The sequence below is a fragment of the Kerstersia similis genome (assembly GCF_965139615.1).
Taxonomy (GTDB): Bacteria; Pseudomonadota; Gammaproteobacteria; order Burkholderiales; family Burkholderiaceae_B; genus Kerstersia; species Kerstersia similis.
In genome coordinates this window covers 1-52,369 of the sequence record NZ_CBCSIQ010000029.1, presented here as the reverse complement: position 1 = coordinate 52,369, position 52,369 = coordinate 1, and the positions used below count along the sequence as shown (strand labels likewise).

The 52,369-nt window shown below is 62.6% G+C and carries 47 protein-coding genes and 1 tRNA gene; 26 read left to right on the top strand and 22 right to left on the bottom strand.

Translation table 11 applies throughout. The features are described from left to right. Positions 1-117: 117 nt before the first annotated feature. Positions 118-729, bottom strand: a complete 612-nt coding sequence (locus ACNA1V_RS15210) for a hypothetical protein (RefSeq protein WP_415834446.1) — start codon at positions 727-729, stop codon at positions 118-120. A 99-nt stretch (positions 730-828) separates the two neighbouring features. Here ACNA1V_RS15210 and ACNA1V_RS15205 point away from each other — a divergent pair, with 99 nt between their 5' ends. The 3 genes from ACNA1V_RS15205 to ACNA1V_RS15195 all read left to right on the top strand — a co-directional run bounded on the left by ACNA1V_RS15205 (position 829) and on the right by ACNA1V_RS15195 (position 2,701). Continuing rightward, positions 829-1,068, top strand: coding sequence for a DNA-binding protein (locus ACNA1V_RS15205; RefSeq protein ID WP_415834445.1), 240 nt, complete (start codon positions 829-831; stop codon positions 1,066-1,068). Then, positions 1,068-1,922 carry a helix-turn-helix domain-containing protein gene (locus tag ACNA1V_RS15200; protein WP_415834444.1) on the top strand — a complete coding sequence of 285 codons (855 nt, stop codon included), beginning with the start codon at positions 1,068-1,070 and terminating at the stop codon, positions 1,920-1,922. Before ACNA1V_RS15205 ends, ACNA1V_RS15200 begins: the two co-directional genes overlap by 1 nt. A 398-nt stretch (positions 1,923-2,320) precedes the next feature. Then, positions 2,321-2,701, top strand: a complete 381-nt coding sequence (locus ACNA1V_RS15195; RefSeq protein WP_415834443.1) for a plasmid mobilization protein — start codon at positions 2,321-2,323, stop codon at positions 2,699-2,701. Between the two features lie 60 nt (positions 2,702-2,761). Here ACNA1V_RS15195 and ACNA1V_RS15190 read toward each other — a convergent pair whose 3' ends face one another. Continuing rightward, complete coding sequence (locus ACNA1V_RS15190; RefSeq protein WP_415834442.1) at positions 2,762-2,944, bottom strand: hypothetical protein; 183 nt, start codon at positions 2,942-2,944, stop codon at positions 2,762-2,764. A gap of 100 nt (positions 2,945-3,044) precedes the next feature. Between ACNA1V_RS15190 and ACNA1V_RS15185 the strand changes: the two genes are divergently transcribed. Beyond that, positions 3,045-3,263 carry a helix-turn-helix domain-containing protein gene (locus ACNA1V_RS15185; RefSeq protein ID WP_130486569.1) on the top strand — a complete coding sequence of 73 codons (219 nt, stop codon included), beginning with the start codon at positions 3,045-3,047 and terminating at the stop codon, positions 3,261-3,263. A gap of 11 nt (positions 3,264-3,274) precedes the next feature. Here the strand turns inward: ACNA1V_RS15185 and ACNA1V_RS15180 are convergent, their stop codons facing one another. The 5 genes from ACNA1V_RS15180 to mnmC all read right to left on the bottom strand — a co-directional run bounded on the left by ACNA1V_RS15180 (position 3,275) and on the right by mnmC (position 9,555). Continuing rightward, entirely contained in the window at positions 3,275-3,574 is a 300-nt protein-coding gene (locus ACNA1V_RS15180; RefSeq protein ID WP_415834451.1) for a HigA family addiction module antitoxin, read from the bottom strand. Between the two features lie 5 nt (positions 3,575-3,579). Beyond that, positions 3,580-4,665 (bottom strand): integrase, encoded by a 1,086-nt coding sequence (locus ACNA1V_RS15175; protein WP_415834441.1) that lies wholly within the window; start codon positions 4,663-4,665, stop codon positions 3,580-3,582. A 128-nt stretch (positions 4,666-4,793) separates the two neighbouring features. Further along, positions 4,794-4,869: transfer RNA gene (locus ACNA1V_RS15170), tRNA-Lys, on the bottom strand. Positions 4,870-5,076: 207 nt separating this feature from the next. Continuing rightward, on the bottom strand, positions 5,077-7,296 hold the full coding sequence (locus ACNA1V_RS15165; RefSeq protein WP_415834440.1) for a glycoside hydrolase family 31 protein: 2,220 nt from the start codon (positions 7,294-7,296) through the stop codon (positions 5,077-5,079). A 378-nt stretch (positions 7,297-7,674) separates the two neighbouring features. Further along, on the bottom strand, positions 7,675-9,555 hold the full coding sequence (gene mnmC, locus ACNA1V_RS15160; protein WP_415834439.1) for a bifunctional tRNA (5-methylaminomethyl-2-thiouridine)(34)-methyltransferase MnmC2/FAD-dependent 5-carboxymethylaminomethyl-2-thiouridine(34) oxidoreductase MnmC1: 1,881 nt from the start codon (positions 9,553-9,555) through the stop codon (positions 7,675-7,677). Between the two features lie 82 nt (positions 9,556-9,637). On the opposite strand from mnmC, the gene ACNA1V_RS15155 reads away from it, so the two are divergent. The 4 genes from ACNA1V_RS15155 (at position 9,638) to mgtE (ending at position 13,999) form a co-directional block, all read left to right on the top strand. Further along, complete coding sequence (locus ACNA1V_RS15155) at positions 9,638-10,540, top strand: inositol monophosphatase family protein (protein ID WP_415834438.1); 903 nt, start codon at positions 9,638-9,640, stop codon at positions 10,538-10,540. Beyond that, a complete protein-coding gene (locus ACNA1V_RS15150; RefSeq protein ID WP_415834437.1) occupies positions 10,537-11,745 on the top strand; it encodes a M20 aminoacylase family protein in 1,209 nt (402 codons plus the stop codon). Before ACNA1V_RS15155 ends, ACNA1V_RS15150 begins: the two co-directional genes overlap by 4 nt. Before the next feature lie 328 nt (positions 11,746-12,073). Further along, on the top strand, positions 12,074-12,511 hold the full coding sequence (locus ACNA1V_RS15145; protein WP_415834436.1) for an acyl-CoA thioesterase: 438 nt from the start codon (positions 12,074-12,076) through the stop codon (positions 12,509-12,511). A 24-nt stretch (positions 12,512-12,535) separates the two neighbouring features. Beyond that, the gene (gene mgtE / locus ACNA1V_RS15140) at positions 12,536-13,999 is read left to right on the top strand and encodes a magnesium transporter (protein ID WP_415834435.1); all 1,464 of its coding nucleotides are present in this window, start codon (positions 12,536-12,538) and stop codon (positions 13,997-13,999) included. Positions 14,000-14,349: 350 nt separating this feature from the next. On the opposite strand, the gene secA is transcribed toward mgtE, so the two are convergent. Both secA and ACNA1V_RS15130 read right to left on the bottom strand, forming a co-directional pair. Then, positions 14,350-17,064, bottom strand: a complete 2,715-nt coding sequence (gene secA / locus ACNA1V_RS15135; protein ID WP_415834434.1) for a preprotein translocase subunit SecA — start codon at positions 17,062-17,064, stop codon at positions 14,350-14,352. A 50-nt stretch (positions 17,065-17,114) separates the two neighbouring features. After that, on the bottom strand, positions 17,115-18,107 hold the full coding sequence (locus ACNA1V_RS15130; RefSeq protein WP_415834433.1) for a M23 family metallopeptidase: 993 nt from the start codon (positions 18,105-18,107) through the stop codon (positions 17,115-17,117). Between the two features lie 50 nt (positions 18,108-18,157). On the opposite strand from ACNA1V_RS15130, the gene ACNA1V_RS15125 reads away from it, so the two are divergent. Continuing rightward, positions 18,158-18,637 (top strand): DciA family protein, encoded by a 480-nt coding sequence (locus ACNA1V_RS15125; protein WP_415834450.1) that lies wholly within the window; start codon positions 18,158-18,160, stop codon positions 18,635-18,637. A gap of 124 nt (positions 18,638-18,761) precedes the next feature. Here the strand turns inward: ACNA1V_RS15125 and lpxC are convergent, their stop codons facing one another. The 3 genes from lpxC to ACNA1V_RS15110 all read right to left on the bottom strand — a co-directional run bounded on the left by lpxC (position 18,762) and on the right by ACNA1V_RS15110 (position 23,067). After that, on the bottom strand, positions 18,762-19,688 hold the full coding sequence (gene lpxC / locus ACNA1V_RS15120; RefSeq protein ID WP_415834449.1) for a UDP-3-O-acyl-N-acetylglucosamine deacetylase: 927 nt from the start codon (positions 19,686-19,688) through the stop codon (positions 18,762-18,764). 167 nt (positions 19,689-19,855) lie between these two features. Beyond that, positions 19,856-20,335, bottom strand: a complete 480-nt coding sequence (locus tag ACNA1V_RS15115; protein WP_415834432.1) for a barstar family protein — start codon at positions 20,333-20,335, stop codon at positions 19,856-19,858. 440 nt (positions 20,336-20,775) lie between these two features. Next, entirely contained in the window at positions 20,776-23,067 is a 2,292-nt protein-coding gene (locus ACNA1V_RS15110; protein ID WP_415834431.1) for an NADP-dependent malic enzyme, read from the bottom strand. Positions 23,068-23,271: 204 nt separating this feature from the next. Between ACNA1V_RS15110 and ACNA1V_RS15105 the strand changes: the two genes are divergently transcribed. Beyond that, on the top strand, positions 23,272-24,438 hold the full coding sequence (locus ACNA1V_RS15105) for a pyridoxal phosphate-dependent aminotransferase (protein WP_415834430.1): 1,167 nt from the start codon (positions 23,272-23,274) through the stop codon (positions 24,436-24,438). A 115-nt stretch (positions 24,439-24,553) separates the two neighbouring features. Here ACNA1V_RS15105 and ACNA1V_RS15100 read toward each other — a convergent pair whose 3' ends face one another. Beyond that, positions 24,554-25,342 carry a lytic transglycosylase domain-containing protein gene (locus tag ACNA1V_RS15100; RefSeq protein ID WP_415834429.1) on the bottom strand — a complete coding sequence of 263 codons (789 nt, stop codon included), beginning with the start codon at positions 25,340-25,342 and terminating at the stop codon, positions 24,554-24,556. 134 nt (positions 25,343-25,476) lie between these two features. Here ACNA1V_RS15100 and ACNA1V_RS15095 point away from each other — a divergent pair, with 134 nt between their 5' ends. After that, positions 25,477-27,021: a UbiD family decarboxylase gene (locus ACNA1V_RS15095; protein ID WP_415834428.1), complete on the top strand. Its 1,545-nt coding sequence runs from the start codon at positions 25,477-25,479 to the stop codon at positions 27,019-27,021. 71 nt (positions 27,022-27,092) lie between these two features. Here ACNA1V_RS15095 and ACNA1V_RS15090 read toward each other — a convergent pair whose 3' ends face one another. The 6 genes from ACNA1V_RS15090 to ACNA1V_RS15065 all read right to left on the bottom strand — a co-directional run bounded on the left by ACNA1V_RS15090 (position 27,093) and on the right by ACNA1V_RS15065 (position 31,051). Next, positions 27,093-27,887: a heme ABC transporter ATP-binding protein gene (locus ACNA1V_RS15090; RefSeq protein WP_415834427.1), complete on the bottom strand. Its 795-nt coding sequence runs from the start codon at positions 27,885-27,887 to the stop codon at positions 27,093-27,095. Further along, positions 27,884-28,882 (bottom strand): FecCD family ABC transporter permease, encoded by a 999-nt coding sequence (locus ACNA1V_RS15085; RefSeq protein WP_415834448.1) that lies wholly within the window; start codon positions 28,880-28,882, stop codon positions 27,884-27,886. The genes ACNA1V_RS15090 and ACNA1V_RS15085 overlap by 4 nt, the downstream gene beginning before the upstream one ends. Before the next feature lie 7 nt (positions 28,883-28,889). Next, positions 28,890-29,735, bottom strand: a complete 846-nt coding sequence (locus ACNA1V_RS15080) for a heme/hemin ABC transporter substrate-binding protein (protein WP_415834426.1) — start codon at positions 29,733-29,735, stop codon at positions 28,890-28,892. A gap of 218 nt (positions 29,736-29,953) precedes the next feature. After that, positions 29,954-30,274, bottom strand: coding sequence for a hypothetical protein (locus ACNA1V_RS15075; protein WP_415834425.1), 321 nt, complete (start codon positions 30,272-30,274; stop codon positions 29,954-29,956). Then, complete coding sequence (locus ACNA1V_RS15070; protein ID WP_415834424.1) at positions 30,271-30,699, bottom strand: phage holin family protein; 429 nt, start codon at positions 30,697-30,699, stop codon at positions 30,271-30,273. Before ACNA1V_RS15070 ends, ACNA1V_RS15075 begins: the two co-directional genes overlap by 4 nt. A gap of 37 nt (positions 30,700-30,736) precedes the next feature. Next, on the bottom strand, positions 30,737-31,051 hold the full coding sequence (locus ACNA1V_RS15065) for an ElaB/YgaM/YqjD family protein (protein WP_415834423.1): 315 nt from the start codon (positions 31,049-31,051) through the stop codon (positions 30,737-30,739). 522 nt (positions 31,052-31,573) lie between these two features. Here ACNA1V_RS15065 and cysG point away from each other — a divergent pair. After that, positions 31,574-33,013 (top strand): siroheme synthase CysG, encoded by a 1,440-nt coding sequence (gene cysG / locus ACNA1V_RS15060; RefSeq protein ID WP_415834422.1) that lies wholly within the window; start codon positions 31,574-31,576, stop codon positions 33,011-33,013. A 128-nt stretch (positions 33,014-33,141) separates the two neighbouring features. On the opposite strand, the gene upp is transcribed toward cysG, so the two are convergent. Then, a complete protein-coding gene (upp, locus tag ACNA1V_RS15055) occupies positions 33,142-33,780 on the bottom strand; it encodes a uracil phosphoribosyltransferase (protein ID WP_415834421.1) in 639 nt (212 codons plus the stop codon). 101 nt (positions 33,781-33,881) lie between these two features. Further along, positions 33,882-35,294 carry a D-alanyl-D-alanine carboxypeptidase/D-alanyl-D-alanine endopeptidase gene (gene dacB / locus ACNA1V_RS15050; protein ID WP_415834420.1) on the bottom strand — a complete coding sequence of 471 codons (1,413 nt, stop codon included), beginning with the start codon at positions 35,292-35,294 and terminating at the stop codon, positions 33,882-33,884. Between the two features lie 224 nt (positions 35,295-35,518). Between dacB and queA the strand changes: the two genes are divergently transcribed. From queA to ACNA1V_RS15020, 6 genes are all read left to right on the top strand, one after another. Beyond that, complete coding sequence (gene queA / locus ACNA1V_RS15045; protein WP_415834419.1) at positions 35,519-36,571, top strand: tRNA preQ1(34) S-adenosylmethionine ribosyltransferase-isomerase QueA; 1,053 nt, start codon at positions 35,519-35,521, stop codon at positions 36,569-36,571. Between the two features lie 4 nt (positions 36,572-36,575). Beyond that, on the top strand, positions 36,576-37,712 hold the full coding sequence (tgt, locus tag ACNA1V_RS15040; RefSeq protein ID WP_415834418.1) for a tRNA guanosine(34) transglycosylase Tgt: 1,137 nt from the start codon (positions 36,576-36,578) through the stop codon (positions 37,710-37,712). A 173-nt stretch (positions 37,713-37,885) separates the two neighbouring features. After that, positions 37,886-38,236: a preprotein translocase subunit YajC gene (gene yajC, locus ACNA1V_RS15035; protein ID WP_415834417.1), complete on the top strand. Its 351-nt coding sequence runs from the start codon at positions 37,886-37,888 to the stop codon at positions 38,234-38,236. 63 nt (positions 38,237-38,299) lie between these two features. Beyond that, complete coding sequence (secD, locus tag ACNA1V_RS15030) at positions 38,300-40,171, top strand: protein translocase subunit SecD (RefSeq protein WP_415834416.1); 1,872 nt, start codon at positions 38,300-38,302, stop codon at positions 40,169-40,171. Positions 40,172-40,179: 8 nt separating this feature from the next. Further along, entirely contained in the window at positions 40,180-41,118 is a 939-nt protein-coding gene (gene secF, locus ACNA1V_RS15025) for a protein translocase subunit SecF (protein WP_415834415.1), read from the top strand. A gap of 237 nt (positions 41,119-41,355) precedes the next feature. Next, the gene (locus tag ACNA1V_RS15020) at positions 41,356-42,669 is read left to right on the top strand and encodes an MFS transporter (protein ID WP_415834414.1); all 1,314 of its coding nucleotides are present in this window, start codon (positions 41,356-41,358) and stop codon (positions 42,667-42,669) included. A 142-nt stretch (positions 42,670-42,811) separates the two neighbouring features. On the opposite strand, the gene hpxZ is transcribed toward ACNA1V_RS15020, so the two are convergent. Beyond that, positions 42,812-43,192 (bottom strand): oxalurate catabolism protein HpxZ, encoded by a 381-nt coding sequence (hpxZ, locus tag ACNA1V_RS15015; RefSeq protein ID WP_415834413.1) that lies wholly within the window; start codon positions 43,190-43,192, stop codon positions 42,812-42,814. 160 nt (positions 43,193-43,352) lie between these two features. Here hpxZ and ACNA1V_RS15010 point away from each other — a divergent pair, with 160 nt between their 5' ends. From ACNA1V_RS15010 to ACNA1V_RS14975, 8 genes are all read left to right on the top strand, one after another. Continuing rightward, the gene (locus tag ACNA1V_RS15010) at positions 43,353-44,027 is read left to right on the top strand and encodes a TetR family transcriptional regulator C-terminal domain-containing protein (RefSeq protein WP_415834412.1); all 675 of its coding nucleotides are present in this window, start codon (positions 43,353-43,355) and stop codon (positions 44,025-44,027) included. A gap of 59 nt (positions 44,028-44,086) precedes the next feature. Next, positions 44,087-45,118, top strand: coding sequence for a PDR/VanB family oxidoreductase (locus ACNA1V_RS15005; protein ID WP_415834411.1), 1,032 nt, complete (start codon positions 44,087-44,089; stop codon positions 45,116-45,118). Positions 45,119-45,120: 2 nt separating this feature from the next. Then, positions 45,121-46,437 carry an amidohydrolase family protein gene (locus ACNA1V_RS15000; protein ID WP_415834410.1) on the top strand — a complete coding sequence of 439 codons (1,317 nt, stop codon included), beginning with the start codon at positions 45,121-45,123 and terminating at the stop codon, positions 46,435-46,437. A 47-nt stretch (positions 46,438-46,484) separates the two neighbouring features. Next, positions 46,485-47,465, top strand: coding sequence for an ABC transporter substrate-binding protein (locus tag ACNA1V_RS14995; protein ID WP_415834447.1), 981 nt, complete (start codon positions 46,485-46,487; stop codon positions 47,463-47,465). 23 nt (positions 47,466-47,488) lie between these two features. Beyond that, the gene (locus tag ACNA1V_RS14990) at positions 47,489-48,364 is read left to right on the top strand and encodes an ABC transporter ATP-binding protein (RefSeq protein WP_415834409.1); all 876 of its coding nucleotides are present in this window, start codon (positions 47,489-47,491) and stop codon (positions 48,362-48,364) included. Further along, positions 48,361-49,167, top strand: coding sequence for an ABC transporter permease (locus ACNA1V_RS14985; protein WP_415834408.1), 807 nt, complete (start codon positions 48,361-48,363; stop codon positions 49,165-49,167). The genes ACNA1V_RS14990 and ACNA1V_RS14985 overlap by 4 nt, the downstream gene beginning before the upstream one ends. Before the next feature lie 98 nt (positions 49,168-49,265). Then, a complete protein-coding gene (locus ACNA1V_RS14980; RefSeq protein ID WP_415834407.1) occupies positions 49,266-50,648 on the top strand; it encodes an FAD-binding oxidoreductase in 1,383 nt (460 codons plus the stop codon). Positions 50,649-50,660: 12 nt separating this feature from the next. Beyond that, the gene (locus tag ACNA1V_RS14975) at positions 50,661-52,334 is read left to right on the top strand and encodes a CocE/NonD family hydrolase (protein ID WP_415834406.1); all 1,674 of its coding nucleotides are present in this window, start codon (positions 50,661-50,663) and stop codon (positions 52,332-52,334) included. Positions 52,335-52,369: the final 35 nt, after the last annotated feature.

Genomic DNA, 52,369 nt, shown 5'->3' with positions numbered 1-52,369 from the left:
TCCATCGGGTATATTCCTCCTGCGCAGGCGGAGGAGGCCTACTATCGGACTCAATCTGAATCTGTGCCGATCAACGCGTTACTTTAACCAAACAGCCTCCTCGATTCCCGGGACGATTCAAACAGAAGGGTTGTGCTCTACACAGAACCGACCACTGAACTTCCACGCATTGGCCTTACGCCCCTCATCCTCTGACGCCTCAGCTACTGCACGCATCGTCTCCCGCCAGCACAGCTCACAAAACGGATAATCCGGCGATACCTTGCGGCCATGATTGACGACTTCAGCGGCTTTTTCAGCTTTGACGCCCACTGACTTACGCGCCCGGCGCAGCGACACAAATACCCCGATTTCGTAAAGCGTCTCTAACAGGGCCGCCAAACGCGGATCAGGTGGATGCTGCCTTGCTAATGCGCTGTGTACCTTAGCTCTGTGCGCCATACTCAGCCGCCACAGTCGCTTGCGCTCCCCGCGCTCCAATCCCATCTCTAACCAATGCGAAAACGGCCCGGCCAGCAGCTCTGCCTGCCCCAAGGCATCCAAAGCCTGCGCCACCGGCACATCCAGATACTCACGCACTTTGCTCCAGATCGAATACCGCCGCGAAGCCATGGTGTAAGACGGCGTGCAGGCCTGCTCGAACGCCACCACCGCCGCCCTCACCAGCTCCGGGCAGCCGTCCCACACCACGATCTGATTTTTCCCTTTTGGTGCCATGTTTTTGTTCAACCCAGCCCTGTCAATCTAGCTGTCATATTTCAATCCTTTCAAAGCCTGAAGTTTCGAATAACTTTAGTACCTACTGAATTCTTTTGGAAGGAGTCGAATGTGAATACCCCACACAGCACCCAGGCACTGGAAACCAACCTGCACCAGATGTACGGCCCACTACTGAGCCTGCCGCAGTTGGCAGAACTGCTGCACCGCAGCCCGGACGGTTTGCGGGTGGCGCTGCGCACTTCGCAGCCCTATGCGCTGCAAATCCGGCAGGCCCACGTGAAGATCGGGCGCAGGGTGTATTTCCGCACCGCCGACATCGCCAGTTATCTCAGCCAGGCAGGTGCCTGATGTTCACCAGGTTTGACTGGGCTTTGTCATTGCGCATCAAGCCCGTCGAAAAACTGATCCTGCTGGTGCTGGTAAAGATGACTGATACCAAGGGAGGTTGCTTTCCCAGCATTCGCTTACTGGCCGAGCAATGCTGCGTGTCGGAACGCACGGTGCAGCGCACTTTGAAGCGGTTTGAGGCCAATGGATGGCTGAAGATCGAGGCACGCTGGCGCGATAAAAACGCGGGACAAACTTCCAACGGTTATCAGTTACTGATTGAGCCGTCTGAAAACAAACCCTCTGAAAACACCCCTCAACCCCCTGTCAATTTGTCACCAGCCCCCCGTCAAATTGTCAGGGACGGGGTGACACAGCTATGTCACCCCCCCGGTGACATAGCTGTGTCACCCCATGAACTACCAACTGAACTATCTATTGAAGATGTAGTACCGAAACAAGCTGTGGATAACAGGCGGTTGAGGATGCCGGATCGGTTCAACGCAAACGAGTCCGCCGAGGCGGCTGTTTTGCTGCGTGGCATTGCGCCAGACGCTGCGCCAGACGCTGCGCAGTTACTGCTGGATGAAGTGGCGGGCGCGATGCGCAAACCAGGAGCCATCAAGACCACGCCGATGCGGTTCCTGCGTGCGCTGATAAAGAAGCACCAAAAGGGCGATTTCAGGCCTTATCTCGGCATACCGTCACCTGCCCATGCCGAACGCGGGGAAGACGCAGCAAAGGCCGGGAAATCGACTGATAGCAGCATTGCTACAGCTCACCTTGCGCAGATCACGGGGATGCTGCGCGGCAACGCTTCGGCACCCACCGACCGAGAGACAACCGGCCCGCCCTCTGGCCGTCGCTCTGCATGACCACGAATCGAAGCACAAGCTTCGGCCTCTGGGCCGAAGTTCCTCACCGCCAAGGCGTCAGAACCGCTGGGCGACGGGTGCCGCAACAAGCACGCCCTGAAAACCCTCAGCCATATGCGATCAAACGCGACGACGCGTGAAAGAACGCGAGGCAATGCGATTCAACGCGACGGAATGCGACTTTATGCGAGGGAACGCGAACATGCGCGATTTCAACCAGCCTAGCCAAAGAATCGCGCATGTTCGCGTGAAAAGTGACGGCAAGATGTGTGTTGCACCGGTACAAGCGAGGCCTGCACCGATCCAACACCCCCCTGATTCGCGGGCCGCTCAACAGGTCTTGCTCTGCGAGGCGAACGAGAGCTACCGCTCTTTCAACCTAACAACAGGAGAATGTGATGGATGAACAGAAGACAGCTGCACCAAAAAAGAAACGCGGTGGACGCCCACGAGGCAATTGCGTGGACGTGTACCTCACGCCAGAGGAAAAGACCGCCATCAGCAGCTTGGCCAGCCGTTCGGAGATGTCTCATTCCAAGTGCCTGCGGGCATTAGCTTTGAACACACCCATTCCGTCAGTGTTGGACAAGGATGTGGTGGACGAGATGGTCAGGCTGGGCGCTGATGTGCGTCAGGCGGGCAGCCTGTTGAAACGTTGGCTTTCAGAGGATGACAAAGACGGCGCATCGGAGATCAATCCCGAAGCGATACTGCGTGAGATGCAAGCACTGGCGGAACAGATGCGGGTTTTGATGGCCAAAGCGGTACGCGAACCCTGATGCGTCAGTCAACTCGACGGGATGCCTGGAACCTGTGCCTGACAAACTCCAGACAATCACTCAGTATCCCTTATCCCGAGCGCTGTTATGCGGAGTCGTATGTGTAAAGCCTTTCGTCGCTGGCAGCGAACTTTCTTCTGCGGACGGTTTGCTGTCGGCTTTGCCGCTGCCGCCCACATTGATCACCACGACCGACACCGCCACGATGGCGGCCACAAGAATGACGATGAGTTTGGTGTTCATTTCCCTGCCTCGACCCGGCTCAGGCGGCACACAATCGCACTGCCCGAACCCATAAATAGTCTAAATTCGAATATTCAAAAGCGGACTATAGCATCGAAAGATGCTCTATGGTCCCGCCTACGAGGCAATCCGCAACCTGCTCCGTGAGACTCGCAAACACGCGAATCTGACGCAGGTGGAGCTTGCCCAGAAATTGGGCCGTGGGCAAAGCTACGTTTCCAAGGTGGAACGCGGCGAACAATACATTGATCTGGTCGAGTTTCTGGATTGGTGCCGGGCCTGCAACGCCAAGCCTGCGGAAGTCATAGACAAACTCTGAGCACCCGCGCTCTACGCACGCTGCTGCTTGCGCCGCAGATCATGATTGGCCTGCATCGCCAACCAAGTTCTGGCGGTACTGAACCCCGCAGTTTCCAACCGCTGCGCCAAGTCGGCATCCACTGCCGCGCGGCCATCCAGTACGGCCTGCAATGCGGAAACCTCGATACCAAAACGGCAGGCAGCATCGGTCACGGACAAGCCCAACGCCGCTATCACGTCTTCACGCAAGATTTCCCCTGGATGGCACGGTATCTGCACAGCCTTGCTCCTTTCATTCAACCAGGGCGGCGCGACGACATGCCGCCCCATCGTCATCACGCCCGCACCTTGCGCGGCTTGATCGCATCCAGTTTGTCCACCAGATCCTCGGCCCGCAAGTGGGTGCAGCGCTTGAGCATCTGCATGGATTTGTGGCCGCTGATCGCCGCCACTTCCTGGTCGCTCAAACCTGCTTCCACCAAGCGGCTGACCGCTTCGTGCCGCAGGTCGTGAAAGCGCAGCCCTTCGATGCCCAAACGCGCCTTGATGCCCAGCCACACCTTGTTGAAGTTGTACGGCCTGCGTTTGCCGTCCTTTCCCGGTTCTCCGTAGAAAATCAGGTCGGTGTCCAGCGGGCGCACGGGATGCGTCAACGCTTCACGGAATACCTGCGCCGCCTGGGCGGTCAGTGGCACAGTGCGCGGCTGGGTGTTCTTAGTTTCCAGAAGCCGCACCTCCCGGCGTGACAGATCGACCTGTGCACGTTTCAAAGAGGTGATTTCCGACGAGCGCATGCCGGTTTCAATGGCAATGCGCACGATCCAGCGCAGCATGGGGTTCGAATGCGCATCCACGGCTTCTAGCAGCGCGGTTTCTTCGGCTGGCGACAGCCGCCGGTTGCGCCCGGCTCCTGGCGATGGGCGGCGCACGTTGGCTACCGGGTTGTAGGCCAGCCCCAAGCCCCATTCCTTGATGGCGACGTTATACAGATGCCCCATCAGTGCCAGTTCCAGACGCACAGTGTTGGAAGCGCGAGGCTGCGGCACGCCATCCACACAACGATCTTCGCCCGACAAGCGCCGGTCGCGGAAGGTGGCCACCATGTCGGGCGTGATCGCTGCCAGCGAATACTTGCCAAAGAAGTTGACCAGGGCCGTCGAGCGTTTACGCTCGGCATTCTGCGTCATGGGCCGCTTGGTGGGCGTCACTTCGTCCAGATAGCGCTGCATGGCGGTGGCGAAAGTTTGCCGCTCCGCTGGCGCACGCTGGATGAACAGGCCGCGCACCATTTCATCTTCGGTGCGCCGCGCCCAGTCTTCCGCATCGCGCTTCAGGCGGAATGTCTTGATGGTGGTGGGAAAGCCGGCGCGACGGATGACGGCTTTCCATGTGCCTGAGGGTGTCTTTACGAGGGTGGCCATGGTGCTTCGGTACAGTGTCTGCGTAGGGCCACTGTACCGAAACTGTACCGCAGCGCAAATTTTGTACCGACGCAAAGAAAAAAGGCCTGCCGACGAATCAGCAAGCCTTTGATCTAAAAAAGAAATTCTGGTGGGTCCTGAGGGACTCGAACCCTCGACCAACGGATTAAAAGTCCGCTGCTCTACCGACTGAGCTAAAGACCCCTGTACTGCTGGCTTCACCGGCGATCAAAAACCTGTGAAGCTATAAATTATGACGCAAATGAAGCTGTGTGTCAAAAAACCGGCTGAAAAAGTACAAAAAAGAGTCTTCCTTTGAGACCTTCCTTTTTCTGGCCTGTTCCTGCGGATGCCAGCAAGCTGGCGCGACAAGTTTTTGCGGTTGTCACGCCAGCAGCCTTGTCAGCAGCCCTATCGCGCCCGAGAGATGCGAACTTCCGCACCTCGGCGTTTGACTTCCAGGCCTTGCGAGGGCAGGATGCGCAGGCCTTCCAGGCCCTTGATGTAGCTCGAGCCCTGCATTTGCATGACGCGGATTTTGTTGCGCATGACGACAGGGTTGTTGACCGGCATGCCGAACATCCACACTTCGTCCAGCAGACGAGCGGAGTTGAATTCTCCGGTGTGCAGCGTTGCCGGCCCCAGACAGAGCATGTGGCCTTCGCGGCCAAATACCGGGTATTGATCCAGGCCGCATTCCATGGTCAGAACCGTGCCGCCTTCGTAACGCCAGCCAGTGTTCAGATCCCACCAGGCTTCGCCTTCAGGCAGATAGATCGTCTGGGTTTTACCAGGTTCAAGGATGGGCGCTACCAATAGCGCCGGCCCCAGAAGGTATTGGGTTTGCCATTGCTGCGCACGCTCATCGTTCGGGAAGGACAAGGCCATGGAGCGTTGTACCGGCAGGCCGGTGCGCGCTGCGTCTTCGATGGCGCCCAGCACGTAGGGAATCAGCCGATAGCGCCAGCGCATCCAGACTTGCGCGGCGGCTTCGGCTTCTTCTCCGAATTGCCAGGGCAACAGCCCTTGCACGCCCTGGAAAATGAAGTTGCCGGAGAAGGTCAACGCCGTGAGCCAACGAACATAGAGTTCCGGCGTGACGGCATCCAGCGGCGCGCGGACGTTGCCCAGCGCGTGCATTTGCAGCGGGATGGCGCTGTCACCCAAGGCCAGCGCGGTGCGCAGGCTGAAGGCCAGCCCCGCCCAGTTGTTGGGGACTTCCGGCGCAGCTTGCCACGGCAGACGTTGCGCCGCCGGGAACAGGTCGGTGCCCGGCGCGACACCTTCAGGCGGAATCTTGTGGCCGGCCACCGCATCAAACAGCGAGCGGCGCGCCAGCAGGGGGTAGAGCGTGCGCAGCGCGGCACCGCTGTCGTCCCCACGCGAAACCAGGCCATCTTCCAGGTTCGCAGGCACACTGCAATAAGGTGCCTCCAAGCCATCCTGGAACAATTGATGATGACGGTCACGCCACTGGGCGTACACATCCTTGTTGGTCAGATCCAGCAGCGCATAGGCTTGCCCGCTGGTCGCCGCGATACCGGGAAACACCTTGGCGTCACCCGAGTCTTCCGCCAGCAGCCAACCACGGTCTTCCAGCTCTGTGAAAGCTTCCGAACCCGCCAGCACACCAGGAAATACACTGGCGCTGACATGCAGATCGCGCTGTTTGAATAGCGCGAGGGCTTGCTTGGGGTCAGGGAAACGCTGCGCGTCCCATTCCAGGTTGAGCTTGCCTTCGCGCACCAGACACGCCGCCGGCTCAGGCAGCTGGACGACATCCAAGCCCATGCCATGCTCACGGAATTCTGTCGCCAGTTCAGCCGATTCAGTGACGGACAGGGTGTCCGGCGTTTGCAGCCAGGTCCCCATGGCCCACAGGCTGGGCTGGCCCGCACGGCCTGTCAGCTGAGTGTATTGATTGAGAATTTCACCCGGCTCGCCCGCAAACAGGAATAAGTCCAAGACCCCGCTGTCGATACCGATGCGGTAGTCATCCGGGAACTCATCGTCACCCACGGCATGCACGACGCGCTCGACGCTGTTGACGTAAACGCCCCAGCCTCGCACGCTCCAGGCAAGCGGCAGCGCGCGGTGAGTCGGATCGTCGGACACAATGGTTTCACCGCGGCGATCCAGGTCGCCCGCAGTTTCCCCCAGGCCATAGACGGCCTCGCCCGCTTCCAGCCCGAAGGCAAGCGCCCAGTAGGGCTCGTCGTCGCCAGCGGCACCATGCCAGCTGCCTTGCTGAGCGGAGTCCGCATTCAGCAGCACACGGTCGCCACGGCGCAGCACCAGGCGCCATGGGTGGTGCGCAACTTCCAGCTCGACCTCGCCTTGTTGCAAACGCCAGATACCGGCATCGCTGTCGGTCTGGACCTCCATTTCCCCGACCGCTTCCTCGCGTGCCAGCAGCATTTCCGCCACGGCACGCGCACGCTGAGTGCGAGGTTTATCACTGGTGATCTTTTCCTGCGGCCCGGCACGCAGACGAAATACGCCCGGTGCATGCGGCTCGATCACCAGCACATTGCCCGCCCCCGCATCAAACTCGATGCGGTTGGCAGACGACTGACTGGTTTCGAGATGATCCAGTTGTATCGTATGGACGGAGTCGTACGTTGACGGCACTGAGCATCCCCCGGCCACGCGCAAACGGCCGCACGCGGCCTCCCGGGAGGGATTCCGCGCACCCGACCATTCGCCCGAAGGCCTAAATAGCTTCAAAAGCCACTATTCTGACGGATTTGCGCGGCGAAATAAACTCACTCCGATATTTTCGAACTAAAATCCTGGCCTTTTTTCAGTCCGCCTTGCCCTTTTCCTCTCCGGTTTCCCGAGGAAAAGCTCATGATCTCCAGCACTAAGCGTCACTCGCCCCGCCGCGAGGTACAGAATCCGCCACTGATACATACAGTTACCTTGGGCGCGCCGTGATGGTCCAATCTTCCGCTGAAACCTTCCCTGGCTGCGGGATTCCACCCGTTCCGATTGCTGCCACTTGCGCAATCAGGGCCTGATAGTTTCCAGCAGATCGCGTTCCAGGGGCAAAGGCTCGCCCTCCAGATGCGCTGCCAGCACATCGCCTGCCAGGGCCGCCCACGAAAATCCGCGAGATCCGAATGCGGTCGCGACCCAGGCATCCGGCAGCTGCGGCACTGGCCCGAAGACCGGCAGGCGGCCAGGGACGACCGCCCGCCAGCCGGACCAATCCCCCATCCACCAGGTTTCCGTTCCATCCGATACGCCCAGGCGTGCATCAGCCAGCATGGCCGGCATTTTTTCCGCAATGGCGCGACGCCGCGCCAGCCTGTCCCAGGCGGCGCCGTCTTCTTCATAGGTGCTGCCCAGCACACAGCGGCCTTCCAACGCGGGCAGCACATAGCCTTCGGCGCCCAAGACGCACGCCGGGCCGCCACCCAGTCTTGCCGACGGCCAGGCGGCAATCGCCCCGCCCGTCGGCTGCAGGCCCGCCAACCGTGGCGCAGCCTGCTCTGTCAATCCGGCCTGCTGTAGCAAAGGCCATGATGCCGCCGCGCCGGCCATGACCAGGATGGCGCCTTCCGCCAGTATCTGCCCGTCCTGCCCCATGGCCTGCCAGCCCTGCTGGGTGTGCTGCAACCCGGCAACACTAGCCTGCACCGGGACAATGCCCGGTGTGCGCAACAAGGCGCCCAGCAATTCCGGTGGGCGCACCAACATGCCTGATGCGAAATACACCCCGCCCTGGCTCACGTGCAAGCCGGCGCGTTCACTGGCTTCCTCCTGTTCCATCCAGCGCACCCAGGTTTCCGGAAACGCCAAGGCAGCCAAGGCTTCCCTGGGGTCTCCGGCCCGGCCTTCCAGCCGTTGCATTTGCAGTGCGCCACAGCGCAATGGCGCTGCCGCCTCCCCCAAACCGGACCAGCGCGCCCAGGTTCTCAGGTTGCCCGCACGCGCCAGCCGGGCACGCGGATTGTCATCACGCGCAATCAGCGGAACGCAGGCAGCCGCCACATGCCCTTGGTGCACCCCACCGGCCAGAACCGGCGCAGGATCCACGACGCTTGCCTGCCAGCCACGCAAGGCCAACGCATGAGCCATGCCAGCGCCCGCCGGCCCGCCGCCGATGATCAAGGCAGTACGCGCCCCCTGATGAGGCTGAGGCAAATGCGCCTTGCCCGGTGTGCGCAGCGCCCGGCGCACGCCTGCGACCATATGCCGTTTGCCATGCAGCCCCGGCCGGCGCTCGACCAGGAAACCGGCATCTTCCATGGCCCGGCGCACATGGCCGGCGCTGCACCAGGTTGCCAGTGTCGCATCCGGCGCAGCCATTCGCGCAAGGCGCCGGAACAAATGGGGCGACCACATTTCCGGGTTGCGCGCCGGAGAAAATCCATCAAAAAAATAGGCATCCACACGCGCTTCCAGGCGCGGTGCCAAGACCAAAGCCTGCCCGAAACCCAGTGTCAACGTCAGCGCACCCGCTTCGAATTCCAGCCGGTGCAACCCAGGCAATGGCTCCGGCCATTGGGCCAGCAACTCGTTCGCCAGCGCTCTTAACTCGGGCGCCAGGCTGGCGCGCCACATGGCTGCCAAACCGTCATGGGTGAAGGGGTGCGCTTCCAGAGACACGACATGCAAACGCCGGCAGCGCGACGGATCGGCGCGCCAGGCCTGCCACAGCGCCAGAAAGTTGCCGCCCAGGCCAAACCCCGTTTCACACACGACAAAGCGCTCGCGCCCGGCCCAGCGCCGGGGCAAGCCATTCCCTGCCAGAAAGACATGCCGCGCCTGAGCCAGCGAGCCTTGTGCGGCATGGTAGATATCGCCATAGTCGGAACTGTAGGGCAGACCGGCTGAATCCAGGTCCGGCCGGGCCGACTTTAATGCTTGATACGAAGAAGACATGTAAAAGGGATAGACTTCCGCATGGAATAATGAATATTACTGCCAGCCACCGCGCCGGCCGCCTTTCCTGGATGAGTGAAGCATGAAGACCTCTTTTCCCGACCTGCCGGATCTCCTCTCGCTGCGCGCCCTGAGCGAAGCCATAGACACTGCGGTTAGCGCCGCTCATGCAGGCGCCGCGATCCTGCAGGCCTATTCACACCGCCGCAGCGATCTGGTCATTGACCACAAGGCCCAGAACGACCTGGTATCCCAAGCGGACCGGGAAGCCGAAGCCGCCATCATCAGCGTGCTGCGCGAGCGGACGCCGGATTTCGGCATCGTTGCCGAAGAAACCGGCGGCCGCCCGGAAGGCAAGGCCACCTGGTGCATAGACCCGCTGGATGGCACGACCAACTACCTGCACGGCATTCCCCACTATGCCGTTTCCATTGCGCTGATCGCCCATGACGACACGGAGACAGGCAACCAGGAAAATCCGATTGTTGCCGTGGTCTATGACCCCAACCGCGAAGAGCTGTTCACCGCAGTGCAAGGCATAGGTGCATGGCTCAACGGGCGGCGCATCAACGTGTCACGTTCGCCGTCCCTGGAGCAGTCGGTGCTGGCCACCGGTTTCCCGTTCCGGGACTTTTCTTTCGAAGCGCAGTACATGCCCATGCTGCACGACGCCATCCATGCCACTCGCGGCATCCGCCGCATCGGCGCCGCTGCGCTGGATCTGGCCTGGACCGCCTGCGGCCGTTTCGATGGCTACTGGGAAATGGGCCTGGCCCCCTGGGATGTGGCAGCGGGCACCTTGCTGGTGCGTGAGGCTGGCGGGCTGGCCGACGATATGTACGGACGCGAGCCCTGGGCCCGCAGCGGTAATATCGTAGCTGGGAACAAAGCCGTCGCGCGCAGCCTGCAGGCGCTTGTCGCCCCCCATCTCGACCATGCCAACCCGGCCAGCGGGCCCGGCGCATGCAACCAGGAACAGCCATGAACATCATTCCCGAGCTAAAAGACTGGCACGGTGAATTCCGCGATATCCGCCGGGACATCCATGCCCATCCTGAACTGAGCTACGAAGAAAGGCGCACCTCGGCGCTGATCCAGTCACTGCTGCAACAATGGGGCGTGGAAACCACCAGCGGCCTGGCCAGCACAGGGGTAGTCGGCACCATTCGCGGCAAACGCGGCAACAGCACCCGCGCCATCGGCCTGCGTGCCGATATCGACGCACTGCCCATGCAGGAAGCCAACCAGTTCGGCCACGCCAGCACTTACGCCGGCCGCATGCATGCCTGCGGCCACGATGGCCACACCACCATGCTGCTGGCTGCCACCCGCTACCTGGCGCAGACACGCGATTTCGACGGGATTGTGCACGTCATTTTCCAACCCGCCGAAGAAGGCGGCGCCGGCGCCCGACGCATGATGGAGGATGGCCTGTTCGAGCGTTTTCCTGTGGAAGCGGTCTTCGGCATGCATAACTGGCCCGGCCTGCCGGCAGGCGAATTCGGCGTGTGCGCCGGCCCCATCATGGCCTCCTGTGCCGAGTTCCAGATCCACATCGACGGCAAGGGCACCCATGCCGCCATGCCGCACCTGGGCGTGGATCCGATCATGCCTGCCGTGCAGATCGCCCAGGCCCTGCAAACCATCATCTCGCGCAACCGCAACCCGCTGGATACCGCCGTGCTGAGCATTACCCAGATCCATACCGGCAGCGCGGACAACATCATTCCTACGCATGCCGTGGTAAGCGGCACCGTGCGCACCTATGCCGACAGCATGACGGACATGGTCGAGCAACGCATGCAGACCATCACGGAGCAGATCGCCGCCGCCTTCAATTGCGTCGGACGGCTGAAATTCCACCGCACCTACCCCGCCACCATCAACGATCCGGGCGAAGCCGCATTCTGCGCCCAGGCGCTCAAGAGCATTGCCGGCGCGGCCAAGGTCAACGATGCCGTCAGGCCATCCATGGCGTCCGAGGATTTCGCCTACATGCTGCGCGCCCGGCCAGGATGCTATTTCTGGCTCGGCGCCGGCGATGGCAGCCACCGCAGCGGAGGCCACGGTGAAGGCCCTTGCCTGCTGCACAACGACAGCTATGACTTCAACGATGACCTCATCCCTGTCGGCGCTTCGGCCTGGGTCGCGCTGGCACAGCAACGGCTGACGCCTGCGGCGCAAGCCTGAGCTTGCAGCGGCGGCGGACCGGAACCCAGCAATGAATGGCTCACCGGCCCGCCGCAACGACAAGCCGCACCACCTCCCGGATGCACGGTTCCGCTCGCCCCGAAACGTCCATGGGGGCTATCATCACGGTTTTCCCGCAAAGCATCGCATCCTGCAGGCATGACAGGCCGCGCATGCCATGGCGTGACCCGTGCAGGCCATACCGGCCGCCGCCCCCGTTTCGGGCGCAAGCACCCTTCCCGGTCTTTGCGCAGCCCTCGTCGGAGACAGACCGTTCCTGCATAATCGCCACCATTTTTCAAACAAGTCGAGAAGGACTTCTGGCATCATGAGCATCACCCCCTCCCAGCATCCGGCAGCGCCCAATCCCGGCGTAGAAACCCTGCCCGACTGGCCCGAAGGCAAGCACGCTACCCTGCGCGTCGTCCCCATGCCGGCTGACGCCAATTACTACGGCGATGTATTCGGCGGCTGGATCATGTCCCATATCGACGTGGCCGGCGCCATTGTGGCGGCACAGCTCGCCCAAGGGCGCGTCGGCACCGTGGCCATCAATGCCATGCAATTCCGCCAGCCCGTCGGGGTTGGCGATCTGCTCGCCTTTTATGCCGAAATCACCCGGATCGGCACCACTTCCGTGACCGTGCGCGTCGATGTTTTCGCACAACGGCGCCTCATCGGCGATATCGTCAAGGTCACGGAAGCGACGTTAACCTATGTCGCCATGGACGAAGCTGGCAAGAAGCGCAAGCTGCCCACGGCCTGAACCCGCGTAGCAGGAACCCCATCAATGACGACAGCCACCAGTACGCCCCCCGCGCCGCGCCGCCTGGATCCGGAGGACGCCCAGCTTGCCCTGCGCCAGGTACAGGACCTGTTGCGCCGGCAGCAGCTGGTGTCCGAACTGGCGCATCGCCAATATGCGGAAAACGACCGTGCCGGCCTGATGGAGAATCTGCTGCACCGGCAGCATGATGCAGAAATCAAGCAGCTGGTGGACGAACTGCACCCGGCGGATATTGCGTTCATCCTGGAGTCCTTGCCCAAGGATGAACGGCAGATCATCTGGGGGCTGGTGGATCACAGCCATGATGCGGATGTGCTGCTGGAAGTGGACGACTGGGTCCGGGAATCGCTGATTGAAGCGATGGATCGCCAGGACCTCGTTGCCGCGACCAGCGACATGGATGCCGACGAGCTGGCCGACATCGCCCCCGACCTGCCCCCGGATGTGGTCGCTGAAGTGCAGAAGGGACTGACGGACGAAGAGCGTGCCCGCCTGCTGACCGCCATGGGCTATCCCGAGGATAGCGTCGGCGCGATCATGGACTTCGAAATGGTGCGCGTGCGCGAGGACGTCACCCTGGAGGTCGTGCTGCGCTATCTGCGCCGCCTGGGCGAACTGCCCGATCACACGGACCAGATTTTTGTCGTTGACCGCCAGGATCGCCTGCAGGGCACGCTACCGCTGACCCGGCTGCTCGTGTCCGAACCCGAAACCGATGTGCGCGATGTCATGAGCCCGGATTTCCTGGCGCTCAGCCCAACGGACTCCGACGCCGAAGCCGCTGGCGCCTTCGAGCGCTATGATCTGGTTTCCGCCCCAGTCACCGACGACCAGGGCCGGCTCATTGGCCGCGTGACCATCGCGGATGTCGTGGACGTCATCCGCGAAGACTCTGACGAACAAGCCCTGTCACGCGCCGGGATGCAGGAAGAAGACATCTTCGCCCCCATGCGCGCCGCCATGCGCAACCGGGCGCCATGGCTGCTGCTCAACCTCTGTACGGCCGCCATCGCCTCCATCGTGGCATCGCGCTTCGAGGATACGGTCAGCCATATCGTGATCCTGGCCTTCCTGATGTCCATCGTCGCCGGTATCGGCGGCAACTCGGGCAACCAGACCATGACCATGATCATCCGTGCGCTTGCCGTCGGCCGCGTCACGCCCGACAACGTCTGGCGGCTGATCAAAAAGGAACTCAGCGTCACCCTGCTGGTCGGCCTCTGCGGCAGCCTGGTGGCCGGCGGATTCGCGTGGTTCATCTCCGGCGAGATTTCCATTGCCCTGGTCATGATGGGCGCCATGGTCTGCAATATGCTTGTCGGGGCTGGCGTCGGGGTGCTCGTGCCCATGGTGCGCGCCCGTTTCGGCAAAGACCCGGCACTGGGCTCTTCCGTGCTCCTGACCTTCGCAACAGACAGTCTCGGATTTTTCATCTTCCTGGGGCTGGCGACGATTTTCCTGGTCTGACACCCGCGCATCACAGGCAGCCATTGCCCGCAGTGTCTGCCTCCGCAACATGTCATCCACACCCTGCCCGTCATGCCCTTGAGAGGCCCCCAGCGCCTCTCATCGGCATCGGCCCTCTGCCCCGCCCCCTCCCCTTTGCCGGCATGCCAGCCACGCCCAGCATGAGCTGGAGGGCCTAGGCTCGCTGGCGTTTGGCACCCGCGAACAAAACGGCCTGAATCCACGCAAGGCCAACACGCCAGACCAGTAAAAAAAGGCGTGAAACGGGCATTTGCCCCTTTCACGCCTTTCCATCCAGCAGCGCCCAAGGCGCCACTGAACACACTCACACTCCAGTCACTGCACAGGCATCAAACCAGTTTGCCGTGGCATTGCTTGTACTTCTTGCCGCTACCGCACGGGCACGGGTCGTTGCGCCCCACCACCGGCATGGTTTCGCCAGCAGCCGGTGCTGCCTCATCCACCGTTTCGCCACCGGCCTGATACTGCGCATTGCGCACCTGGGCATCCGGCTCGGTCTGGGCGACTTGTTCAACCTGTTCCGGCGACTGGATACGCACCGTCATCAATACCTTGACGACTTCATTGCGCACACGATCCAGCATATCGGAGAACAGTTCAAACGCTTCGCGCTTGTACTCCTGCTTCGGATTCTTCTGCGCATAACCCCGCAGGTGAATCCCCTGGCGCAGGTGATCCAGCGCAGACAGGTGCACACGCCACTGCAAATCCATGGCCTGCAGCAAAATGGAACGCTCGAACTGCTCCCAGCTCTCGGCCCCCACACGTTCGATCTTGCCGTGATAGACGGTGCGCGCCGCTTCCAGGACATCGGCCAGGATTTCTTCCTCGCCGTAATCCGATTGCTTTTCGAGCTTGTCGGTCAGCGGCAATTGCAGCTGCCACTCGGCTTCGAGCACATTCTGCAGGCCTGCCACATCCCACTGCTCTTCCAACGTGCCATGCGGCACATAGCGGCTGACCAGTTCCTGGAAGGTTGCGTCGCGCAGATTATCGACCATCTCGGTCAACGAACCGGACTCCAGCACCTCATTGCGCTGGGCGTAGATCACCTTGCGCTGATCGTTGGAAACGTCGTCGTATTCGAGCAGTTGCTTGCGGATGTCGAAGTTGCGCGCCTCGACCTTGCGTTGCGCCGTCTCGATGGAGCGCGACACCATGCCGGCTTCGATGGGCTCGCCTTCCGGCAGGCGCAGGCGTTCCATGATGGCGCGCACACGCTCGCCGGCGAAGATACGCATCAGCGGATCTTCCAGCGACAGGTAGAAACGCGACGAACCCGGATCACCCTGGCGGCCCGCACGGCCACGCAGCTGGTTGTCGATACGGCGGGACTCATGGCGTTCGGTACCGATGATGCGCAGGCCACCGGCTTCCTTCACCTGGCGGTTGAGCGGCTCCCATTCGGCGCGCACGGCAGCAATCTGCTCGGCCTTGGCGGCTTCGGGCAGGCTGTCATCCAGCTGGATCAGGCCGATCTGCTTTTCGATGCTGCCGCCCAATACGATATCGGTACCACGGCCCGCCATGTTGGTAGCGATGGTGATGTGGCCCGGCTTGCCGGCTTCAGCAACGATTTCTGCTTCGCGGGCGTGCTGCTTGGCGTTCAGCACGCTGTGCGGCAGGCCAGCGGCCTGCAGGCGCTCGGAAATCAGCTCGGAGTTTTCAATGCTGGTCGTACCGACCAGCACGGGCTGGCCACGCTCATGGCAATCGCGGATATCCGCGATGATGGCGTTGTACTTTTCTTCGTTGGTCTTGAAGACCTGGTCGTTCTGGTCCTTGCGGATCATCGGCCGGTTGGTCGGGATGATCACCGTTTCCAGGCCGTAGATCTGCTGGAATTCGTAGGCTTCGGTATCTGCCGTCCCCGTCATGCCGCCCAGCTTGTCGTACATGCGGAAGTAGTTCTGGAAGGTGATCGAGGCCAGCGTCTGGTTCTCGTTCTGGATCTTCACGCCTTCCTTGGCTTCCACCGCCTGGTGCAAGCCGTCGGACCAGCGCCGGCCAACCATCAGGCGGCCGGTGAACTCATCGACGATGACCACTTCGCCATCCTGCACGACATAGTGCTGGTCGCGATGGAACAGGTTGTGCGCACGCAACGCCGCCATCAGGTGATGCATCAGCGTGATGTGGCGCGGGTCATACAGCGATTCGCCTTCGGGCAACAGGCCCAGGCGCGCCAGGATCTGTTCGGAATGTTCGTGGCCGCTCTCGGACAGATACACCTGGTGGCTCTTCTCGTCCACCCAGAAATCGCCTTCGGGTTCCGGCTCGTGCGCCTTGGGCTCGGAGGCCATGCGCTTGAGCAGCGGCGGCACCGCATTCATGCCCACATACATCTGGGTATGATCTTCGGCCGGGCCGGAAATGATCAGCGGCGTACGCGCTTCGTCGATCAGGATGGAATCGACTTCGTCAACGATGGCGAAGAACAGCTTGCGCTGGCGCTTGTCATCGGCGCGATATTCCATGTTGTCGCGCAGGTAGTCGAAACCGAATTCGTTGTTCGTGCCGTAAGTGATGTCGGCACGATAGGCCGCACGCTTTTCTTCGTTGTCCTGCTGGGGCACAACGACCCCCACCGTCAGACCGAGAAAATTGTAAAGGCGCGCCATCTGCGCGGCATCACGCCGCGCCAGGTAGTCGTTGACCGTCACGACATGCACGCCCTGGCCAGCCAGGGCATTCAAATAGACCGGCAAGGTCGCCATCAGCGTCTTGCCTTCGCCAGTACGCATTTCGGCGATCTTGCCGTCATGCAAGGCCATACCGCCCATCAATTGCACATCGAAGTGGCGCATGCCGAACACACGGCGGCCGACTTCACGCACGACGGCGAAAGCCTCGGGCAGCAGGTCGTCCAGCTTGGCACCATCGGCCAGCCGCTTTTTGAACTCTGGGGTTTTGGCCGCCAGCGCTTCATCAGACAGCGCCTTGATGGAATCTTCCAGCGCATTGATTTGCGCCACTTGGCGCCGATACTGCTTGAGCAGCCGATCATTACGGCTGCCAACGATTTTTTTCAGCAGAGAAAGCATGCGAGTGGGGTCACAGTTAGCGGACTCGCCGCACAAGGAAACAGCCCAGTTTAACGCAGTCGGGACGACTTATTCCCGGCTTCGTCCAAAATACCCGCCAAAGTGCTTTGAGATGCATTCGCAGCCAGAAACAGCTTGGGGTCCAACGCCTGCCCGGCCATGCGGACTTCGAAATGCAAATGTGGCCCGGTCGAGCGGCCCGTCGAACCGACTTCCGCTATTTGCTGGCCCGGCGCCACCAGATCGCCATTTTTCACCAGCAGCTTGCGCGCATGCGCGTAGCGGGTGATCAGGCCATCGCCGTGGTCGATTTCAACCATGTTGCCATAAGCGCTGTGGTAGCCGGATTCCACGACCACCCCACCGGAGGCCGCCACGATGGGCGTTCCCGAGGGCGCAGCGAAATCCAGGCCTTCATGCATGGACATCCGCCCCGTCACCGGGTTGCGGCGCCAACCATAGGAAGAGGACAGGTAAGGGTATTTTTCCGCCAGCGGCTGGCGCGTGGGCATGCGCGCCATGTCGGCGCCCTGGCGCGTCAGCGCGGCATCCAGCACGGTGTACATGCCTGATTGCTCTTCGAGCTTGCGTTGCAATTCATCCAGCAGGCGGCCGATGTCTTCGGCACTATAGCGCTGCGCGGCGGCAGCGCCATCCGTGTCATCCATGACACCATCCACCGGGCTCAAGGCACCACCCGTGGCGCCAGAATGAAACTCGCCGTCCGGCACGCGCAGGCCAGCGCGGTTGGCCAGGCGTCGGCCCAACCCATCCAGCGTGGCCAACCGCGCCTGCAGATCGCCAACCTTGCCTGCCAGCATGCCTACGTTGTCGCGCAGAAAGGCGGAATCGCGCAAAATCTGCTCAGGCGGCATAATACGTTCACGCGGCACGCCGCCACGTACATCCCAGTAACGCATGCCCAGCGCTCCCAGCGCCGCTGCCGCGACCAGCCCGGCCGCCAGCAGCAAGGTCACAGGCAGACCGCCCAGAACCCGCCGCGTCACTTCACCGCCGCTGCGGTGAACTATCATAATCTTCATCAAAGACTTCCCTTGAACCTTGCAGCCACGGTATGACCACCGCCAAGACCATGCGTTCCCGTACGACTGACAGCCGGATACAACACTGGCTGGATGCCAGCCCTGGTGGCTCCAACATCATGGCCATTGCCAAGCACCATCTTCAGATACAGGAGGCGCTGCAAAAGATACTGCCGACCGCTCTGGGAGCGGTATGCGAGGTGGCGCGTGCCGAACAGAACCGGCTGCTGCTGGCCGTTCCCAGCGCCGCGCATGCGGCGAAACTGCGGCAATTGGCGCCCTCGATCAGCAGGACGCTGTGCGCTCAAGGCTGGAACCTTACCGAAATTAGCATCAGGATTCAAGCAGATTTGCGACAATTGAAGTCTCAATGGCAGCGTCCCAAACCAACGGCACATCCGCTGGATGCGTCTGCCTTGCAAGCCTTTTCCGAGCTGCACCAGGATCTGCAACCCGGCCCGCTGGCCGATGCCGTGGCCCGCCTATTGCGCCATCACGCCCCCGGGAATCCGGACGATTCCACCCGCTGAACAAGCGAAATATTGAGCAAAAAGCCCCTTGTCGCCTGGCAGCTGCCAGACAACAAGGGGCTTTTTTCAGCAGCGCCAGCGCCTGTGCGGCTCCACTCAGGCTGGCCGGCAAACTGCCATGAATTCAGGCCAGCTTCCAGGCGCGCTGAAACACCGGCGCCGCTTCCGCTTGCTCTTCCTCGAAGGTCACGATTTCCCAGGCATCCTGCTGTTCGAGCAGGGCACGAGAAATCCGGTTGTTCAGGGCGTGGCCGGACTTGCAGGCGACATAGCGCGCCATCAGCGGCTTGCCGATCAGGTAAAGATCGCCAATCGCGTCGAGAATCTTGTGTTTGACGAACTCATCGTCATAGCGCAGGCCATCGTTGTTGAGCACACGGTACTCGTCCATCACGATGGCGTTGTCCAGGCTGCCGCCACGCGCCAGGCCGACCGCGCGCAGCGCTTCAACCTCATTGACGAAACCGAAGGTGCGTGCACGCGCGATTTCGCGGGTGTAGGAATGGGTGGCGAAGTCGATTTCCGCAAACCCTGCCGTCGCGTCGATGGCCGGATGGTGGAAATCAATGGAAAACGCCATGGAGAAACCGTTGTACGGCTCCAGGCGCGCCCACTTTTCATTGCGGCCCTCGCCTTCACGGACTTCGACCGTCTTGAGCACGCGCAGGAATTTCTTGGGCGCTTTCTGTTCTTCGATGCCTGCCGAACGCAACAAGTACACGAAGGTACCGGCGCTGCCATCCATGATGGGGACTTCTTCCGCCGTCAGGTCGATGTGGATATTGTCGATGCCCAGACCTGCCAGCGCCGACATGATATGTTCCACTGTGGAGACCCGTACGTTGCCCTGCTGCAACACAGAAGCCAGCCGGGTATCACCCACCTGATCGGCCAGCGCGGGAAGATCGACAACTTCCGGCAAATCGACGCGGTGAAAGACGATGCCGGTATCGGGTGCCGCCGGACGCATGACGAGTTCTACCCGCAGGCCTGAGTGCAGGCCAACGCCAGCGGTACGTACGACATTTTTGATGGTGCGTTGACGGAGCATGATGCGGTCACGAGAAGAATGAACCCGAAGTGGCACTGCCATGAGACAGTGCCTTTCACGCTATTGTAACGCTCGCCAGGCCCCAGGGACAGGGAACTGACATTTGTTGAAAACGAAAAATCCGTGTGGCCCGACCCATTTGTGCAAGATGCCGGCCACCTGATGATTTATTCTTCGTCGCCGCCAGCCTGAGCGCTCCAGGATTGCGCCAGCCCTGGCTCCGGCTCGGGATGACGCCCGGCATGCTCGATGACAAAGGCAAAAACCTTGCCGGTGTCCGCCACGGCCTCGGCCACGTTCTCGCAGACAATCTGGATTTCCCGCGCATCGCCTTCCAGCGCCGGATCGCCGGAATGCAGGCGGCGCAAATACAACAGCACGCCCTGGCGCTGTTCCTGCACCGTGTCTGCCAGGCAGTCGTAAAGGCTGTCCATATCGTTGCCGAAGAACACGGGAAAATCCACGGCCTTGGCGATGGCACGCAATACCGCCGAACGGCTGCGCGCCCGGTCGCAATCTGCAATAAAGAAACCCAGGCCCTGTGCGGACGCGGCGGCTTCCAGGCCGGCGGCATCCACCTGGTCCAGATCAATGGCACCCCCGCGCTGAAGCGCCTGCGCCAGACCGTTTGAAGGGGTCGAACTCATGTTTGCGTCTCCCTGAACAACGCAGTAACAGTCTCGCTAGGCCGCATCGTATCGGCATAGCGTAATCCAATCAATTCCCGGGTATTCCCGGCAATACGCGGGGGACGGGCCACCTGCCTGCCTCACCTGGAGACACGGCTGCCCCGGTTGGCTTCGGCCAAGTTCCACCACCATGGGCAGAGCAAACGAAGCGCCGGATGCGGCAGGCTGTCATGGCTGCGCCAGACCGCGCGGGCGAAGAATACCGGATTTTTTTCCCGCCGTTCCATTTCCCGTGCATTTCGTTGTCACGATACCCCATCATTGCATATCCAGACCTTTCCAGGCAGCCAAGGTTCCCGCCCCCCGGACGATCTCATCGTCCTCCCGAATCAAAAATGGCGCCATCCCCGTCACAGGAATGGCGCCATCATCAGCACGGCGGAAAAACCAGGGGGCAATCAGCGCCCGCTATTGGCATCCACTACCGTCAGCGCGGTCATGTTGACGATGCGGCGTACCGTCGCGCTGGAGGTCAACACATTGACCGGCGCATTGGCGCCCAGCAGGAAGGGGCCGATGGCGATATTGCCGCCCGCCGCCGTTTTCAACAGGTTGTAGGCGATATTGCCGGCATCGACATTGGGGCAGACCAGCAGGTTGGCTTCGCCCGACAAGGTCGAGGACGGCAGAATGCGCATGCGCAGGCTTTCGTCCAGCGCGCAATCGCCATGCATTTCCCCATCGACCTCCAGATCCGGCGCACGCTCACGCAGCAAGGCCAGCGCCGCACGCATCTTTTCACCCGAACGCGCACCGCCCCCACCGAAGTTCGAGCGCGACAGCAAGGCCACCTTGGGCACCAACTTCAGCCGGCGCATTTCCTCGGCTGCCGCAATGGTGAACTCCGCGATCTGCTCGGCGGTAGGATCATCATTGACGTGCGTATCGACCAGCGCCAGCGCACGCGACTCCAGCAGCAGGATGTTCATGGCCGCGTAGGTATTGGCGCCGGGTCGCTTGCCTATCACTTCGTCGATCAGTTGCAGGTGATTGCCATAGGAACCGACCGTGCCGCAGACCATCCCGTCGGCATCGCCCAGGCGCACCATCATGGCGCCGATCAGCGTCAGGCGACGGCGCATTTCCACCCGTGCCATTTCCTTGGAAATGCCGCGCCGGCTCATGAGGTCCCAGTAGGTGCTCCAGTAGCGGTTGAAGCGCTCGTCAAACTCGGGATTGGTGACTTCCACATCCACGCCCAGACGCAGGCGCAGGCCGAATTTTTCAATCCGGCTGGCCAATACGTTGGGGCGGCCGACCAGAATGGGCTTGGCCAGCTTTTCATCCACGACCACCTGGACAGCACGCAAGACCCGTTCGTCCTCGCCTTCTGCGAACACGATGCGCACTTTGCCACCTTCGGCCACCAGGCGCTTGGCCTCCGCGAATGCGGGACGCATGAAGGCGCCGGAGTGATAGACGAACTGCTGCAGTTGCGCCACGTAGCTGGCCATGTCGGCAATCGGACGCCGCGCCACACCGCCTTCCATGGCTGCCCGGGCTACCGCCGGGGCGATGCGCACCAGCAAGCGCGGATCAAAGGGCTTGGGAATGAAGTATTCCGGGCCAAACGATGTGCCGTACGACCCGTAGGCCGCTGCAACGGTTTCATCCTGCTCTTCCTTGGCCAGATCGGCGATGGCGTAAACCGCTGCCTTTTCCATCTCCAGCGTGATCGTGGTTGCGCCGACATCCAGCGCACCGCGGAAGATGTACGGGAAGCACAGCACGTTATTGACCTGGTTGGGATAATCCGAGCGGCCGGTTGCAATCACTACATCATCACGCGCCGCATGCGCCTCTTCGGGCAGGATTTCCGGCTGCGGATTGGCCAGCGCCAGAATCAGCGGCCGGGCCGCCATGGCCTTGACCATATCCTGCTTGAGCACGCCGCCGGCCGACGCACCGAGGAACACATCGGCCCCGCCAATGACATCGGCCAGCGTCCGGGCATCGGTCGCCTGCGCATAGCGCGCCTTGTTCTCATCCATCAGTTCGGTGCGGCCTTCATAGACCACGCCGACAATATCCGTGACCCAGATATGCTCACGCGGCAGGCCCAGTTCCACCAGCAGATCCAGACAGGCAAGGGCGGCAGCACCTGCCCCGGACGCCACCAGCTTGATATCCTTGATGTCCTTTTCCACCACGCGCAGGCCATTGATGATGGCTGCCGCCACGCAGATGGCCGTGCCATGCTGGTCGTCGTGGAACACCGGAATGTTCATGCGCTCACGCAGCGTCCGCTCTACCGTGAAGCACTCCGGCGCCTTGATATCTTCCAGATTGATGCCGCCAAAGGTAGGCTCCAGGCTGGCAATGATGTCGATCAGCTTCTGCGGATCGGACTCCTTGATTTCAATATCAAACACATCAATGCCGGCGAATTTCTTGAACAGCACGGCCTTGCCTTCCATGACCGGCTTGGACGCCAGCGCGCCGATATTGCCCAGCCCAAGCACGGCGGAACCGTTGGTAATCACGCCGACCAGGTTGCCCTTGCCGGTATAGCGAAACGCATTGTCGGGGTCGGCCACGATCTCTTCGCAGGGCACCGCTACACCCGGTGAATAGGCCAGAGCCATATCACGCTGATTGCTCAATTGCTTGGTCGGCACAACCGACAATTTGCCGGGACGACCTTTCTCGTGATAATCGAGTGCAGTCTGACGCAGAGTATCGTTAACCATGGCGAATCCGAAAACCGTGTTGATGATAGGGATATACGGGAGGCCATTCTAGCCCCTTAACGCGGAAAACGCCGCATTCCGCCACGCTGCGCATGCAAAGCAATCTTGGCACCCGGGCTGGCCTGCCCTGCCATGGCTTACTACAATCCTGTTTTTGACCGGCAGGTTCCGCTGCCGGATATGCCCATTCCGCTCAGGACTCTCATGCCATCCCCCTCCCCCGCGCAGCGCACCCTGGATGTCCAGCCATTTCAGGCCATGGAAATTTTCAAACAGGCCCTGGCACGCCAGGCAGCCGGTGCGGACATCATCAGCCTGGGCATCGGTGAACCCGATTTCACCGCCCCGGAACCCGTGCTGGATGCCTTGGCGCGCGCCGCCCGCGACGGTTTGAGCGGCTATACCCCCACACTGGGTATCCCCGCTCTGCGCGAAGCCATTGCGCGCTACTACGGCGAACAGCTGGGCGCCCCCGTGGATCCCGCGCGCGTTGTCGTCACCCAGGGCGCATCCGGCGCTTTGCTGCTGGCTGCGCTCACGCTCATCAATCCGGGCGATGAAATTCTGATGCCCGACCCCTGCTATCCTGCCAACCGCAACTTCATCAGTTGCGCTGGCGGCATTTCGCGCCTGATCCCGTGCCAGGCAAGCGAACGCTATCAACTGTCGGCCGCAAGCATCGCGGCCCACTGGCGCGCACAGACGCGCGGCATTCTGGTGGCGTCGCCCAGCAACCCCACCGGCACCTCCATTTCACATGCGGCCCTGGCCGAGTTGCTGCAAGCCGTGCGTGCCCGCGGCGGCTTTTCCATCGTCGATGAAATCTATCTGGGCTTGTCTTACGAACAGACGCCGCGCTCGGCCCTGGCCCTGGATGATGAGCTGATCATCCTGAACAGCTTTTCCAAATACTTCCATATGACCGGCTGGCGCCTGGGCTGGATGATCGTGCCGGAACCTTTGGTTGAAGTGGTGGAGAAACTGGCATCCAACTTGATGATCTGCCCGCCAGCCCTCGCACAATATGCCGCGCTGGCATGTTTTGAACCCGCATCCCTGGCCATTTACGAAGAACGCCGCAAAATATTCCAGGCGCGGCGCGACTTTCTGCTGCCCGCTTTCGAGCAGCTGGGCCTGCGCGTGGATGCCCGGCCTGACGGGGCCTTCTATATCTATGCGGATATCAGCGCACACGCCAGCGATAGCGCGGTCTTCTCGCAGCGCCTGCTGAATGAGGCCGGCATTGCCGCCGTACCGGGGCATGACTTCGGACCGGCGCACGGAGCCCGCAGCATGCGCTTCTCCTATGCAACGGCCACCGAAAAACTGGAAGAAGCTGTTGCCCGCATGGGCAAGATGCTTGGTCGCTGAGCCTGCCTGGCCAGCTACAAGCAAGCGGACGCCAGGAAGCCGGCACAAACACACACCGTGGCCGCCCGCCGGCCACGGTGCCAAGCGGGATCAGGCCGCCAAAGGCCTGCCGGCTTCAGCGCACCAGCGGAATGCCGGCGGCCAGTGCCAGCCGGCGGCGCTCGGCCAGAACACGCGCGCCATAACCGCCATCGGACGGACCGGTCGCGCCGACATAACAGGCCAGCCCTCCCTGCACCGAACCTCGGCGGCGAATACAGTCAGACAGAATCATGCTGCCGACATTGATATTCACAACGGGATTGAGCGCTTGCGACGGACCACCAAACGGATCCAGCTTGTCACGGTGCACTCGGGTCATCACCTGCATCAGTCCCTGCGCACCAACCGAGCTTTCGGCCAGCGGGTTGTAACGCGACTCGATGGCGATCACCGCCAGCAACAGCAGCGGATCGAGTTCCTTCTCATGGGCCACGCGGAAACTGGTGGCCACGACACCGCCCGTTGCATCATAGGCAACACGGTACTTGCGTGCGATATAGCTGCGCAGGGCATCGACCTGTCCAATACTGACGCCCAGCTCGCGCATGATTTCCAGAGGCAGGGAAACGTGGTTCAACGCCGCCAATCCTTGCGTACCGCCAGCAACGGGTGCATTCTGGCCCAAGGTCTGAACCGAGGCATTCGCAAAGGATTCGGATTCCAGCGGATAGATCTCCGCCAGCACAGCCTGCTGAATACGCACCATCTGCTGGCGCACATCAGGCAACAAGGCTGTCAACAGGCCAGCGACCAATACGCCGAGCCCCAGATAGCGGGTACCGACCCGAGTCAGCGCCCCCAATGAACCGTACGCGCTCTTCGCATACCGCCGCCAGCTCCCGGATTCAGGATCTGCGGACATGGTTACACTCCATCAATAACATACCAATCAAGCCCGGATGTTAACCTCTTTCACCCGAGCTCCCCGCCCGCAAAGGCAAAGGGAGCCGGCAGGAAACGTTTTTTACAATCGGCTTCGTTTCGTCAGGAGTCATCTTGAAGTATCGCGACCTCAGGGATTTCATTGCCCAGCTAGAACAGCGCGATGCGCTGCGGCGCATCAGTGCGCCGGTATCCACGCACCTGGAAATGACCGAAATCGGCGACCGCGTGCTGCGCCAGGGCGGCCCGGCGCTTTTGTTCGAAAACGCCCGCCACAACGGCGCCCAGGCTTCCATGCCTGTCCTGGCCAATCTGTTCGGCACGCCGCAGCGCGTCGCCTGGGGCATGGGCGCCGAAGATGTGTCGGCCCTGCGCGAGACGGGGGAGCTGTTGGCATCCCTGCGCGAACCCGAACCGCCCCGCGGCCTGCGCGACACGTTCGCCAAAGTCGGCATGCTCAAGGCCGCGCTCTGGGATATGCGCCCGAGCAATGTACGTAGTCCTGCCTGCCAGGAAATTGTGCTGGAAGGCAATGATGTCGATCTGAACCAGCTGCCCTTGCAGCACTGCTGGCCCGGCGATGCCGCCCCGCTGCTGACCTGGGGCCTGGTCATCACCCAAGGCCCGCGTTCCAAACGCCAGAACCTCGGCATCTACCGCCAGCAACTGCTGGGGCGCAACAAGCTCATCATGCGCTGGCTGTCGCACCGCGGCGGCGCGCTGGATTTCCGTGATCACCAACTGGCCAATCCTGGGCAGCCGTTCCCGGTGGCCGTGGCATTGGGCGCCGACCCTGCCACCATCCTGGGTGCCGTCACGCCAGTGCCGGACAGCCTGTCGGAATACCAGTTCGCCGGACTGCTGCGCGGTGGCCGCACCGAGGTCGCGTCGGCGCTAGGCAGCAAGCTGTCGGTTCCGGCCCGCGCGGAAATCATTCTGGAAGGCCATCTGCTGCCCAGCAGCGACCCACGCGCCATTGCGCCAACCGTGCCCGAAGGCGCCCCGCCGCCACCGGACAGCGGTTATGAAATGGCGCTGGAAGGCCCTTATGGAGACCATACCGGCTATTACAACGAACAGGACTGGTTTCCGGTCTTTACCGTCGATCGCATCACCATGCGCCGCGATCCGATTTACCACACGACCTACACCGGCAAACCGCCAGACGAACCTGCCGTGCTCGGCGTCGCACTCAATGAAGTCTTCGTGCCGCTGCTGCGCCGGCAACTGCCGGAAATCACCGATTTCTATCTGCCCCCCGAGGGTTGCAGCTACCGTCTGGCCATCGTTTCGATCCGCAAGCAATACGCTGGTCATGCCAAGCGCGTAATGTTCGGCATCTGGAGCATTCTGCGCCAGTTCATGTACACGAAGTTCATCATCGTGGTCGATGAGGACATCAACATCCGTGACTGGAAAGAAGTGGTCTGGGCCATGACGACGCGGATGGATCCGGTGCGCGATGCGGTTCCAGTGGAAAACACGCCGATCGACTACCTGGACTTTGCTTCGCCGGTCTCGGGCTTGGGTGGCAAGATGGGCTTCGATGCCACCAACAAGTGGCCAGGAGAAACCAGCCGGGAGTGGGGCCGTCCGATCACCATGGACAAATCGGTGCAAGACCGGGTCGATGCCATGTGGGAAACGCTCGGGCTGTAACAACACCAGCCCGTGCCGGCCATCACTGGACCGCCCTGTTCCAGAGGGACAGGGCGCCAGCGCAGCCGCTGTCAGTCCAGATCAAAACAGACCAAGGGCCGCTCAGGCGCCAAAGGGTGCGGCAATACCCGGACAGGCATGTCATAGACCTCGGCCAGATTGGCTTCGGTCAGTACCTCTGCCGGCGAACCGCATGCAATCAGCCGGCCTTGCGCCAGCAAGGCGATACGGTCACACCAGCGCGCCGCCAGATTGACGTCATGCAAGATGGCCAGCACCCCGAGACGCTCTGTCGCCGCCAGTTGGGTCACTGCGCGCAACAAGCCCTGCTGGTGACGCGGGTCCAGGCTGGCGGTAGGTTCATCCAGCATCAGATAACGGGCATCGCCCACAGTGCGGCCTACCAGGCATTGCAGCAAGACCCGAGCGCTTTGCACCCGTTGCTGCTCGCCACCGGAAAGCTCCCCGTAGCGCCGCCCCAGAAACCCCTCGCACTCGACACAGGCCAGGGCACGACGGATTTCCGACTCGACAACTACTGGTTCGACCTCAGGAAAAGGATAGGCGCCCATGGCCACCACCTGATCCACCGGCATATCAAAGGACAGCGAGGAATGCTGTGGCAGCACGGCTCGACGGCGCGCCAGGCCATGATGCCCGACGTCCGCCAGCTCGGTGCCGTCCAGCGTGACCTGCCCGCGCTGGTATGAGAGTTCATTGGCCAAGGCGCCCAGCAAGGTGGACTTCCCCGCGCCGTTGGCACCCAGCAAGGCGACAACACTGCCGGACAACAAGTCCAGCGAGACATCCGACAGAATTTCGCGCGTTCGCCGGGAAACTGCGATCGTATTTGCACTCAGGCTCATGTCAGCCCCTTGCGACGGGCCAGCAGCCACAAGAAGAACGGACCGCCGATCAGGCTGGTCACCAACCCGATGGGCAGCTCGGCAGGAATCACCGCAATGCGTGACACCCAGTCAGCCAGCGTCAAGCCCAGGCCACCCGCCACGACCGAGCCCGGCAGCAACCAGCGGTGATCGGCGCCGAAAGTCAGGCGGATCAAGTGTGGCACCACCAAACCGACGAATGCAATCCCTCCCGTCACGGCAACCAGCGGCCCGACAATCAGTGCCGTTCCTACCACCAGGCGCCGACGGATGGATTTCAGGGCATAACCCAGGTGCTGGGCCTCACGCTCGCCCAACAGCAAGGCATTGAGCGCCCGCCACTGGAACAGCATCCAGACGCCCACGATCACCAGCCAGGGAGCCAGGTAGGACAGCAACTTCCAATCAGCCGCCGCCAGACTGCCCATGCTCCAGAAGGTCAGATCGCGCAGCTGGGTATCCGTGGCGATGAACGTGAAGATACCGATGATGCTGCCAGCCACGGCATTGATTGCAATCCCTGCCAGCAGCAGGCCGGCCACGCCGGGGAAGCGGCGGCCCAGCATATAGGCCAGCATGGTTGCCAGCAGACTGCCGACAAAGGCAGAAGGCGCCAGCACCCAGAAGCCGCCATTGGTCAACACAATGGCCCCGACAGCACCCAGTGAACCGCCAGCCGAAATCCCGACCAGGCCAGGCTCGGCCAGCGGGTTGCGAAACAGCGCCTGCATCACCGCACCGGAGACAGCCAGGGCTGCCCCCGCCAGCAAAGCGAACAACACCCGAGGCAGCCGAATATCCAGCAGCACATTGCGCCACAGGGTTTCCTCTGGCGCCTGGGTACCGGCCAGCAGGGCCGGGATGCGCATCAGGGGAATTTCAACCGCCCCGGATACCGCAGCCAGTATTGCAATCAACAGGGTAAATACAGTCAACCCCAGCAGCCCGACACGCTGGGCACGGCTTGAACTCAGTGCCACGTCAGGAACCGCTGCTGCTGCCGCTGGCCGGTTTTGCTGCGGCTTCCTTGAGGCTGCGCACGGCCTCGGGCAAGCGCGGCCCCATACCCATGATCAACAGATCGTCGAGCGCCAGCACCCGGCCCGCCTTGGCAGCCGGTGTAGCAGAGACACCGGGCAACTGCAGGAATTTTTCCATGCCGCCCACCGCTTCCAGCGACATCGTCGTGGTGACGATCATCTCGGGGGCAAGCTGGATCACGCCTTCGGCCGACAGGGTCTTGTAACCTTGCTGTTCAGCCATGGCATTTTTCAGGCCGGCCAATTTCATGACTTCATTGACTGCCGTGCCATTCCCTGCCCCCGACGGCTTGCTGGTACGCACCATAATGAACAGGGTGGACAAGGGGGTTTCCGGCAATGCCAGGCTGGCGTCCAGGTCCGTGCGGATCTTCTCGGTCAATGCCTTGCCGGCCGCCGGGTCGTCCAGGGCATCTGCCACGCTGTCGATGCGCTCGAACAGGGACTCGACGGAATGGCCGTCCGAAACCTGCACGACCTTGATGCCAAGATCGCTCAGACGCTTGAAAGTTTGCTGCGGACCGGCCTGTTCTGAAGCCAGGATCAGATCCGGCTGCATGGCGGCAATGCCTTCCACCGGCGCGGTACGGTAATAGCCGACGCGGGGCAAGGACTGCACAGCGGGCGGATAGATGCTGGAAATATCGCTGGCCACGACGCTATCGCCATGGCCCAGGTCATAGATGATCTCGGTCACCGTGCCGCCCAGCGACACGATACGTTCCGGGGCGGCTTGCGCCCCTGCGCAAAACGCCACGCCCAGCAGCGCAACCAGCAGTTTCTTCATAGAATTTCCGTCAGTATTCCGGATACCGGAGGAGCGGCTTCTATCTCCGTCCACCGAACGATCATGGCTTGACCAAAAAGCACTAAAAGATAATCGTTCTATATTACAGCAAGTTGCCCGGTACGGGCTTCTGACTGATCACCGAAATACTGGCCCACACCCGACGAACGCATACGCCAGGCGTGGGTATCACTGCTATCGGCACGGATGCCGGCAGGTCAGCGGCGCCCGCCCAGCGAGTTGAACACGCGCCAAGCCAGCAAGGCAACGCCACCCAGGCGCAGCCAGCGAGCACGCTTCCCGCGCAACAACCAGGCGGAAGCCGTGGAGGTAATGACAGGATGGCGCAGCGCCAGCATCCAGATACGCAAAGCGCTGCCAACTATGCCGCTGCCGCCTATCCTGCTACCCAGCCCCGTCACCCGCGACACGCCATCGCGCGCCGATGCGGCGTATTGCAGCAGCAGCTCGCGTTCAACGGAAGCCTGGGTACGCAAGAGCGCGATTTTCATCTGGCGATCCGACATTCTCTTGCTCATGCCTGATCCTCCCGGTGCGACTGTCGATCCAGGGCCCGGCCAGCTGCATCCACCTCGCTGCGGAAGTGCTTAAGCATCTCGGTGTCACGGTGCAGCTCTTCCAGGGTGGCAGCGAACGGCGATTCCCCGTGTACCAGGTCATGCCGCAGGCGGTACAACAGGAAGAGCCCGATCAGCGCGTAAACGGCTGCCAGGGCACCCAACGCGACATAGCGGTATTCGGTTTGCCAGAACAGCATGGCAAACCAGAGCGAGAACAGCAGAACCGCCAGCGCCAGCAGGAAAACCGCGACGAAAAACATGCCCAGCAGCTTGACCAGACGCAGCCGGGCTTCTGCCAGTTCCAGCCCGAACAGTTCCAGGCGCGTCCGGAAGGCTTCCAGCACCGTCGCGCCCAGCGCAGTAAGAGAGTCTTTCAGATTCATACGGATTTCCCGGTAGCGCCCGGTTTGAAGGCGCCGATCAACGACGGCCGATAACCAGACCCAGCAGCAGGCCCAGCACGCCGGCAGCCGCAACAGCTTGCCAGGGCTTGTCATGTACGTAATCATCCGTCGCGCGAGCAGCACGGCGGCCTTGCGTCACGATGGCGTCCTGCGCGTCATGCACCGCTTCGCGGGTACGCTTGAGCGAAACCAATGCACGCTCACGCAGCTCGGCAGCCTTCTCGCCACTGCTGGCAGCGGCTTCACGCAACAAGGCCTCGGCATCATGCAGCGTGGACTTCACATTGTCGATCAACACATCCCTGGTGGATTCCGCGGATTTACGAGACATAGATTCTGCTCCTGGAAAACGCGCCCCCCGGGCGCGGCAATAAAGTGCCGCCATCACTGGCGGATGAACACATATTATCCAGCCATCCTTCTGCGCTGCCCGGCAGCCTCCGCCGCAAAGCGTAGCCACCGCGAACCCGCGCCGTGAAAACGGCTCATATCGTCATAATAGCAGCGCAGGCCGCTCCGGCAAGCCATCGCACCGGCCAAGTCAGACAAATTGTTTCAAACCTGGGAGCGCCCGCGCGCACCACCACGCAAAACCCCGGCGGGCAACAACAACGCTCCCTCCCGGCCACCTGCCTGCCGGTCACTTTCCGTCCGCTCTGCCGCCCCACGCCTGCCATGGCGCAGGCCGGCCTGCATGATGCCAGACGCCCACAACCCGAGCTCCCCTATCCTGCCGCGACCGGCCTTCCGCCTGGCATATGCCAATAAGTCATTAAGTCATGATTTTTCAATCATTCCAGCTGTAGCAGCCCGGTGCCAAAATGGCCTGCCTCCCTTGCCGCCCTGCCCCGCCATGCCGCTGTTTCCGATTTTTGCCGACTTGCGCAACCGCACCGTTCTGGTCGTGGGTGGCGGCGATGTTGCCGAACGCAAGACCCAGGCCCTGCTAGAAGCGGGCGCTGCTGTCAGGCTGGGCGCGCCTACGCTGACGCCGGCACTGCGCGACCTGGCCGATAGCGGCAGGCTGCACCATGTCAACGGCTGTTTCGAACCGGAATGGCTGGAAGACTGCTGGCTGGTGATCGCCGCAACCGACGACGCAGCCCTGAATGCCGCCGTCGCAACCGCAGGCGAAGCCCGACGCATTTTCACCAATGTGGTGGACGACCCGCAGCGCTGCAGCTTCCAGGTGCCATCCGTCGTCCATCGCTCACCGATCCAGATCGCCATTTCCTCTGCCGGTACGGCGCCAGTGCTGGCGCGGCGTATCCGTGAACGTCTGGAAAGCCTGCTGGATCATTCGCTGGGAAGCCTGGCACAACTGGCCGCCCGCCAGCGCCACCGCATCCGCGCACGCTTTCCGGACTTGCGGCGCCGGCGCCAGTTCTACGACTGGCTGCTGGACGGCCCGGTCGCTGCCCTGTTGCGCCAGGCCAGGCCTGACGATGCGGAACAAACCCTGAGCGCAGCCCTGGAACAGGACTCAGCACCCCTGCCAGGCAGCGTTACCCTGGTTGGCGCCGGCCCCGGCGACCCCGGCCTGCTGACGCTCAAGGCCCTGCGCGCCTTGAATGAAGCCGATGTCATCCTGTACGACCGCCTGGTCAGTGCCGATATCCTCGCGCTGGCGCGCCGTGATGCAACGCGCATTTCCGTGGGCAAGCGCCTGGGCGGAAATCATGATGCCACCCAGGACACGATTCACGCACTGATGCGGGAACATGCCCGTGCCGGCCGCAAGGTGGTCAGGCTGAAGGGTGGCGACGCCTTCATTTTCGGCCGCGGCGGCGAAGAAATCAGCGCATTGCGCGCCGATGGCATTCCCTATGACATCGTGCCTGGCATTACCGCAGCGCTGGCCTGTGCTGCCTACAGCGGCATTCCCCTGACACACCGCGACCATGCGCAATCCGTTCGTCTGATTACCGCGCATTGCGCCAAATCCGACGACACCCTGGATTGGCAGGCCCTCGCGGCAGAACGCCAGACCCTGGCCTTTTATATGGGCGTGGGCCAACTGGAAGCTTTGAGCGCGCGTCTGCTGGCCCACGGCCGCAGCGCGGATACCCCCTGTGCGCTGATAGAGAACGGCTCCTTGCCCAAGCAACGCGTTTTGCCCACCACGCTGGCGCGCATGGCGCAGGACGCCAGCTGGCATGACATCCATGCCCCCGCCTTGCTGCTGATCGGGGAAGTCGCCGCGCTGGCCCGCGAACACGCCTGGTTTGGCGAACTGCTATCGCCTGCCCCCACGCCGCAAGCGGCCGACAGGCCGGTGGTCTGCACGACCTGACGCCGCATACGTCTGCCCCTGGCCTGGCACAGGCCAGGCGGCCGCAAGACGCGCAGCACAGTCTGCGTAAACGGGCCGCTGCGCCAACCCTGGCGCAGCGGCCCGCTCTGAAGACGCTCAGCAGCGTTTCAACTGCTTTTTTGCTGCGTGCCGAAGATCCGGTCGCCGGCATCGCCCAGGCCTGGCACGATATAGCCATGCTCGTTCAATCCCTGGTCTATCGACGCCGTATAGATATCAACATCGGGATGGCGGGACTGCACCTTCTCAATGCCTGCCGGCGCGGCCACCAGCACCAGGGCGCGGATATCGCGGCAGCCCGCACGCTTGAGCAGATCAATGGTCGCCACCATGGAACCACCGGTCGCCAGCATGGGGTCGATGATCAAGGCCAGACGCTGATCCATATCACTGGCCAGCTTTTCCAGATAAGTGTGGGCCTCCAGCGTTTCTTCATTGCGCGCCACGCCCACCGCGCTCACTCTCGCCCCTGGGATCAAGGTCAGTACGCCATCCAGCATACCGATACCGGCGCGCAAGATGGGCACGACCGTGACTTTCTTGCCAGCCAGCTTTTCCACACTGACCGTGCCGCACCAGCCCTGAACCTCATGCGCTTCGAGCGGCATATCACGCGAAGCTTCATAAGTCAGCAGGGCTGCGACTTCCTGGGACAGCTCGCGAAAGCTTTTGGTGCTCAAATCGGCGCGCCGCATCAACCCGAGCTTGTGACGAATCAGCGGGTGGCGAACTTCGTAAAGTGCCATGAAATATCTCCGTATATCTGCGCTCGCATCTATAACGGAAGGCCAGGCCGCTGGCAAGAACTAAATGCAAGCCATGCGCCCCGCACCCGCCATTTCCTCTCTCAACGCTCGGCCAGCCAGGCAACCAGCGCGTCATCGAAAGCACGCACTTTGTCTGCCTCGGCATGGTTCACGATACTGACCACGATATAGCGTTTACCGCTGGCGCTGGCCACGTAACCGGCAATTGCCCGGACATCGCGCAGAGAACCTGTTTTCAGGTGTGCCCGCCCCTGAGCCGATTTGTTCTGCAAGCGCCGCCTGACCGTCCCGTCCACGCCGACGATCGCCATCGAGGACAGGTATTCCGGCATCCAGGGCGAACGCCAGGCCACTTCCAGCAGCGCTACCAGGCTATTCGCAGAGACAGCTGCCCGGCGCGACAGGCCCGCACCGTTGTCCAGCACCAGCTCCGGCATGTTCAAACCTTGTCGTGCCAGCACGGCCTGCGCCACCTGTTCGCTGCCCGACACCGTCGCCGGGCCTCGCCCGCGCTCAGCGCCCAAGGCCAGCAGCAGCATGCGCGCCATGACATTGTTGCTGCGCTTGTTGATGACGCGGATCACATCCGACAAGGGCGGCGACTCGTGCTGGGCCAGCAGCACCGCATCCGGCGGCACCTGGCCCTCGCGCCATTGGCCGCCAAAGGTGCCCCCCATGGAACGCCAGAGATATTCAAAGGTGCGCCGGGCAAAATCAACCTGTCCCAGCGCCAGCCGATACAGGCTGAATTCGCCGCAAGACCCCGCCACCTTGCCGCTGAGCCGCAGCACGATGCCATCCTGGTGAATCACCGGCTCGGTACGCACGACCGGAGCCCCCGGGCAGCGGATGTCGCTCCATTCCACTTCCCCTTCCAGGCGCACGCCTGGCAGGGGGGGATCCATGGTGGCACGCCATTTGCGCGCCGGCGCATCAGGAATGAACAACAGGCGCGACGCGCCGAACCCGACCACCAGCGCATCCGGGCTGGCGTTGTAGGGACGGTCGCCGGCGCCATCGAAAGCGCCGGGATCAATCTCCACCGGCCCGAATACACTGCGATCTACCACGACCTGCCCGATATGCTGCACGCCGCGCAGGCGCAACTCGCGCAGCAAGGCCCACAGATCGCGGACATCGAACAAGGGGTCGCCCGACGCTTTCACGTACAAGGCGCCCGGCAGGCTCCCCTGGGCATCCGGACGCGCGCCCGGCTCGGTCAACAAGGCCGTGCGCCAGGTATGGGCCGGACCCAGCTCGGACAAGGCCGCCCAGGTTGTCACCAGTTTCATGACCGACGCCGGATTGCGCGGCACATTGCCGTTGATGCTGACCAATTCCTTGCCCGCCAGCTCCCGCACGACCAGCGACAGCGATTCCTCGGGCAAGCCTGTCGCACGCCAGGCGCTCTCGACGTCCGCAGGCACCCCTTTCAGCGCTGCCTGCGCCGGGGTCCACAGCCATGCCGCGCCCAGCAGCATCCAGGCTGCCATTCCCCTGCCAGACCACATTTTCGCCAGTAACGCCATATTCTTTCCGCTGTTCTTCCCGGGTCTTTCCGCTGCCGGAAGCGGCACGCCATGGTGCCGCGCCTGCGCCAGCATAACCAAAACCCGTCCTCGCCCACAAACCCTTCATGCAAGGTCTAAAATGCATGAACCTGCCGGCGTATTGCGCCGGCCCACCACGCCTTGCGCGCCAGATATTCCTCCGTCCCGTGTCCACTCCCCTGCTGCTTTCCGATTACGACTATACGCTGCCTCCGGAACTGATTGCCCAAGCACCGGCCGCCCGCCGCGATGCCAGCCGGCTGCTGCGGCTGGATTCACAATCCAGCCTGCTGGATATGCATTTCAGCCAGTTACCGACACTGCTGCGTCCTGCCGATCTGCTGATCTTCAACGATACCCGGGTCATCAAGGCCAGGCTGTTCGGCACCAAGCACAGCGGCGGCAGGATCGAGGTGCTGGTCGAACGCATTCTCAGCGGCACTGAAGTCCTGGCCCACATCCGCTCCAGCAAGTCGCCCAAGCCCGGCAGCGGCATCCGCCTGGCGGACGCTTTCGACGCCGAAGTTCTGGGACGAGACGGCGCTTTGTTCCATCTGCGCTTCCCGGACGACGCGCTGTCGCTGCTCGACCAGCATGGCGCCACGCCGCTGCCCCCCTATATCGAGCACAGTCCGGACGCCGAGGACGACAGCCGCTACCAGACGGTCTATGCCCGCGAACCGGGCGCCGTGGCCGCTCCCACTGCCGGCCTGCATTTCGATGAGGCCATGCTGGAACGCTTGGCGGCCCAGGGCGTCGCCCGGGCCTTCGTGACCCTGCATGTTGGCGCGGGCACCTTCCAGCCGGTACGCGCTGATCGCATCGAAGATCATGTCATGCACGCCGAGCGCTATACCGTACCGGCCGCCACGCTGGCCGCCATCGAGCAGGCACGCGCCGCCGGCGGCCGTGTCATCGCCGTGGGCACCACCAGCGTCCGCGCCCTGGAGTCGGCCGCCGCCCAGCTCGACGGCAAGACGCCGCCTGCCAGGCAGCCCGTAACCGGCGATACCAGGCTATTCATCACGCCCGGCTATCGTTTCCACTATATTGATGCCCTGATTACCAACTTCCACCTGCCGCAATCGACCCTGCTGATGCTGGTGTCGGCCCTGGCAGGCGTGGAACCCATACAGCGCGCCTATGCGCATGCCGTAGCCGAGCGCTACCGCTTCTTCAGCTATGGCGACGCCATGTTCATCGAATCCCCCGCAGCGTGACCCAATGACCGGACTGAATTTTGAACTGCTGGCCACTGACGGCCTGGCCCGACGTGGCCGCATGACACTGAATCACGGGGTCGTAGAAACCCCGATCTTCATGCCCGTGGGCACCTATGGCAGCGTCAAGGCGATGCTGCCGCACGAACTGGAAGAAATCGGTGCCCAGATCGTGCTGGGCAATACCTTTCACCTGTGGCTGCGCCCCGGCGTGGAGATCATGCAGAAGCATGGTGGCCTGCACGGCTTCATGCAATGGCAGCGCCCTATCCTGACCGACTCCGGCGGCTTCCAGGTATTCAGCCTGCAAGGCATGCGCAAGATTACCGAGGAAGGCGTGCGCTTTGCTTCGCCCATCGACGGCGCCCGGCTGTTCCTGACGCCGGAAGAATCCATGCGCATCCAGCGCGGCCTGAACTCCGACATCGCCATGGTGTTCGACGAATGCACTCCTTATGAAATCAAGGGCCGGCCCGCCACGGTGGACGAAGCCGCCGCCTCGATGCGCATGTCGCTGCGCTGGGCCCGCCGCTCCCGGGATGCCTTCGACCAACTGGAAAATCCCAATGCCTTGTTCGGTATCGTGCAAGGCGGCATGTACGAATCGCTGCGCGACGAATCCCTGGCCGGGCTGACCGATATCGGTTTCCATGGCTATGCCATCGGCGGCCTGTCTGTGGGCGAACCCAAGGAAGAAATGATCCGCATCCTGCAGCATGTCGCACCGCGCATGCCGCAGCACAAACCGCGCTACCTGATGGGCGTAGGCACCCCGGAAGATCTGGTGGAAGGTGTGGCCAACGGGGTGGATATGTTCGATTGCGTCATGCCCACGCGTAATGCCCGCAACGGCTGGCTGTTCACCCGCCATGGCGATGTGAAGATCCGCAATGCCAAGTATCGCGATGACACCCGGCCGCTGGACATGCATTGCGCCTGTCACACCTGCCGCCAGTTCTCACGGGCCTATCTGCACCATTTGCAACGCGCCAACGAAATTACAGGCGCCCGCCTGAACACGCTGCACAACCTGCACTTCTACCTGCAGATCATGCAGGAAATGCGCGACGCGATTGCGGCCGGAACCTTCCAGGCCTGGCGCGAGCAATTCGCGGCAGACCGCGCGCGCGGCGTGGATTGACGGTATGCGGCACCAGGCAGCTGCCTGCGCCAGGGAGATGTCGGCACGTTGGGGCGTGCTGGCATACTCTTGCCTTCGTGTACCGCTACAATAAATGGTTTGGATTTCAATTTGCCGGCCGCCCGCCGGTGCTTTTTTCAAACATCTATAACTAAACATCAACGGGAGAATTCATGCTCGCAACTGAAACGACCGGCCTTATCCTGGCCCAAGCCGCGCCCGGCGGAGAAACCGGCGGCGCCCTGATGGGAATGCTGCCCATCATTCTGATGTTCGTGATCCTCTATTTTCTGATGATCCGCCCTCAGATGAAGCGCCAGAAAGAACACCGCAACCTCGTCGCCGCACTGTCCAAGGGCGATGAAGTCATGACCGCCGGCGGCATCCTGGGCAAGGTTGTCCGCGTGACCGACGCCTACGTCGCTGTGGAAGTGGCCGAGCTGGCCGAGAAGCCCGTGGAGATCCTGCTGCAGAAAACTGCAGTCACGACCGTGCTGCCCAAGGGAACCATTAAGTCCCTGTAAGCGTCATACCCGCCGATATGGCCTCATCCGGGGCCATATCCGACTTTTCAAGACAGACCGGCAATGAACCGCTACCCAATATGGAAGTACATCACCGTCGCCGTTGCGCTGGTGATTGGCCTGCTCTATACCCTGCCGAACTTCTTCGGTGAATCTCCCGCCGTCCAGATATCCAGTGCCCGCGCCACGCTGCGCGTTGACCAGAATACGCTGGCCCGGGTGGAAAATGTGTTGCGGGACGCCGGTCTGGAAACGACCGGAACCAGTTTCGAACAAAGCGGCACGATCGGTACGGTGCGCGCGCGTTTCGCCAATACCGATGTTCAGCTGCAGGCCCGCGACCTGCTGGAGCGCACGCTGAACCCCGACCCTGCCAACCCCTCCTATACCGTTGCCCTCAACCTGCTGTCGGCCTCGCCGCAATGGCTGAGTGCACTGGGTGCGCACCCCATGTTCCTGGGGCTGGATCTGCGCGGTGGTGTGCACTTCCTGCTGCAAGTCGATATGAACGGCGCGCTCAATGCCCGTTACGACTCGCTGGCCGGGGATGTGCGCAGTCTGCTGCGTGACCAGAAGATCACCAACGCCAGCGTGGAACGCAGCGGCCACAGTGTGACGGCCACCTTCGCTGACGAAGACGCACGCAACCGCGCCCTGAGCGCCCTGCGCAGCCGCCTGCCCGACCTGGAGTTCAGCGACAGCCCCAGCAATCCGCTGCAACTGGCCGGCGTCCTGAGCCCCACCGCCGTCAGCGCCGTCCAGACGAATGCACTGCGCCAGAACATCACGACGCTGCACAACCGTATCAACGAACTGGGCGTGGCCGAGCCCATCATCCAGCAACAAGGCGGCGACCGTATCGTGGTGCAGCTGCCGGGCGTGCAGGATGTGGCACGCGCCAAGGAATTGCTGGGCCGTACCGCCACGCTGGAAATCCGCATGGTCGATGACAGCCCGGCGGCCCTGTCCGCCCTGGCCGCCGGCCGCGTGCCGTTCGGGCTGGAGCGCTACGAAGACCGCAACGGCCGTCCCCTGCTGGTACGCCGCCAGGTGCTGCTGACCGGTGAGAACCTGCAGGACGCCCAGCCCGGCCGCGACCAGCAGACCCAATTGCCGGCCGTCCACCTGACGCTCGACGGCAAGGGCGCGCGCATCTTCCGCGACATCACCCGCGACAACATCAACAAGCGCATGGCCATCCTCCTGTTCGAAAAGGGCAAGGGCGAGGTCGTGACGGCACCGGTCATCAACTCCGAGATTCCGGGCGGGCAAGTGCAGATTTCCGGCAGCATGGGCCCGGAAGAAGCCGCCGATATAGCGCTGCTGCTGCGCGCCGGCGCGCTGGCTGCCCCGATGGAAATCATCGAGGAACGCACCATCGGCCCGAGCCTGGGCGCGGAAAACATCGCGCAAGGCTTCAATGCCACGCTGTATGGCTTCCTGGCCATCGCCGTCTTCATCATTCTGTACTACCACCTGATCGGTATCTTCTCGACCATCGGCCTGGTGTTCAACGTGCTGCTGCTGCTGGCGCTGCTGTCCATGCTACAGGCTACCCTCACCCTGCCGGGCATCGCCGCTATCGCGCTGACGCTGGGCATGGCGATTGACGCCAACGTGCTGATCAATGAGCGGATCCGAGAGGAACTGCGCAATGGCGCCACGCCGCAACAGGCGATCAACCTGGGCTTCGAGCGTGCATGGGGCACCATTCTTGACTCCAACCTGACCACGCTGATCGTCGGCCTGGCGCTGCTGGCGTTCGGCACCGGCCCGGTACGCGGCTTCGCCGTCGTGCACTGCCTGGGCATCCTGACTTCGATGTTCTCATCGGTGGTGGGCGTGCGCGCGCTGGTCAACCTCTGGTACGGCCACCTGCACCGCAAGGCCACCAAGATATCCATCGGCACCATCTGGAAACCCGGGAAGGACTGAGACGCATCATGGAATTTTTCCGCATACACCGCACTATCCCGTTCATGCGCCATGCGCTGGTGCTGAACCTGATCAGTCTGGTCACTTTCGTTGCCGCGGTTTTCTTCATCGTTTCCAAAGGATTCCACCTTTCCATCGAATTCACCGGTGGCACGGTGCTGGAAGTGGCCTATACCCAGAGCGCCCCGCTGGATGATGTCCGCAAGTCCGTGGCCGGCCTGGGTTATAGCGATTTCCAGGTGCAGAACTTCGGCACCTCGCGCGACGTCATGATCCGTCTGCCGCTGGCGGAAGGCCAGACCTCTGCCACGCAAAGCGAAACGGTACTGGCTGCCCTGCAGGCCGCCGATCCCAGCGTCGAACTGCGCCGAGTGGAATTCGTCGGCCCGCAGGTGGGCCGGGAACTGGTGGAAAACGGCCTGATGGCCCTGCTGGTCGTCGTGCTGGGCATCATGGTGTACCTGGGCTTTCGCTTCGAGTGGAAGTTCGCCGTCGCCGGCGTGATCGCCAACCTGCACGATGTGGTCATCATTCTGGGCTTCTTCGCGTTCTTCCAGTGGGAGTTCTCGCTGCCCGTGCTGGCCGGCGTCCTGGCCGTGCTGGGCTACTCGGTCAACGAGTCCGTGGTTATCATGGACCGGATCCGCGAAAACTTCCGCAAGCAGCGCAAGGCCAGCGTCCAGGAAGTCATCAACGGCGCCATCACCCAGACCATCTCCCGAACCATCATTACCCACGGTTCGACCCAGATGATGGTGCTGGCCATGTTCTTCTTCGGTGGCCCCTCGCTGCATTACTTCTCGCTGGCCCTGACCATCGGTATCTGGTTCGGTATCTATTCCTCGGTCTTCGTTGCCGCCTCCATCGCCATGTGGCTGGGCGTGAAACGCGAGGATCTGGTCAAGCCGGTCAAGGAAGAAAATCCGGCAGATGTGATCGAAGGCTGATCCGCCACTCTGCGCAGGAAAAAAATGACGCCGCCCTGATGGGCGGCGTTTTTTTGCATGGAAACTCCAGTTGACGCCGTGTCCTGGAGATGCAAATGATTCATTGTCCTTACGCTACGATGTCGCACAGGGCTTTTTCCCGCCACGAATGTGACGGCTGCCACCCTTCAATATGCCGAGGAACGTCCGCTGCGTTCCCCCCCTTGTTTCCACGGATGCAGACTTGCAGCACTTTTCATGACCTCCGCCTCAACCACTCCTTCAGACCTCGACAATCGCCCGCTCAACAAAGAAGACTACAAAACCCTTGCGCTCTCCGCGCTGGGCGGCACGCTTGAGTTCTACGACTTCGTCATCTTCGTTTTCTTCGCCATCACCATCGGGCATCTGTTCTTCCCGCCGGAAATGCCGGAATGGCTGTCCCAGCTGCAAACCCTGGGCATCTTTGCCGCCGGTTACCTGGCGCGCCCCCTGGGCGGCATTATCATCGCCCACTTCGGCGACCGCCTGGGCCGCAAACGCATGTTTGCACTCTCCATTTTCCTGATGTCCCTGCCCACGCTGGTCATCGGTCTGACGCCCACCTATGCAGATATCGGCATCGCCGCACCGCTGATCCTGCTCTTGATGCGCGTGCTGCAAGGTGCGGCCATCGGCGGTGAAATGCCCGGCGCGTGGGTCTTCGTTGCCGAACACGTGCCGCGCAAGCATTACGGGTTCGGCGTCGGCGCGCTGACCTCCGGCATCACTGGCGGCATTCTGCTGGGCAGCATCATGTCCATCGCCATTTCCAGCTTCTACACCACTGAAGAAGTCAATGACTTTGCATGGCGCATTCCGTTCATCCTGGGCGGCGTGTTCGGCCTGATCTCGGTCTATCTGCGCCGCTTCCTGGGCGAAACGCCCATCTTCAAGGAGCTGGCCGCCAAGCGCATGCTGGCCACGGAAATGCCGGTCAAGACGGTGATCCGCGAGCATCGCAAGGCATGCATGGTCACTGCCGGCCTGACCTGGTCCTTGTCCACGGCGGTCGTGGTGCTGATCCTGATGACGCCCACGCTGCTGCAAGCCCGCTATGCGATCCCGCGCACCCTGGCGCTGCAGGCCAATTGCGCCGCCACCCTGACCCTGACGCTGGGCTGCGTGTTCTTCGGCTGGCTGTGCGACCGCATCAGCATCCGAGCCAGCATGATCATCAGCTGGGGCGGCCTGATCATCACCTCCTACTGGTTCTATCTGAGCCTGCCCGGCATCGACGCCACGCACCTGATCCTGCAATATGCACTCATGGGCCTGTTCTGCGGCGCCATTGCCACGACCCCGATCGCATCTACCCATGCGTTCCCGCCGGCCATCCGTTTCTCCGGCCTGAGCTTCGCCTATAACGTGGCCTACGCCATCTTCGGTGGCCTGACGCCCGTACTGACCCAGCTCTGGTTGCAAAAGGACCCGCTGGCTCCGGCGCACTATGTTGCCATCACGGCCCTGGTCGCCATTTTCATTGCGCTGCTGCCCCTGGCACGCTTTGGCTGGCGCCCCAAGGCCGCCTGATCGGCCAGTGACGGCATCCGCACCGGATAGCCGTCACACCATACCGCCACCTGATGGCCTCAGCGCCGCTGGAATATTCCAGCGGCGTTTTTCATGGGCCGCGCCCGCCAGTCTGCCCAGAGGACGTCTCGGGCCGGTGCACTCATCCTCCCATCAGGCTCACATGCGCGGACACCACTTTCCAGCCCGCATCGGGAAAACGGATCCAGGTCTGGGTTTGCCGGCCAATGCGCGACACGCCATCGCGGGTGAACTCGATATGCGTCGTGGCGCTATGGTCGCCAAACACCGTGATCTGCGTCCGCGTGACGGTGCGCGCCAGGCCGGTTGCCGGACGGGCTGCGCGAAAAGCGCGGATCTCTTCCATGCCATATAGCGTTTCGCCAACGCCATAACGCACCGTGGCAGCGTTGTCCCAGAACAGCGCGTCCAGGGTCTCCACATCGTTTTCCACCAGCGCACGTTCATAGCACTGGAACAGCAGACGAACATCTGCCAGCACGGCAGGATCATTGATTTTCATATTGGCTTTCCATGGAGAGTCATGCGCCCCGATGCCGGGCGCTGCCAAGGAATACAAGCAAACAACATGCCAGCACCACAAAGGTGGCATGGCCTTTGCTTGGCTATCTGCATGCACGGGGCAGCAACATCGCTCCGCCTCCGTCTCTCAAGGACCAGACATGCAGACTGCCGACCTCAAGATTTCCCGCCAGCAGGCCAATCGCACCCGGATTGCCGCCACCATACGTACCGCTGCCATTGCGGCCTTCGACCAATGCGGCTTTCGCGGCACCACCACCCAGGATATTGCCGCCCGCGCCGGGCTTTCCAAACCGCAATTGCACTACTACATCTCCAGCAAACAGGAGCTGTACCAGGAACTGTTGCATGACGTCTTGAACAGCTGGTCCGCCGATGTGATCTTTGATCCGGATGGCGACCCCGGCTACATCCTGCGCGAATACATCCGGCAAAAGACCCGGCATGCGCTGCAACACCCTGCGCTCAGCCGCATCTTTACACGCGAACTGATGGATGGCGGCCCCAATCTCGGCACCTATTGGCCGCGCGCGCTGGCCTCCATCCAGCAAAAAGTCGCCATCCTCGCCCATTGGATAGAGGTGGGCAAGCTCCCCTCCATGAACCCCAACCTGTTGCTCATCCATATCTGGGCGCTCACGCAGCATTACGCGGACTACGAAATCCAGGTTCGACTCATGCTCGGCCTGTCTCCGGAAGAACCGATTGACGATGAACCGATCGTGCAAGCCGTCACCGATATGGTGCTGCGCTGCTGCGATTTGGTGCATCCCGCACCCCTTGCTGCCGGCAAACCCCAGGCAACAGGCGCTTAACAAGCTGGCACGCAAATTGCTTGAGTCTGATCGAACGATCAAACCAAATGGTCAAAAACATGGACAGCAAGCCAAGCTCCCACCTCCCCGGATCCACTCCCCTGGATCTGGTCGTCCATCAGGTGCAGCGTTTGACACCGGACATCAGCCTGTTTCGCCTGACCAGCGCCTGCCACCAGCCGCTGCCCGCGTGGCGCGCCGGCGCACATATTGCCGTGCGCCTGGGCAATGGCCTGACCCGCGCCTACTCCCTGTGCAGCGACCCGGCTGAAACCAGCCACTACGAGATCGCCGTCAAGCGCGAACCGCAAGGCCGCGGCGGCTCGCTTGCCTTGCATCGTGAAGCCGTGCCCGGCGCCAGGCTCAGCGCCACCGCGCCACGCAACCTGTTCGAACTGCATCAGGAAGCCTCCTACCATCTGTTGCTGGGCGGCGGCATCGGTATCACACCGCTACTCGCCATGGCCAGCGAACTGGCGCGGCAGGGCGGCCGCTTCCATCTGGCCGTATTCTGCCGTGACATGCAGCACCTGCCGCTGCCGACGGACTGGCGCAGCCGCAGCTGGGCCGATGCCGTCAGCGTACACCGCTGTCCGGACGCGGCCAGTGCCAACGCGGCCCTCGCCCATCTCCTGTCTGCGCTGCCGGATGACGCCCACATCTACCACTGCGGCCCTGCCGGATTCATGGCATCGGTTGCTGCCCATTGCGCCCACTTGCCCGCCAGCAGAATCCATAGCGAGCACTTCGGCGCACCTGACCCAGCCATCGCCACCCCCGCAATTCACACTGAGGCCGCAGCAGACCTGGTTCGCCCGGCAGCCGCCCCTCGTACAGTGGAATTGTTCCTGGCGCGCCAGCAACGCAGCGTCATGCTCGCCGACGGCGACAACATGGCTGATGCGTTGCGCCATGCGGGCGTGCCACTGGATACGGTCTGCGAGCAAGGCATCTGCGGCTCCTGTGTCACTCGCTACCTGGAAGGCGAACCGCAGCACAACGATACCTGCCTGAGCGCTGACGAACAGCGCGAATACCTCGCCCCCTGCTGCGCCGGCAGCCACTCCTCCCGACTGGTGCTGGATCTATGAACATGCCTCGCCTGACCCTGCGTCGCGCACGCCTGCCGAATTGGCTGGGCGCTGCCAGCTGCCCTGCAAGCGGACTCAGCGACATTGCCATTGAGGGCGGTCGCATTGCCGCCATCACACCTGCTCGGGCCGGCACACCCCCGCTGCCTGAAGCCGGGCTGGCATTCTGCTGCACGGCGACCAACCGGCCCAGCCCTCCAGGCTGCGACTATGACGCGCAAGGCGCGCTGACCCTGCCCGGCCTGGTGGATATCCATACCCATCTCGACAAGACCTTCACCCGCCACCGCACGGGCAACCAGCTTCCGGGCCTGCTGGGTGCCATCGACGCCATGATGCGTGACCGCGCCAGCTGGGATGAAGAAGATGTCCGAACCCGCGCCAGCCAAGGCTTGCAATGGGCCTGGGAAGCGGGGGTGACACGCCTGCGCAGCCATTGTGACTGGTGGGAGGCCGACCAGGCGCCCCTGGCCTGGCAAGTGCTGCTGGATCTGGCGGCCGAATGGCGTGAGCGCATCCGCATCGACTGCGTGAACCTGGCGCCGCTGTCTCTCTATGCCGATGCCAGCCTGGCGGACCGACTGGCGCGGCAGGTCGCCAAACACCATGGACAGGCCTGCCTGGGCGGCTTCATTCATTCCAGCAACTGGGATGCAAGCGCCTTGCGCAACCTGGTCACCAGCGCGCAGCGCCATGGCCTCGCGCTGGACCTGCATATCGACGAAGAACTGAACCCGGCGGCGCAAGGCCTGCAAACGCTGGCGCACCTGCTGAAGCATACCGGTATGGAACAGCGCGTGGTCTGCGGCCATGCCTGCGCCCTGGCGGCCCAGGACGAAACCCAGGCGCTGCAGGCGCTGGACGCGGTCGCCGAGACCTCGATTGCGCTGACCTGCCTGCCAAGCACCAATCTGCTGCTGCAGGATGCGCGCACAGGCCACACCCCGCGCCTGCGCGGCCTGACGCTGGTGCATGAAGCACGTGCACGCGGCATCCCGGTGTTCTTCGCCAGCGATAACGTCGAAGACCCGTTCTGCGCCAGCGGCAGTTTCGACCCCCTGGACGCGCTTGCCAGCGGCTCGCTGGCCGCCCAGCTGGAGGACGCCTTCGATCGCTGGTCCGACAGCGTCTGCCGTGCCGACTGGATCGACGGCGGCGCCGCCCCGCTGGCTCCCGGCGCGCCTGCCAATCTCATCTTGCTGCCCGCCGCCAGCGCACACGGTTTTCCTTCCCGCATCCACCCTCGTGCCGTCATGCGCAACGGCATGTTCATTTCCCCTGTCGTTCCCCCTCTCAGCCCTCCAGGAGCCGCATCATGACTACCCGCCGCAATGCCGTGTCCCTCCGTCTCGCCGCGCCCGGCGCCATGCGCCATGCCTGCATCCTGACGCTGTCTGCCCTGGCGCTTGCCACAGGCGCACACGCACAGGCCGCCAATCCGAAGTTCACCTACATGACCAACTGGTACGCGCAAGCCGAACACGGCGGCATGTACCAGGCTTTGGCTACCGGCCTCTATGACAAGCACGGCCTGGACGTCACCATCAAGATGGGTGGCCCGCAAGTCAACATCGTGCAAATGATGGCCGGACGGCAGGCAGATTGCGTCATGGGGACCAGCGACCTGCAAATGCTGCAGGTGCGCGCCAGCGGGGTACCGGTCAAAACCGTAGGCGCCTGGCTGCAGAAAGATCCCCAAGCCTTGATTACCCACGACGGCATCACATCCTTTGAACAGCTCAAGGACAAGACCATCCTGATCGGTGGCAACGCCCATCAAAGCTACTGGCCCTGGCTGAAAAAGGTGTACGGCTTCACCGATAGCCAAACGCGTCCCTATACCTACAACATCCAGCCCTTTATTGCCGACAAGAACGTCGCGCAACAGGCTTACTTCACCTCCGAACCCTTTGCCGTGCAGAAAGCGGGCGTCAAGGCCAACACGCTGATGTTCGCCGATTACGGCTTCCCGGCCTATGCCGCGACGGTGACCTGCATGGATGACACCGTGAAGAACCGCAGCAAAGAGATCGAGGCATTCCTGGCGGCCACGGCGGAAGGCTGGGCGAGCTACCTGCAGGACCCGGCGCCTGGCAACGCGCTGATCAAAAAGGAAAACCCCAACATGACCGACGAGCAGCTGGCCTTCAGCCTTGGCCGCCTCCGCGAGACCGGCATCGTCAATGGCGGCGATGCCGCGACCAAGGGCATAGGCACCATCACTCCCGAACGCGCCCAGGCCAGCTATGACTTTCTCGTTGATGTCGGCCTGCTTGACCCGGCCAAGGTGACACCGGAACAGGCCTATGACCTGACGCTCATCCAGTCCGTCCATTCCGCCCCCTGATCCTGCCGCTACGGAGTCCAGCCATGAACCCGCCCCTCACCACGCCAACCAGCGCCGACTTTGCCAGATCAGGCGAAACCACGCCCCGCCACGCCGGCTCCGCTGCGCCTGAAGAGATTCCGGCCATCGAAGTCCTGTCTGCCGAACAGACCTACCCCAACGGCACGCGGGCGCTGGAACCGGTGGATATGAAGATCGGCGAGGGCGAGTTCATCACCCTGCTGGGCCCCTCCGGCTGCGGCAAAAGCACATTGCTGAAAATGATCGCCGGCCTGCTGTCGCCATCCGATGGCCGGCTGCTGCTGTGGCGGCAACCGGTGGATAAGCTGCAATCCAGCGGCAAGCGCCTGGCCTTCGTTTTCCAGTCGCCTACCCTGATGCCCTGGGCCTCGGTGCAAAGCAATGTCCGTCTGCCGCTGGATCTGGCTGGCGTACCACGAACGGACGCCGACAAACGCGTGGCGGGCGCCCTGGAGATGGTTGGCCTGTCGGGCTTTGCCGATGCGCTGCCACGCGCCCTGTCCGGCGGCATGCAGATGCGGGTTTCCATCGCCCGCGCCCTGGCGACAGAACCGGATCTGCTGCTCATGGATGAACCCTTCGGCGCGCTCGACGAAATCACGCGCCACAAGCTGGATTCGGATCTGCTGGAATTGTGGCGCAAGCGCAAGCTGACCGTGGTCTTCGTCACGCACTCCATCCATGAGGCCGTCTTTCTCTCTACCAAGGTCGTCGTCATGGCCGCACGTCCCGGCCGGGTGGTCGAGACCTTCGATATCGAAGAGCCCTTTCCTCGCACTGCGGACTTCATGGTCAGCACCCGTTTCAGCCAGTACGCCAAAACGCTGCAAGACAGTCTGCTGCACGCCAGCGCCATTCACGAAAAGGCCGCATCATGAGTCACTTCGCTTCCTTGCGTACGCTCCACGCGCATCAGCGCATTGCCTATCCCGTCGCTGTCGGGGTTGTGCTGCTGGTTATCTGGCAGGCCTGCGTGTCTGCGCTGGAACTGCCGCCCTACCTTGTGCCGTCACCGCTGCTCATGGCCGGCACCCTCATCACGAACTGGCAATCGCTGGGCATGGCCCTGCTGGTCACGCTGAAAATCACCGTGCTGGCCTTCATCGTCGCCACCATCGCTGGCGTACTGATTTCCTTTCTGTTCGTGCAAAGCCGCGCCATAGAAACCGCGCTGTTCCCCTATGCCGTTTTGCTGCAGGTCACGCCGGTGGTTGCCGTAGCGCCCTTGATCATCATCTGGGTCAAGGACTCGACGCTTTCCATGGTGATCTGCGCAACGCTGGTGGCTCTCTTTCCCATCATCGCCAACACGACGCTGGGCCTGCGCAGTATAGATCCTGACCTGGCCAGCTTCTTCAAACTCAACCGCGCCACGCGCCTGCAAAGCCTGATCCGCCTGCGCATCCCCAGCGCCCTGCCGTACTTCTTTGGCGGGCTGAGGATCTCCAGCGGCCTGGCGCTGATCGGTGCGGTGGTGGCGGAATTCGTCGCCGGTACCGGCGGCACCGGCTCCGGGCTGGCCTACCAGATCCTGCAAGCCGGTTACCAGCTTGATATTCCCCGCATGTTTGCCGCGCTGTTCCTGATTTCCCTCACGGGCGTTGCGCTGTTCGGTGCGATGGCCTGGCTATCCAACCGCGTACTCAAAGCCTGGCATACCAGTGAACAAGGCCAGCCCTGACCCGCGCCAGCTATCGGCCTGCCCACGCCACCTCTCATTTTTCACTCGCGGGTTCAGCGGCCGCTGACCATGCTGCCTGCCCGCGCCAGGAGAACTTCATGACTGTATCGCTCACCTCCGCTTCCGGCTCCCCCACGAGCTGCGCCGACCTGCCCGCCCTGCTGCCTGGCATAGAGTGGATCACCGAGCCGCTGAAAGTCGGCCGCCTGTCCACCGACTTTGCCTGGTTCAGCCCGGTACTCAAACGCCAGCTTGCCGGCAAACGCGGCGAAATCGTTGCCAAACCACGCAATGAAACAGAGATCCGCGACCTGATCTCAGTCTGCGCCAGGGCCGGCATCCCGCTGACACTGCGCGGCGCCGGAACAGGCAACTATGGCCAGTCCACCCCTCTGCATGGCGGCGTCATCATGGACATGAGCGCCTTCCAGACGCCACTCTGGGTACGCGACGGCATTGGCCGCGCCCAGGCTGGCATCCGCCTGAGCGATTTCGATACCTATGCCCGGCAGTATGGCAGCGAGCTGCGCTGGCTGCCCTCCACCTTCCGTACTGCCACGCTGGGCGGCCTGTATGGCGGAGGCTTCGGCGGTGCCGGCTCCATTACCTACGGGCCGGTTGCCGCCGTCGGCAATGTGCTGGGCGCGCGTGTCATGACCATGGAAGCCGAGCCGCGCATCCTGGAGTTGCGCGGCGCCGAAGCCCTGCTGCTGCACCACACCTATGGCACGACCGGCATCGTGCTGGAACTGGAAGTCGCGCTGGCACCCGCCTATGAATGGCTGGAATGCATCGCCACTTTCGACAGTTTCGAGGCGGGCTTGCGCTTCAGCAGCGAAATTGCGCAGGCGCCTGCCCTGATCAAAAAGGAAATCGGCTTCATGGCAGCACCGATTCCCCAATATCTCGATGCCCTGCAACTGCCCGCCGGCTGCCACGCCACGCTGATGCTGCTGCATCCGTCGTCGGAGCCCGGCATGCTGGAGATCATGGCACGCCATGGCGGCACGCTGTCCTATCGCAAGACGGCGGACGACATCCGCAACGGTGCGCACACGCTGATCGAATTCACCTGGAACCACACCACGCTCAACGCCTTCAAGCACGATAAAAGCATCACTTACCTCCAGAGCGGCTACGACCCGGCCTGCTACGTGGAACAGGCCATGGCCCTGGAAACCCTGCTGCAGGGCGAAGTGCTGACCCATCTGGAGTTCCTGCGCACCAAGGAAGGCCCGGTGAACTGCAGCGGCCTGCAGATCGTCCGCTATACCGACGATGCACGCCTGCAGGAAATCATGCAGATCTTCCGCGACCATGGCGTGCACATGAACAACCCACATGTTTACATCGTTGAGGACGGCAAGCAGGGCCGCGTCAATCCGGATGTTGTCGATCTGAAGGCTCGCCTGGATCCCCAGGGCTTGCTCAACCCCGGCAAACTGCGCGGCTGGGACGAGCGCCAGCAGACCTGCGCCTGAGGAGACACCGTCATGCTGCCTACGCTGCCTCCCGAAACCGTTGCCATGCGTACCCGCGATGGCGTGCGCCTGGACGCGGACATCTACCGCCCTGCGGAAGCGGGCACCTATCCGGTGCTGCTGATGCGCCAGGCCTACGGCCGCCGCATTGCCTGCACCATTTGCTACGCGCACCCCAGCTGGTACGCTGCACAGGGCTACATCGTGGTCATTCAGGACATACGCGGGCGCGGCACCTCCGAAGGAGAGTTCCTGATCGGCGAGCACGATGCCAGCGATGGCGCCGATACCATCGCCTGGGCCGCGAGGCTGCCCGGCAGCAATGGCCGCGTGGGCATGTACGGTTTTTCCTACCAGGGCTACAACCAGCTCATGGCCGCCATCGAAGCCGGGCCGGCGCTGCAAGCCATCGCCCCGGCCATGACGCCCTGGGATGCCCGCGAAGGCTGGGCCTGGAAACAAGGTGCGCTGCGCCTGCAAAGCACCCTGGGCTGGGCCACCCAGCTGGCGGCGGAGACGGCGCGGCGGCGCGGCGATGCCGACGCCTATGCTGAGCTGGCTGCGTCCGCGAAAACCTTGCCGCTGAATGAAAGTGTCCCGGCCTGGCCACAGTACATGCGGCGCCACGCCGCGCTATGCCACTATGGCAAATGGCTGGACACACCGCCGGAAGATGCCTACTGGCAACGCATTTCCGCAGCCGCGCACGCCCCTGCCATCGCTGCGAAAAAAATCCCCACGCTTTTCATCGGCGGCTGGTACGACAGCTACAACGAAACCGTACTGCAGGCCTGGGAAGACCTGCGGGCGCGGGGAGACTGGCCCTTGCGCGTCGAGATCGGCCCATGGCTGCATTTCCCCTGGACGCGTCAGGTCGGCAGCCAGGACTTCGGTCCCGCCGCAGAAAGCCAGATGGATATCGCCCAGGTACGCTGGTTCGATCGCTGGCTCAAGGACGCCCCGGCCAGCGCTGCCACCGAGAACGGGCTGCATGTGTTCGACCTGGCTGCCCACAGCTGGAAAACGTTGCCGCAATGGCCTGGGCATGAACTGCGCCTGGCGCTGTCCGGCAACGGTCTTGCGGCATTGCACATCGGTGCAGGCCGCCTGCTCGCCCCCGGCACGGCGCTGCCACAGCAACCCGGCACCGATTATCTGGTCAATGACCCCTGGCGGCCGGCGCCTTCGGTCGGCGGCCCTTACGGCACGCCCCCCGGCCCGGTGGACCATACGCCCACCGACAGGCGCGGCGATGTCATGACCTTTGACACCGACAGGCTGACGGCACCGCTCTTGCTGGCCGGCCCGATCGAAGCCCGCCTGCACCTGAGCGCCGACCTGCCCGACTTCGATATCGCCTGCACCTTGTCGCGCGTGCTGCCGGACGGCCGCGCCATCGTGCTGGCAGACGGCTATGCGCGCACTGGCGGAACCGTGCCGGGCACGGCGGTCATCGTTGCCATGCACGCCACCTGCGCCACCCTGGCTGCCGGCGACGCGCTGCGCCTGTCGCTGGCGGCCTCCGCCTTTCCTGCCTATGCCTTGAATCCAGGCACAGGCGAAAACCCTTCATGGATACCTGCCTCGCAGGGCGCCATCACCACGCTGGGCGTCCACTATGGCCCCGGCCAGCAATCAGAGCTCCGGCTCACCCTGGAGCAACCTTCCGTTTCCTGGAGTGCATGACCATGACCCAAGCCCCTGTTTCCCCCTCTCACGCC

Bases quoted from the DNA above. Each gene is read 5' to 3' on its own strand.
- ACNA1V_RS15200 (WP_415834444.1), top strand. From the start codon at position 1,068: ATGTTCACCAGGTTTGACTGGGCTTTGTCATTGCGCATCAAGCCCGTC.
- ACNA1V_RS15195 (WP_415834443.1), top strand. From the start codon at position 2,321: ATGGATGAACAGAAGACAGCTGCACCAAAAAAGAAACGCGGTGGACGC.
- ACNA1V_RS15190 (WP_415834442.1), bottom strand. From the start codon at position 2,944: ATGAACACCAAACTCATCGTCATTCTTGTGGCCGCCATCGTGGCGGTG.
- ACNA1V_RS15185 (WP_130486569.1), top strand. From the start codon at position 3,045: ATGCTCTATGGTCCCGCCTACGAGGCAATCCGCAACCTGCTCCGTGAG.
- ACNA1V_RS15180 (WP_415834451.1), bottom strand. From the start codon at position 3,574: ATGGGGCGGCATGTCGTCGCGCCGCCCTGGTTGAATGAAAGGAGCAAG.
- ACNA1V_RS15175 (WP_415834441.1), bottom strand. From the start codon at position 4,665: ATGGCCACCCTCGTAAAGACACCCTCAGGCACATGGAAAGCCGTCATC.
- mnmC (WP_415834439.1), bottom strand. From the start codon at position 9,555: ATGTCTTCTTCGTATCAAGCATTAAAGTCGGCCCGGCCGGACCTGGAT.
- ACNA1V_RS15155 (WP_415834438.1), top strand. From the start codon at position 9,638: ATGAAGACCTCTTTTCCCGACCTGCCGGATCTCCTCTCGCTGCGCGCC.
- ACNA1V_RS15150 (WP_415834437.1), top strand. From the start codon at position 10,537: ATGAACATCATTCCCGAGCTAAAAGACTGGCACGGTGAATTCCGCGAT.
- ACNA1V_RS15145 (WP_415834436.1), top strand. From the start codon at position 12,074: ATGAGCATCACCCCCTCCCAGCATCCGGCAGCGCCCAATCCCGGCGTA.
- mgtE (WP_415834435.1), top strand. From the start codon at position 12,536: ATGACGACAGCCACCAGTACGCCCCCCGCGCCGCGCCGCCTGGATCCG.
- secA (WP_415834434.1), bottom strand. From the start codon at position 17,064: ATGCTTTCTCTGCTGAAAAAAATCGTTGGCAGCCGTAATGATCGGCTG.
- ACNA1V_RS15130 (WP_415834433.1), bottom strand. From the start codon at position 18,107: ATGAAGATTATGATAGTTCACCGCAGCGGCGGTGAAGTGACGCGGCGG.
- ACNA1V_RS15125 (WP_415834450.1), top strand. From the start codon at position 18,158: ATGCGTTCCCGTACGACTGACAGCCGGATACAACACTGGCTGGATGCC.
- lpxC (WP_415834449.1), bottom strand. From the start codon at position 19,688: ATGCTCCGTCAACGCACCATCAAAAATGTCGTACGTACCGCTGGCGTT.
- ACNA1V_RS15115 (WP_415834432.1), bottom strand. From the start codon at position 20,335: ATGAGTTCGACCCCTTCAAACGGTCTGGCGCAGGCGCTTCAGCGCGGG.
- ACNA1V_RS15110 (WP_415834431.1), bottom strand. From the start codon at position 23,067: ATGGTTAACGATACTCTGCGTCAGACTGCACTCGATTATCACGAGAAA.
- ACNA1V_RS15105 (WP_415834430.1), top strand. From the start codon at position 23,272: ATGCCATCCCCCTCCCCCGCGCAGCGCACCCTGGATGTCCAGCCATTT.
- ACNA1V_RS15100 (WP_415834429.1), bottom strand. From the start codon at position 25,342: ATGTCCGCAGATCCTGAATCCGGGAGCTGGCGGCGGTATGCGAAGAGC.
- ACNA1V_RS15090 (WP_415834427.1), bottom strand. From the start codon at position 27,887: ATGAGCCTGAGTGCAAATACGATCGCAGTTTCCCGGCGAACGCGCGAA.
- ACNA1V_RS15080 (WP_415834426.1), bottom strand. From the start codon at position 29,735: ATGAAGAAACTGCTGGTTGCGCTGCTGGGCGTGGCGTTTTGCGCAGGG.
- ACNA1V_RS15075 (WP_415834425.1), bottom strand. From the start codon at position 30,274: ATGAGCAAGAGAATGTCGGATCGCCAGATGAAAATCGCGCTCTTGCGT.
- ACNA1V_RS15070 (WP_415834424.1), bottom strand. From the start codon at position 30,699: ATGAATCTGAAAGACTCTCTTACTGCGCTGGGCGCGACGGTGCTGGAA.
- ACNA1V_RS15065 (WP_415834423.1), bottom strand. From the start codon at position 31,051: ATGTCTCGTAAATCCGCGGAATCCACCAGGGATGTGTTGATCGACAAT.
- cysG (WP_415834422.1), top strand. From the start codon at position 31,574: ATGCCGCTGTTTCCGATTTTTGCCGACTTGCGCAACCGCACCGTTCTG.
- upp (WP_415834421.1), bottom strand. From the start codon at position 33,780: ATGGCACTTTACGAAGTTCGCCACCCGCTGATTCGTCACAAGCTCGGG.
- dacB (WP_415834420.1), bottom strand. From the start codon at position 35,294: ATGGCAGCCTGGATGCTGCTGGGCGCGGCATGGCTGTGGACCCCGGCG.
- tgt (WP_415834418.1), top strand. From the start codon at position 36,576: ATGACCGGACTGAATTTTGAACTGCTGGCCACTGACGGCCTGGCCCGA.
- yajC (WP_415834417.1), top strand. From the start codon at position 37,886: ATGCTCGCAACTGAAACGACCGGCCTTATCCTGGCCCAAGCCGCGCCC.
- secD (WP_415834416.1), top strand. From the start codon at position 38,300: ATGAACCGCTACCCAATATGGAAGTACATCACCGTCGCCGTTGCGCTG.
- secF (WP_415834415.1), top strand. From the start codon at position 40,180: ATGGAATTTTTCCGCATACACCGCACTATCCCGTTCATGCGCCATGCG.
- ACNA1V_RS15020 (WP_415834414.1), top strand. From the start codon at position 41,356: ATGACCTCCGCCTCAACCACTCCTTCAGACCTCGACAATCGCCCGCTC.
- hpxZ (WP_415834413.1), bottom strand. From the start codon at position 43,192: ATGAAAATCAATGATCCTGCCGTGCTGGCAGATGTTCGTCTGCTGTTC.
- ACNA1V_RS15010 (WP_415834412.1), top strand. From the start codon at position 43,353: ATGCAGACTGCCGACCTCAAGATTTCCCGCCAGCAGGCCAATCGCACC.
- ACNA1V_RS15005 (WP_415834411.1), top strand. From the start codon at position 44,087: ATGGACAGCAAGCCAAGCTCCCACCTCCCCGGATCCACTCCCCTGGAT.
- ACNA1V_RS15000 (WP_415834410.1), top strand. From the start codon at position 45,121: ATGCCTCGCCTGACCCTGCGTCGCGCACGCCTGCCGAATTGGCTGGGC.
- ACNA1V_RS14995 (WP_415834447.1), top strand. From the start codon at position 46,485: ATGCGCCATGCCTGCATCCTGACGCTGTCTGCCCTGGCGCTTGCCACA.
- ACNA1V_RS14990 (WP_415834409.1), top strand. From the start codon at position 47,489: ATGAACCCGCCCCTCACCACGCCAACCAGCGCCGACTTTGCCAGATCA.
- ACNA1V_RS14985 (WP_415834408.1), top strand. From the start codon at position 48,361: ATGAGTCACTTCGCTTCCTTGCGTACGCTCCACGCGCATCAGCGCATT.
- ACNA1V_RS14980 (WP_415834407.1), top strand. From the start codon at position 49,266: ATGACTGTATCGCTCACCTCCGCTTCCGGCTCCCCCACGAGCTGCGCC.
- ACNA1V_RS14975 (WP_415834406.1), top strand. From the start codon at position 50,661: ATGCTGCCTACGCTGCCTCCCGAAACCGTTGCCATGCGTACCCGCGAT.